The 56,577-nt window shown below is 66.0% G+C and carries 55 protein-coding genes (2 of these 55 only partly in view); 24 read left to right on the forward strand and 31 right to left on the reverse strand.

Annotation, left to right across the window (positions count from 1 at the left end; translation table 11 throughout):
- The 3 genes from U5771_RS19795 to U5771_RS19805 form a co-directional block, all read left to right on the forward strand.
- A protein-coding gene (locus U5771_RS19795; protein WP_322025549.1) for a hypothetical protein crosses the window boundary here: on the forward strand, positions 1-223 show its 3' portion. The gene continues 74 nt to the left of window position 1, outside the view; the window shows 223 of its 297 coding nt (coding positions 75-297); the start codon falls outside the window, past its left edge; it ends in the stop codon at positions 221-223.
- 160 nt (positions 224-383) lie between these two features.
- Entirely contained in the window at positions 384-668 is a 285-nt protein-coding gene (locus tag U5771_RS19800) for a helix-turn-helix transcriptional regulator (protein WP_322025550.1), read from the forward strand.
- Complete coding sequence (locus U5771_RS19805) at positions 658-1,962, forward strand: HipA domain-containing protein (protein ID WP_322025551.1); 1,305 nt, start codon at positions 658-660, stop codon at positions 1,960-1,962. Before U5771_RS19800 ends, U5771_RS19805 begins: the two co-directional genes overlap by 11 nt.
- Before the next feature lie 96 nt (positions 1,963-2,058).
- Here the strand turns inward: U5771_RS19805 and U5771_RS19810 are convergent, their stop codons facing one another.
- Complete coding sequence (locus tag U5771_RS19810; RefSeq protein WP_322025552.1) at positions 2,059-2,397, reverse strand: hypothetical protein; 339 nt, start codon at positions 2,395-2,397, stop codon at positions 2,059-2,061.
- 905 nt (positions 2,398-3,302) lie between these two features.
- Between U5771_RS19810 and U5771_RS19815 the strand changes: the two genes are divergently transcribed.
- Positions 3,303-5,225: an ATP-binding protein gene (locus tag U5771_RS19815; RefSeq protein WP_322025553.1), complete on the forward strand. Its 1,923-nt coding sequence runs from the start codon at positions 3,303-3,305 to the stop codon at positions 5,223-5,225.
- Positions 5,226-5,699: 474 nt separating this feature from the next.
- On the opposite strand, the gene U5771_RS19820 is transcribed toward U5771_RS19815, so the two are convergent.
- From U5771_RS19820 to U5771_RS19845, 5 genes are all read right to left on the reverse strand, one after another.
- On the reverse strand, positions 5,700-6,122 hold the full coding sequence (locus tag U5771_RS19820) for an ACT domain-containing protein (protein WP_322025554.1): 423 nt from the start codon (positions 6,120-6,122) through the stop codon (positions 5,700-5,702).
- A 96-nt stretch (positions 6,123-6,218) separates the two neighbouring features.
- A complete protein-coding gene (locus U5771_RS19825; RefSeq protein ID WP_322025555.1) occupies positions 6,219-6,698 on the reverse strand; it encodes a hypothetical protein in 480 nt (159 codons plus the stop codon).
- 183 nt (positions 6,699-6,881) lie between these two features.
- Complete coding sequence (locus U5771_RS19830; protein WP_322025556.1) at positions 6,882-7,103, reverse strand: hypothetical protein; 222 nt, start codon at positions 7,101-7,103, stop codon at positions 6,882-6,884.
- Positions 7,104-7,434: 331 nt separating this feature from the next.
- On the reverse strand, positions 7,435-7,632 hold the full coding sequence (locus tag U5771_RS19840; RefSeq protein WP_322025557.1) for a ribbon-helix-helix protein, CopG family: 198 nt from the start codon (positions 7,630-7,632) through the stop codon (positions 7,435-7,437).
- A gap of 169 nt (positions 7,633-7,801) precedes the next feature.
- The gene (locus U5771_RS19845) at positions 7,802-8,569 is read right to left on the reverse strand and encodes a YoaK family protein (protein WP_322025603.1); all 768 of its coding nucleotides are present in this window, start codon (positions 8,567-8,569) and stop codon (positions 7,802-7,804) included.
- 246 nt (positions 8,570-8,815) lie between these two features.
- Here U5771_RS19845 and hyfB point away from each other — a divergent pair, with 246 nt between their 5' ends.
- The 7 genes from hyfB to U5771_RS19880 all read left to right on the forward strand — a co-directional run bounded on the left by hyfB (position 8,816) and on the right by U5771_RS19880 (position 16,330).
- Complete coding sequence (gene hyfB / locus U5771_RS19850) at positions 8,816-10,822, forward strand: hydrogenase 4 subunit B (protein ID WP_322025558.1); 2,007 nt, start codon at positions 8,816-8,818, stop codon at positions 10,820-10,822.
- On the forward strand, positions 10,816-11,766 hold the full coding sequence (locus U5771_RS19855; protein ID WP_322025559.1) for a respiratory chain complex I subunit 1 family protein: 951 nt from the start codon (positions 10,816-10,818) through the stop codon (positions 11,764-11,766). Before hyfB ends, U5771_RS19855 begins: the two co-directional genes overlap by 7 nt.
- Positions 11,767-12,426, forward strand: coding sequence for a formate hydrogenlyase (locus U5771_RS19860; RefSeq protein ID WP_322025560.1), 660 nt, complete (start codon positions 11,767-11,769; stop codon positions 12,424-12,426).
- Positions 12,419-13,882, forward strand: a complete 1,464-nt coding sequence (locus tag U5771_RS19865) for a hydrogenase 4 subunit F (protein WP_322025561.1) — start codon at positions 12,419-12,421, stop codon at positions 13,880-13,882. The genes U5771_RS19860 and U5771_RS19865 overlap by 8 nt, the downstream gene beginning before the upstream one ends.
- 3 nt (positions 13,883-13,885) lie before the next feature.
- Positions 13,886-15,448, forward strand: coding sequence for an NADH-quinone oxidoreductase subunit C (locus U5771_RS19870; protein ID WP_322025562.1), 1,563 nt, complete (start codon positions 13,886-13,888; stop codon positions 15,446-15,448).
- Positions 15,448-15,963 carry a formate hydrogenlyase gene (locus U5771_RS19875; protein ID WP_322025563.1) on the forward strand — a complete coding sequence of 172 codons (516 nt, stop codon included), beginning with the start codon at positions 15,448-15,450 and terminating at the stop codon, positions 15,961-15,963. The genes U5771_RS19870 and U5771_RS19875 overlap by 1 nt, the downstream gene beginning before the upstream one ends.
- A 169-nt stretch (positions 15,964-16,132) precedes the next feature.
- Complete coding sequence (locus U5771_RS19880) at positions 16,133-16,330, forward strand: DUF2970 domain-containing protein (RefSeq protein WP_322025604.1); 198 nt, start codon at positions 16,133-16,135, stop codon at positions 16,328-16,330.
- A 206-nt stretch (positions 16,331-16,536) separates the two neighbouring features.
- Here the strand turns inward: U5771_RS19880 and U5771_RS19885 are convergent, their stop codons facing one another.
- A complete protein-coding gene (locus U5771_RS19885; protein ID WP_044843449.1) occupies positions 16,537-16,749 on the reverse strand; it encodes a DUF2909 domain-containing protein in 213 nt (70 codons plus the stop codon).
- A complete protein-coding gene (locus tag U5771_RS19890; RefSeq protein ID WP_322025564.1) occupies positions 16,746-17,096 on the reverse strand; it encodes a hypothetical protein in 351 nt (116 codons plus the stop codon). Before U5771_RS19890 ends, U5771_RS19885 begins: the two co-directional genes overlap by 4 nt.
- A gap of 389 nt (positions 17,097-17,485) precedes the next feature.
- On the opposite strand from U5771_RS19890, the gene U5771_RS19895 reads away from it, so the two are divergent.
- Entirely contained in the window at positions 17,486-17,671 is a 186-nt protein-coding gene (locus U5771_RS19895; RefSeq protein WP_059452402.1) for a ribbon-helix-helix protein, CopG family, read from the forward strand.
- 23 nt (positions 17,672-17,694) lie between these two features.
- Here U5771_RS19895 and U5771_RS19900 read toward each other — a convergent pair whose 3' ends face one another.
- Together U5771_RS19900 and U5771_RS19905 are read right to left on the reverse strand one after the other, a co-directional pair.
- Entirely contained in the window at positions 17,695-18,531 is an 837-nt protein-coding gene (locus U5771_RS19900) for a spermidine synthase (RefSeq protein ID WP_322025565.1), read from the reverse strand.
- A gap of 46 nt (positions 18,532-18,577) precedes the next feature.
- Complete coding sequence (locus tag U5771_RS19905) at positions 18,578-18,922, reverse strand: zinc ribbon domain-containing protein YjdM (RefSeq protein ID WP_044843445.1); 345 nt, start codon at positions 18,920-18,922, stop codon at positions 18,578-18,580.
- A 236-nt stretch (positions 18,923-19,158) separates the two neighbouring features.
- On the opposite strand from U5771_RS19905, the gene U5771_RS19910 reads away from it, so the two are divergent.
- The 3 genes from U5771_RS19910 to U5771_RS19920 all read left to right on the forward strand — a co-directional run bounded on the left by U5771_RS19910 (position 19,159) and on the right by U5771_RS19920 (position 20,602).
- A complete protein-coding gene (locus tag U5771_RS19910) occupies positions 19,159-19,551 on the forward strand; it encodes an HPr family phosphocarrier protein (RefSeq protein ID WP_322025566.1) in 393 nt (130 codons plus the stop codon).
- Positions 19,552-19,622: 71 nt separating this feature from the next.
- On the forward strand, positions 19,623-19,844 hold the full coding sequence (locus tag U5771_RS19915; protein ID WP_059536799.1) for a hypothetical protein: 222 nt from the start codon (positions 19,623-19,625) through the stop codon (positions 19,842-19,844).
- Positions 19,845-20,047: 203 nt separating this feature from the next.
- The gene (locus U5771_RS19920; protein WP_322025567.1) at positions 20,048-20,602 is read left to right on the forward strand and encodes a GNAT family N-acetyltransferase; all 555 of its coding nucleotides are present in this window, start codon (positions 20,048-20,050) and stop codon (positions 20,600-20,602) included.
- Positions 20,603-20,695: 93 nt separating this feature from the next.
- Here the strand turns inward: U5771_RS19920 and U5771_RS19925 are convergent, their stop codons facing one another.
- The 11 genes from U5771_RS19925 to U5771_RS19975 form a co-directional block, all read right to left on the reverse strand.
- Positions 20,696-21,181, reverse strand: a complete 486-nt coding sequence (locus U5771_RS19925; protein ID WP_322025568.1) for a DUF1641 domain-containing protein — start codon at positions 21,179-21,181, stop codon at positions 20,696-20,698.
- 494 nt (positions 21,182-21,675) lie between these two features.
- Positions 21,676-22,812 (reverse strand): porin, encoded by a 1,137-nt coding sequence (locus tag U5771_RS19930; RefSeq protein WP_322025569.1) that lies wholly within the window; start codon positions 22,810-22,812, stop codon positions 21,676-21,678.
- 287 nt (positions 22,813-23,099) lie between these two features.
- Complete coding sequence (locus U5771_RS19935; RefSeq protein WP_322025570.1) at positions 23,100-23,498, reverse strand: RidA family protein; 399 nt, start codon at positions 23,496-23,498, stop codon at positions 23,100-23,102.
- A 116-nt stretch (positions 23,499-23,614) separates the two neighbouring features.
- Positions 23,615-24,391, reverse strand: a complete 777-nt coding sequence (benD, locus tag U5771_RS19940; RefSeq protein ID WP_322025571.1) for a benzoate diol dehydrogenase BenD — start codon at positions 24,389-24,391, stop codon at positions 23,615-23,617.
- Positions 24,388-25,410, reverse strand: coding sequence for a benzoate 1,2-dioxygenase electron transfer component BenC (benC, locus tag U5771_RS19945; RefSeq protein WP_322025572.1), 1,023 nt, complete (start codon positions 25,408-25,410; stop codon positions 24,388-24,390). The genes benD and benC overlap by 4 nt, the downstream gene beginning before the upstream one ends.
- Before the next feature lie 39 nt (positions 25,411-25,449).
- Complete coding sequence (gene benB, locus U5771_RS19950) at positions 25,450-25,938, reverse strand: benzoate 1,2-dioxygenase small subunit (protein ID WP_124497708.1); 489 nt, start codon at positions 25,936-25,938, stop codon at positions 25,450-25,452.
- Positions 25,935-27,293, reverse strand: coding sequence for a Rieske 2Fe-2S domain-containing protein (locus U5771_RS19955; protein ID WP_322025573.1), 1,359 nt, complete (start codon positions 27,291-27,293; stop codon positions 25,935-25,937). The genes benB and U5771_RS19955 overlap by 4 nt, the downstream gene beginning before the upstream one ends.
- A gap of 116 nt (positions 27,294-27,409) precedes the next feature.
- Entirely contained in the window at positions 27,410-28,354 is a 945-nt protein-coding gene (gene catA / locus U5771_RS19960; RefSeq protein ID WP_322025574.1) for a catechol 1,2-dioxygenase, read from the reverse strand.
- 74 nt (positions 28,355-28,428) lie between these two features.
- The gene (catC, locus tag U5771_RS19965; protein WP_322025575.1) at positions 28,429-28,719 is read right to left on the reverse strand and encodes a muconolactone Delta-isomerase; all 291 of its coding nucleotides are present in this window, start codon (positions 28,717-28,719) and stop codon (positions 28,429-28,431) included.
- A 35-nt stretch (positions 28,720-28,754) separates the two neighbouring features.
- On the reverse strand, positions 28,755-29,891 hold the full coding sequence (locus U5771_RS19970) for a muconate/chloromuconate family cycloisomerase (RefSeq protein ID WP_322025576.1): 1,137 nt from the start codon (positions 29,889-29,891) through the stop codon (positions 28,755-28,757).
- Positions 29,892-30,900: 1,009 nt separating this feature from the next.
- Positions 30,901-31,806 (reverse strand): LysR family transcriptional regulator, encoded by a 906-nt coding sequence (locus U5771_RS19975; protein WP_322025577.1) that lies wholly within the window; start codon positions 31,804-31,806, stop codon positions 30,901-30,903.
- 277 nt (positions 31,807-32,083) lie between these two features.
- Between U5771_RS19975 and U5771_RS19980 the strand changes: the two genes are divergently transcribed.
- The 5 genes from U5771_RS19980 to U5771_RS20000 all read left to right on the forward strand — a co-directional run bounded on the left by U5771_RS19980 (position 32,084) and on the right by U5771_RS20000 (position 38,874).
- Positions 32,084-33,403 (forward strand): MFS transporter, encoded by a 1,320-nt coding sequence (locus U5771_RS19980; RefSeq protein ID WP_322025578.1) that lies wholly within the window; start codon positions 32,084-32,086, stop codon positions 33,401-33,403.
- Positions 33,404-33,503: 100 nt separating this feature from the next.
- Entirely contained in the window at positions 33,504-34,472 is a 969-nt protein-coding gene (locus U5771_RS19985; protein ID WP_322025579.1) for an agmatinase, read from the forward strand.
- A 461-nt stretch (positions 34,473-34,933) separates the two neighbouring features.
- The gene (locus tag U5771_RS19990) at positions 34,934-36,406 is read left to right on the forward strand and encodes a benzaldehyde dehydrogenase (protein ID WP_322025580.1); all 1,473 of its coding nucleotides are present in this window, start codon (positions 34,934-34,936) and stop codon (positions 36,404-36,406) included.
- 14 nt (positions 36,407-36,420) lie between these two features.
- Positions 36,421-37,548, forward strand: coding sequence for an NAD(P)-dependent alcohol dehydrogenase (locus U5771_RS19995; RefSeq protein ID WP_322025581.1), 1,128 nt, complete (start codon positions 36,421-36,423; stop codon positions 37,546-37,548).
- 156 nt (positions 37,549-37,704) lie between these two features.
- Positions 37,705-38,874 (forward strand): helix-turn-helix domain-containing protein, encoded by a 1,170-nt coding sequence (locus U5771_RS20000; RefSeq protein ID WP_322025582.1) that lies wholly within the window; start codon positions 37,705-37,707, stop codon positions 38,872-38,874.
- A 167-nt stretch (positions 38,875-39,041) separates the two neighbouring features.
- Here U5771_RS20000 and U5771_RS20005 read toward each other — a convergent pair whose 3' ends face one another.
- On the reverse strand, positions 39,042-40,226 hold the full coding sequence (locus U5771_RS20005) for a sugar transporter (protein ID WP_322025583.1): 1,185 nt from the start codon (positions 40,224-40,226) through the stop codon (positions 39,042-39,044).
- A 201-nt stretch (positions 40,227-40,427) separates the two neighbouring features.
- Here U5771_RS20005 and U5771_RS20010 point away from each other — a divergent pair, with 201 nt between their 5' ends.
- Complete coding sequence (locus U5771_RS20010; RefSeq protein ID WP_322025584.1) at positions 40,428-41,102, forward strand: HAD family hydrolase; 675 nt, start codon at positions 40,428-40,430, stop codon at positions 41,100-41,102.
- Between the two features lie 36 nt (positions 41,103-41,138).
- On the opposite strand, the gene U5771_RS20015 is transcribed toward U5771_RS20010, so the two are convergent.
- Genes U5771_RS20015 through U5771_RS20025 form a run of 3 tightly spaced genes read right to left on the reverse strand, consistent with a single transcriptional unit; the run spans position 41,139 to position 47,005 of the window.
- On the reverse strand, positions 41,139-42,587 hold the full coding sequence (locus U5771_RS20015; RefSeq protein WP_322025585.1) for an efflux transporter outer membrane subunit: 1,449 nt from the start codon (positions 42,585-42,587) through the stop codon (positions 41,139-41,141).
- Positions 42,584-45,739, reverse strand: coding sequence for an efflux RND transporter permease subunit (locus U5771_RS20020; RefSeq protein WP_322025586.1), 3,156 nt, complete (start codon positions 45,737-45,739; stop codon positions 42,584-42,586). Before U5771_RS20020 ends, U5771_RS20015 begins: the two co-directional genes overlap by 4 nt.
- A gap of 9 nt (positions 45,740-45,748) precedes the next feature.
- Positions 45,749-47,005, reverse strand: coding sequence for an efflux RND transporter periplasmic adaptor subunit (locus tag U5771_RS20025; protein ID WP_322025587.1), 1,257 nt, complete (start codon positions 47,003-47,005; stop codon positions 45,749-45,751).
- Positions 47,006-47,197: 192 nt separating this feature from the next.
- On the opposite strand from U5771_RS20025, the gene U5771_RS20030 reads away from it, so the two are divergent.
- Positions 47,198-47,917 carry a response regulator transcription factor gene (locus U5771_RS20030; protein WP_322025588.1) on the forward strand — a complete coding sequence of 240 codons (720 nt, stop codon included), beginning with the start codon at positions 47,198-47,200 and terminating at the stop codon, positions 47,915-47,917.
- Positions 47,917-49,215: an ATP-binding protein gene (locus tag U5771_RS20035; RefSeq protein ID WP_322025589.1), complete on the forward strand. Its 1,299-nt coding sequence runs from the start codon at positions 47,917-47,919 to the stop codon at positions 49,213-49,215. Before U5771_RS20030 ends, U5771_RS20035 begins: the two co-directional genes overlap by 1 nt.
- 144 nt (positions 49,216-49,359) lie before the next feature.
- Here U5771_RS20035 and U5771_RS20040 read toward each other — a convergent pair whose 3' ends face one another.
- The 5 genes from U5771_RS20040 to glnT all read right to left on the reverse strand — a co-directional run bounded on the left by U5771_RS20040 (position 49,360) and on the right by glnT (position 55,321).
- Positions 49,360-50,760, reverse strand: coding sequence for an ammonium transporter (locus U5771_RS20040; protein ID WP_415859418.1), 1,401 nt, complete (start codon positions 50,758-50,760; stop codon positions 49,360-49,362).
- Positions 50,761-50,947: 187 nt separating this feature from the next.
- A complete protein-coding gene (locus U5771_RS20045; RefSeq protein ID WP_322025590.1) occupies positions 50,948-52,309 on the reverse strand; it encodes an FMN-binding glutamate synthase family protein in 1,362 nt (453 codons plus the stop codon).
- 25 nt (positions 52,310-52,334) lie between these two features.
- Positions 52,335-53,024 (reverse strand): protein glxC, encoded by a 690-nt coding sequence (locus U5771_RS20050; protein WP_322025591.1) that lies wholly within the window; start codon positions 53,022-53,024, stop codon positions 52,335-52,337.
- On the reverse strand, positions 53,012-53,920 hold the full coding sequence (locus tag U5771_RS20055) for an amidophosphoribosyltransferase (protein WP_322025592.1): 909 nt from the start codon (positions 53,918-53,920) through the stop codon (positions 53,012-53,014). Before U5771_RS20055 ends, U5771_RS20050 begins: the two co-directional genes overlap by 13 nt.
- Before the next feature lie 12 nt (positions 53,921-53,932).
- On the reverse strand, positions 53,933-55,321 hold the full coding sequence (gene glnT / locus U5771_RS20060) for a type III glutamate--ammonia ligase (protein ID WP_322025593.1): 1,389 nt from the start codon (positions 55,319-55,321) through the stop codon (positions 53,933-53,935).
- Positions 55,322-55,570: 249 nt separating this feature from the next.
- Between glnT and U5771_RS20065 the strand changes: the two genes are divergently transcribed.
- A complete protein-coding gene (locus tag U5771_RS20065; RefSeq protein ID WP_322025606.1) occupies positions 55,571-56,173 on the forward strand; it encodes an XRE family transcriptional regulator in 603 nt (200 codons plus the stop codon).
- A gap of 212 nt (positions 56,174-56,385) precedes the next feature.
- Here the strand turns inward: U5771_RS20065 and hutG are convergent, their stop codons facing one another.
- Positions 56,386-56,577, reverse strand: the end of a protein-coding gene (gene hutG, locus U5771_RS20070) for an N-formylglutamate deformylase (RefSeq protein WP_322025594.1). The gene runs 618 nt beyond the window's last position; only the last 192 of its 810 coding nucleotides appear in the window; its start codon lies off the right edge, out of view; the stop codon is at positions 56,386-56,388.

A 56,577-nucleotide genomic window follows, 5' to 3' on the forward strand; every position in this document is an offset into this window, starting at 1 on the left:
ACGCCGTGCCGGCCGACGCGCGGCGCTGCGCCAGCTCGCCGGCGGCCGGGCCGCCGCGCTGCTGCCGGCCGGCGGCGATGACGTCGGCACGCTGACCGTGCCCGCCGCCGACGGATCTCCGCCCGCGCCGTGCCCCCTCGCCGGTGCGGCCGCTCGCACGCGCATGCGACCGGCGCGACACCGCGTCCCCTTCCTCCCCGTATCCGACCGGATACGAAAATAGCCTCCACCACGATTCCGCGACTCCCGGTTCCCGAGCGGGTACGAAACGACGCACCGCCTCCCTGGCGCGCCACTTCGTTCCTGACCGGATACGAAATAATGTCCGACCCGGCGAGTTGTGCAATACTGTTCCCGATCAGATACGAAGCACGGAGAACGTCATGTCGGAGTCCCAGTCCGTCGACACGATCGGCGCGCTCGCCCACTTCATCCGCGCGGCGCGGCTCCAGCAGGGGTTCACGCGCGACGAACTCGCGAATGCGACCGGGCTGTCGCCGAAATTCATCAGCCAGGTGGAAGCCGGCAAGCCGACCGCGCAAATCGGCAAGGTCATGCTGCTGCTCGGCGAACTGGGCGTGCGCCTGTACGCCGAGTCGTCGGTCGAGATTTCCGAAGCCACCGCGCTGAAAGCCGCGCAACGCCGCAGGAGCAGTCATGGCGGCTAGAACGCTGATCGCCTCCGCCAACGGCGTGCGCATGGGCACGCTGACCGACGACAAGGGCATCTGGTCGTTCGCGTACGACCCGCAATGGCTCGCGTCACCGAGCGCCTATCCGCTGTCGCCGGCGTTCGCGCTGCGCGCCGGCAACTTCACCGACACGTCGACCGATCGTCCGGTCCAGTGGTTCTTCGACAACCTGCTGCCCGAGGAAGGCATGCGCACGTCGCTCGCGCGCGAGGCGAAGGTCGATGCCGCCGACGCGTGGGGCCTGCTCGCGTACTTCGGGCGCGAATCGGCCGGCGCGCTGACGCTGCTGGCCGACGGCGAACAGGAAGCGCCCGGCAGCCTGCAGCCGCTGCCGCTCGACGAGCTCGAACGCCGGATCCAGGCGATGCCCGAGCGCGCGCTGACGGCCACCGCGCCCAAGCGCATGTCGGCAGCCGGCGCGCAGCAGAAACTGCTGCTGGTGCTGCGCGGCGACGCACCCGACTACGCGCTGTACGAACCGGTCGGCAGCGAGCCGTCGATGCACCTGCTCAAGCCGGACATGCGGGCGGCCGGCTACCCGCACTCGGCGATCAACGAATTCTTCTGCATGACGCTCGCGAGGAAGATGGGGCTCGACGTGCCCGACGTGCACTTCCTGCGCGCGCCTTCCGCGTGCTACGTGATCGACCGGTTCGACCGCGACGTCGCGTCGACGCCGGCCGGGCGCGTGCATACGATCGACGCGATGCAGCTGCTCAACTACGACCGCGGCTTCAAGTACCAGCGCGCGAATGCGCAGGCGCTCGCCCGCGCGATCGAGCGCACCAGCACGCGCGCGCTGGCGCGCCTGTCGGTGTTCCGCTGGACCGTGTTCAACGTGGTGGTCGGCAATGCCGACGCGCACCTGAAGAACCTGTCGTTCTTCGTCGACGCGCGCGGCTACCGGCTCGCGCCGTTCTACGACATCGTCAGCACGGTCGTGTATCACACGCCGACGCACCGGCCCGACCATCGCGGCGATCACTGGCCGCACTGCGAACTGACGATGCCGCTCGGCACCGCGACGCGGTTTGTCGATATCGACGTGGCTGCGCTGATCGCGTTCGGGCAGGCACTCGGGCTCAGGGACAAGGCGGCGGCCAGCGAGCTGCAGCGCTTTCTCGAACCGCTCGATCGCCACGTCGCGCAGACGCTCGATGAAGTGCGGGCGATCGCGCGCCCGGACGCCGGGGAGACGCGCCTGCTGAATTCGATCGCGGCAATGCCGATCGCGGAGATGGGGCGCGCGCTTCGGTCCACGCGCGATTGAGCGGGGATGGGCGGCGATGGGTGGGAGCCGCGCCCCCCACGCTCGCGCGCTGCGTGTCGACGCATGCGCAATGCCGATCAGCGCGGCGCCCACACGTCAGCGGCGCGCCGCGAATGCATCGACGCCCGTCAACGCGGCGGAGCGCGCCCATCGACGCTCGACCGCTTCAGGATCGATCGCGTGAGGCCGCGCGCCGGCCGCCTCGTCGCCACGCGTGACCACCGCGACATCGCCATCCTCCCAGTACACACCGCCGATATCGGCGAGACGGGGCGACGTCGCCGTCCATACCTGCGTTGCCGCCCCCTGCGCAGGTATCTTGAAGGTCGGATCGATGGGCGCGCAGTGCGCGTCCACCCACCCCTGCGCCATCATCTCGACGGTGGCGCGGATGCTCGGCGATGACGCGGATCGCGCGTTCGGCCAGGCGTTCAAGCGCATCGTGGGCGGCTCGCCGAGCGCCTGTCGCCATGAGATGGCGAACGAGTCGGGCGACGGCCGGCACGCCCCTGCTGCTGACAGGCCCGACCGAAGCCCGGCCCCGAGCATCGAGGAGGACGCGCGCAAGGTACGTCGCATTCCACGGTGCATCAGCGACGGTGATTTACCGATCACGCAATAATGTTGGATTTATTTCGTTTTAAATTTGTAATACCGTGCAGGGACTCATTCTTATACATGAGGAATCCCAAGGAATAAAAAATTTTCAAACTTGCTATTTCCGTTGTGCTCGCGAGCAGCAGCCCACCCTGCGACTGCCGCGAACGCTGCGTACAGCAAGCGGCCCGGTCGACGCCCGAATGTGAGGAGCCGCGATCGATCGGCGCGTAACAGAGCCGGGAAATCGTCGAACAAACGCTCGTCTTTGTGCACGAAACCTCGAGGCAGCCTGTCGTAACCGTCCTGGACCCGAAGCCTGCCGCACTCGTGGAGCAAGAACGATTCGTATTCTCCGAGACCGTCATCGGACGTCACGAACTCGTCGGCACATGGAATTTCAGGTGCGACAGGCCCCATTCCGTGCCCTTCAGCACGTGAATCCGGCCGGAGGGTGTAACGTGCTTGTCGCCGCCCCAATACCACCCGGGCCGTATATAGACGTTCGCCCGCACACCCGATTCAATAACAGACAAGGTTAATTTCACTGCCACGATCGACATTATGTGAACCTTTTGACTGAATCCCCCTGCATCACGATCTCCGCATCCTCACCTGGCACCGACACGAGAGACAAAATATGCATTATTACTATGCAGTCCATAGTGCATTCCATCCATTGATGCCTTGTTTTATATCTGACATTCTCGAATCGTGTCGGCGGCGCATGGGATGTAATTGAAATGAACGGATTTCGTCTTGAAAATGAAACAAACCCCGCATGCAATACAGTCGCCCCGGATCTTGCGGCGCCCAGCGGATCGAAAACGGGCGCCTCGGTTGTTTCGTCAGACAAAATTCGCTCCACCAGCCCGGACGGGCTCGGGATCATCAGCCTGATCGACGTTCTTCAGACGCCGGCGTGCTATTTCGACGGAAGCGGGGAAGTCGTCAGCATCAACGACGCGTGGCTCGATTACGTGGATCACCCTGCCGGAGCCCTGCATCGAGTCCAATGGGTCGAGTTGATCCATGCGGAGCACCGATACACTGCTCTGTCGACACTTCGCGCTGCCCACCCGGACTCGGACCATGCAGCGCTGGAGTGCCGACTGGTGGGTTCCCGCGGCATCGACCAATGGTTCATCGTCAATCTTCATCGTGTAGGCGCCGGGTGGCTGTGCACGTGTACGAACATCCATGACCTGAAGGTCAAGGAAGGCGAACTGAAGAATCGCGCATCGATACAATCAGACATGCTTAATGTCAGCATCGATTGCATCAAACTGATTTCGCCGGCAGGCAATCTGCTGCACATGAATCGCTCCGGATGCCTGGCATTAGGCGTCGACGAAGACTCCGGATTCGGCATGCCGTGGCTGCCGCTGTTGCCCGAAGACGTCTGGCACGAGGGAAATATCGCACTGGATTCCGCCAGGCGCGGCGTATTCGGCAGATTTGCCGGGCGAAGCGAGCTCCCGGGGCGCGACGTTCAATACTGGGACAATATGCTGACACCCATACTGGACGCCGACGGAAGGACCACCGCCATTCTATGTGTGTCGAGAGACGTCACGCGCGAGCGCCTCGCGCTCGATCTACTTCGGCGTAACGAGGAGCGGCTCGCTATCGCGACCCGTGTCGGCGGACTGGGGATCTGGGACTACGACATCGCGTCGGACACACTGCAATGCGACGAGAACTGGTATCGAATCATGGGCCGTGCGCCGGGCGAGACGATCACGTCGATCGACCAGTTTCGCCCCTTCATTCACCCGGACGACGTCGACAAGGTCATTCAAGTCACGCAGACCGCGAAAGCGTTCATTTCATCCGGCACGGACTATCGGTTCGAGTATCGCGTCGTTCGGCCCGATGGTGAAATCCGGTGGGTTCAGTCCACGGTCTATCCGCAGAATGAAAACGGCATTACCAAACGAACGATCGGGTTCGTGCTGGACGTGACCGAGACGCGCTTGGCGGAGCGACGCCGGGAGGCGTGGCTGCACTTCATTTCCCACGACATGCGCTCGCCTCAATCGTCGATTCTTGCGTTGATCGATCTTCATCGAGCCGCCGAACAACACACCGCCACACAGAACCTGCTCGATCGGATTGCCACGTATGCGCACCGCACGCTGGCATTGGCCGACGACTTCGTTCTGCTGGCGCGCGCCGAGGCGCCGACCTGGTCCCGGGTGGAAACGGATATCGGCAGTCTGGTGCTCGATGCAATAGACGAATTGTGGGCACTGGCTCAGGCACGAAGCATCCGGCTCGACGTGGACGTCGGGGACGATGTCTGCATCGCGCATGTGGAGCCCTTCCTGCTGGTACGCGCGGTCGTCAATCTCGTCAGCAATGCGATCAAGTTCAGTCCGAGTAACGCCACGGTAACCGTCCGTCTGTCCAGCGTTGAACAGGGATATGCCATTGCGGTTTCCGACCACGGCCCCGGCATTTCCGCCGAAGCTCAGCAACGTCTGTTCGAACCGTTTCAACGTTTTCAGGCCGGGCCTTCTCGTTGCCCGCCGGGCGCGGGCCTCGGGCTGGCTTTTGTGAAGACGATCGCCAAGCGATATGGCGGCAGCATCGAGTTGCACACGCGCCCGGGTAAAGGATGCACATTCATTTTGACGTTGCCGGGGACTTCGTCGCCGATGTAGCTCGAGCAATCGAGTGCGCGCAGCCCGCCACGCGTTCGCCTCCCCCTGATTCGAGCCGCGCGCCAGGCAAACCGCGTCCCGAAAAATCTCGATGGAACGACGGAATATCGACGAGACAAGATAAGTATTCTTATCACAATGTCACTATTTTTCTACAAAACTCAGCCCTGAGCGATTGCCGTCGAGCAATGCAATCCCTCCTGCCCTCCGCACCGTGCTTGCCGCACACGGCACGACGAATCTCAAAGGCATGCAAGGACACGGGAAGACGGCATACGAACGCCGCGAAACGCGCGAACGAAGCACCGCTCGGGCGCGCCATCCGCGCGTACGCCGCACTTCGCCGTCGAGATCCTGCGGCAGCCTCGGCAGGTTGAAGATCGCGCAGACCGCTTCGGCCGCCCGATGCAACGCACGCGAGATTCAACCGCGGCACGCGCGCCCGCTCATACGGTAGTCAACTGAAACGGCCATTCAGGCCCTTTGCAAAATGTCGGTCGCTTGCTCGGCGTCGGCCAGCGAATCGAGCGCGAGATAGGCAATGAACTGCGAGCCGAGCACGGCAGCGGATACGCCGCGGAGGTTAATCCCGCCGTCCGACAGTTTCCGGGTCAGCTCCGCGATGATCCCCATTTGGTCCAGTCCCATCACACGGATGGAGTGCAGGCTCGAGGTAGGATTGAATCCCACCTGGGTGGCGGCACGGATCTCTTGATCTCCCTGAAGCGGCGCGACAAATACGACCCCTTTGCCTGGGGCTTCCTGTGTGCGTCGGGCGACAACGAATTGCAAATCTGCGCCGGCATCCCGCAACGCGCTCAACACGCGTGCAAGACCGCCCGGCTTGTCCTCGATGGTGGCCGCCCAGACCTCAACGCGTTCGACGAGCAGTTCCATGTCCCCTCCGAAAAATCGGACCTCGATGAACAAAATCTATGTCGCGCATGACCGGCCAGCAAGTCCGCTTACGCGAGGGGTGGCATGCAGGCTCGCCTAGGCATCCGATGATTGAGTCGACGGGGGGCGCAAGCCGAGCATCACCGCCTGCCGACGCTGCCATTGAAGCAGTTCGTCGCGGAACTCATCGGATGATTGCTCGGACGTTACCCGTAACGCTCCGGATTGATAGGTTCTCGCAGCGCGCCAGAACGCTCGGAGATCCGGTACATCGTCGATGGCGGTAATGGGCAGTTGGTACGTTCGATGCAGATACGACAGGAAGGCGAGGCCATAGCCGCGGCGCCTCATCGGCGGGCGAATGTCCAGTCGATGGACGTAGACCCGATCGGTTCGAGGCGCGAGGCTGTATATCGCCGCGCCAACGGTACCGCCGGACGCATCCAGGAGCGCGACTTCCCAGCCCGAATGCAGGACACCGTCGATGCCCAGATCGATCGGCCTCGATTGAAAACGAATCACGGGAAGCCGGCGAAATGTGCGTCGCGCAAGAAGGGACCGCAGGTAGGAAAACACGTTCAGCCTTTTGTCGGGTCCGCGGCGGTGCGTTTCTTCATCTTCGCGAGCGACGGCAATCCGCGGCCGCGCACGTCCGCGTCGATGCGTCCCATTTCGAACGCAACCGCCCACGACATGAACGCACCGCCTGGATGTCTGGATCGACGCAACCGTGCGATTCTCGAGCGACGTCGACAAACACTATTTTCGATTCTTCAGGAAAATCTGTCCGGCTGCAGTAATCGAAACGCCTCCGCGACCGTTCGTCGGATAGCGCACGAATCCCGCGCCGACGAGCTCTCGGGCAACGGACCAGCCAAGCGCAGGCGTATCGCGACCGTAACGACTATCGGCAATGCGCTCCAGCGCCCAGATCGCGGATGCCGAGATAGTCGGAACGGTCGAAGTTTCGTTATCGCTCATGTCGTCTCCAGGAATTTGATCGTGATCAAGGGTGCGGTATGTCTCGGGTTCGAATGGCAAGACAGGCACTCAGGCGGGACTTCACGCGTGAACCGCCGCCGAGCCGACGACGACAGCAATTTCGTCGCTTTCGCCTGGAAAGGGCCGCTTCGTTTGCCATCGACGCGCGCTCCGTTCGAACGCGTGCGCTCGTGTGCGTTTGCCGGCGAACTCGAACTGTCGTCAACCGCTCGGCGCATGATGGCGGGGCAGCGCCTCGATCCGGAGCGGTTGGTCTGGCATGCGCAGGGGCATGCACACTGGGAAATCGACGTCTGGACGGCTTGCGAACTCAGCCCGCGCTTCGCTTCACCCGCTTGCCGAGCGCGCTTTTCGTCTTGTAGCTCACGCCGTGTTGTTCGAGATACTCGCGAATCAACTGCCGCACGACTTGCGACGGCGTCAGGTCCTGCTCCGCGCAGAGCATGTCGAACGCCTCTTTCTTGGCGGGATCGATCAGGATGGTCAAGCGTGCGGTTTTCGTTTCCATTGCAGGACGGAGTCGGCGAATATGTTAATTTGATTACAATGCATCGGCCCTTGCGTACAACCCCGAAAGGCATTCGGCACACGCGTGCCGATCAGGCTCGGCGACGGCACTTCAGGCAGGATCCGCCGCCGCCCCGGCGAAGTCGGGTTTCGCGTCACCTTATGCGGGCTCATGACCTGCGGTCAAGCCGATAGAGATAGTCGAGCAAGTCATCGACAACGGGCACGATCGCCAGCGTGACGAGCATCGCGGCAAGCGGCACGGTCGACACGTAGCCGACATGCTTGAAGCCGATTGCGCCAGCCAGCGCTCCGACGAAAAACGACGCCAGCATCGTTCCGTGAATCCTGAGCTTCTCGCGGTTGGCGATCACCGTATGCGCGTGCACGTCTGCATTCGAGCGATTCCAGTAAAACAGTTTGCCGAGTTCGATCCCGAGGTCCGTCACGATGCCCGTCATGTGCGTCGTGCGGATTTCCGCCCCCGACAGCTTTGTGATCATCGCGTTCTGCAGCCCCATGATGAAGCACAGCAGGATGACCGTGACCGGCATGAAGAACGCTTCCCACAGCGCGAGGTGGCTGCCGAGCAGCCCGAACAGGAGGAGCAGCGCGGCTTCGACCAGCAACGGCAGCACATACTGACTCTGCAGGCCGCGGCGGCGCCCCCAGTTGACGAGCACCGCCGAGCAGCCGGCGCCCACCAGAAACGACGCGAGCGAACCCACACCGGCCAGCACGAGCCGGATGTCGCCCAGCGCGGTCTGATCCGCGATCGCGGACACGATCCCGCTCATGTGCGACGTGTATTGCCTGACCGCGAGGAAACCGCCGGCATTGGTTGCGCCGGCGACAAAGGCAAGCGAAAACCCGAGCTGACGGTTCGCGGCCGCGCTGCGGTGCTTTCCCGTCAGGCTTCGGAAGTACTGCGCTGGCATAGGATCTTCCCTCATTCGCCCGGATCGGGAGACAACGACGCCCCGGGCAAAGCCCGGCGCGCCGCGACACACCGCCCCGGCCGCCCGTTCCGCACGGGGAACGATGAGATTTTGATGATAACCGCATTATCATACCTTGTTATCCGGATTGGTTTTTCGGTGTCATAATGCGGGCAGGAGCAGGTCGCGGGAAATACGGCCGTTCCAACCACCTCGTCCAACCCGAGCGTACTGGAGACATTCCGGATGGCACCCGTGCCGGTCGTCCATTTCGTCCTGCTGGCCGTGGCCGCGTGGCTCGCGGTCGGCACGCTGGGGTTCGGGGCGCTGCGTCGCACGCGGCTGGTGGCCCACGGCCTGTTTCCGCTCGGCGCGCTGGTCGGGCTGCTCGTCGGCGCCGCGGGCCTCGCCGGCATCTTTGCCGAACCGTCTGCCGCGGTGCTGCCGATCGGGCTTCCCGGCCTGCCCTTTCACCTGCGTCTCGACCGCTTGTCCGGCTATTTCCTGTTCGTGCTCGGCCTCGTCAGCACGGGGATCGGCGCCTTTTCAGCCGGCTACTTCCGCAAGGGCGAAGGATCCCCGCCCGGGCTGATCTGCTTCGAGTACCACGCCTGCGTCGCAAGCATTGCCCTGGTGTTGATCGCGGACGACGCATACGTGTTCATGGTCGCCTGGGAAACGCTGACGCTGTCCGCGACGTTTCTCGTCATGACCAACCACCGGATCGGCGAGATTCGCCGGGCGGGTTATCTGTATTTCCTGATCTCGCACGTCGGCGCGCTCGCGCTGCTGCTCTGCTTCGGCATCCTGCAGGCGCGCACCGGCGACTACACCTTCGCCAACCTGCGCGCGCAGTCGCTGGACACCCTCCCCGCGTCGTTCGCCTTCCTGTTCGCGCTCGTCGGGTTCGGCGCGAAGGCCGGCATCTTCCCGCTGCACGTGTGGCTGCCGGAGGCCCATCCCGCGGCGCCGTCGCCGGTCTCGGCGCTCCTCAGCGGATTCGTGCTGAAAGTCGGCCTGTACGGCCTGCTGCGCGTGCTGTTCGACCTGTTGCACGTACAGATCGCGTGGTGGGGCGTGCTGCTGATCATGACGGGTGTCGGCACCGCGCTGCTCGGCGTGGTGTTCAGCACCATCCAGGTCGACATGAAGCGCCTGCTCGCCTATTCGTCGATCGACAACGTCGGCCTGATGATCGTCGCGCTGGGTCTCGCGGTGCTGTTTCGCGCGTACGGGATGACGAGCCTGTCCGCGCTCGCGCTGACCGCGATGCTCTACCAGATCGTCGCGCATGCGGCATTCAAGAGCCTGCTGTTCCTGGGCACGGGCGCCGTGCTCCACGCCACCGGCGAGCGCAATCTCGGCAGGCTCGGCGGGCTGATTCGCTTCATGCCGTGGACCGCGTGGGCGGTGCTCGCGGGCGTCGCGGCCAGCGCGGGCCTGCCGCCGCTGAGCGGTTTCGTGGCCGAATGGCTGCTGCTGCAGGGCTTTCTGTTCGCGCCGCGGCTGCCGGATTCGGTGCTCGCCATGACGGTACCGATCGCCGCCGCGCTGATCGCCATGTCGGCCGCGCTGGCCGGTTACACGATGGTCAAGTTCTTCGGCATCGTGTTCCTCGGGCAACCGAGAGAAGCGAAGCTGAACCGCGCCCGCGACGCGAACACGTGGGAACGGCTCGCGTTCTGCTGGTTCGCGGCCGCCACCGTGCTGCTCGGGCTGATGCCCGCGCAGTTCGTCAAGCTGCTGGATCGCGTCACGCACACGCTGGTCGGCGCCGGCGTCGGCACGGACAATCATGGCTGGCTGCTGTTCGCGCCCGTGTCGGCCGCTCGCGCGAGCTACATGCCGGCGGCGTTCATGCTGTTCTTCATCGCATGCTGCGGGCTCGCGTGGGTGCTGGTGCGGCGTTTCTATCACGGCCGGCTGCGACGCGCGGCGCCATGGAGCTGCGGCTTCCCGTTCACGACCGCGCGAATGCAGGATACGGCGGAAGGATTCGGGCAGCCGATCCGCGAAATCTTCGCGCCGCTGCTGCACATCGAGCGGCAATTGCCGTCGCCGTTCGACGCACAGCCGGCCTACCGGGTGTCGGTGACCGATCGCACCTGGTCCGCACTCTACGCGCGCATCGCGGCACTGACGCAACGCACCGCCGACTGGGCGGGTCGCCTGCAGACGGGCAAGATCGCGGTTTACCTGACCTACAGTTTCGTCGTGCTGATCGTGCTTCTGATGTTGGTGAGACGATGGTAACCCTGTCCGGCGTCATCTCGCAGACCCTCGAAATCGTGATCGCGATCGCGGCCGCGCCATTGCTCACGGGCTGGGTCAACCAATGCCGCGCCTGGCTGCAGAACCGGCGTGCGCCGTCCATCTGGCAACCGTACCGGATGCTCCACAAGCTGTTCAACAAGGAATCGGTCATCGCGCACGGCACGAGCCCCGTGTTCCGCGGCGCGCCCTATGTCGTCTGGGCCGCCATGACGCTCGCGTGCGCGATCGTGCCGACGCTGTCGATCGAGCTGCCGCTGTCGCCCGCCGCCGACGCGATCGCGCTCGTCGGCCTGTTTGCGCTCGCGCGCGTCACGCTGTCGCTCGCGGCGATGGACGTCGGCACGGCGTTCGGCACGCTCGGCGCCCGCCGCGAAATGCTGATCGGCTTCCTCGCGGAGCCCGCACTGCTGATGGTGCTGCTGTCGGCCTCGCTGATCACGCAGTCGACGCTGCTGACGAGCATCGTCGCGACGCTCGGCCGCGGCGAGCTCACGATCTATCCGAGCCTGGCGTTCGCCGGCATCGCGTTCACGCTGGTCGCGCTGGCCGAAAATGCGCGGCTGCCCGTCGACAATCCGACCACTCACCTCGAGCTCACGATGATCCACGAGGCGCTGATCCTCGAATATTCGGGACGGCACCTCGCGTTGATGGAGTGGGCGGCAAGCCTCAAGCTGTTCGCGTATTCGTGCATCGGTCTCGCGTTGTTCGTACCCTGGGGTATCGCGAATGCGGGCGATCCGGTCGCGCTGCTGCTGGCGGTGCCGGTGCTCTTCGTCAAACTGACGGCCGGCGGTGTCGCGCTCGCCGTGGTCGAAACGGCCAACGCGAAGATGCGCATCTTCAGGGTGCCGGAATTCCTGGCGACGGCCTTCCTGCTGGCCGTGATCGGCATGCTCGTCCACCTGCTGCTGGGGGCATGAATGCACGGCTACGCGACACAGCTGATCAACTTCCTCGCGGCCGTGCTGCTGATGCTGTCGTTCGCGATGCTGAGCCAGCGCCGGATCCTGTCCCTGATCCATCTCTATACGCTGCAGGGCGTCGCGCTCGTGTCGGCGAACCTGATCCTCGGCTTCGTCACGGACGACGTGCACCTGTACGTGTCCGCCGGGCTGACGCTCGTGCTGAAGGTCAGCGTGATCCCGTGGTTCCTGTATCGGCTCGTACGCCGGCTCGACGTCAAGACCGACGTCGAGCCGCTCATCAATATTCCGACCACGCTGCTGATCGGCATCGTCCTCGTGATCGTTGCGTTCAATGTCGCCGCGCCGATCAGCCAGCTCGCGACCTCGGTCGCACGCGGCACGCTCGGCATCGCGCTCGCGTGCGTGCTGCTGTCGTTCATGGCGATGATCACGCGCGCCAAGGCCATTCCGCAGGTGATCGGCTTCCTGTCGATGGAAAACGGGTTGTTCTTCGCCGCGGCGGCCGCGACCAACGGCATGCCAATGATCGTCGAACTCGGCATCGGGCTCGACGTGCTGATCGGCATCCTGATTCTCGGCGTCTTCATGTTCCAGATTCGCGAGCAGTTCGACAGCCTGGACATCCATCACCTCGAGAAACTCAAAGATGAATGACGCCCACGTCGTGCTCGCCGTGCTCGGCCTGCCGCTCGCGGGAGCGGCGTGCCTTGCCTGCGTGCGGCCGAGCCGGGTCGCGCGCCACCTGAACGTCGGCTTCAGCTTCCTGACGTTCGCGGCAACCCTGGTGCTTGCCGCGCGCACCGTCGAGCACGGCCCGTCGTTCGCATTCGGACGCGCGTTTTTCGTCGATCCGCTCAATGTCTATCTCGTGGCGCTCACGGCATTCGTCGGCTGGACGACGTCGCTGTTTTCCCGGCCCTACATGCGGATCGAGGAAGCCCGCGGCCGGATGACGGCCGCGCGAATGCGGCTCTATCACAGCATGTACCAGCTCTTCATGTTCGCGATGCTGCTCGCGCTGCTGACCGACAACGTCGGCGTGCTGTGGGTTGCCATGGAAGCCGCCACGCTCGCCACCGTGTTGCTCGTCAGCGTCTACCGTACCGCCGCGAGCCTCGAAGCCGCATGGAAGTACTTCATCCTGTGCGGCGTCGGCATCGCCCAGGCGCTGTTCGGCACGATCCTGCTGTACCTCGCCGCGAGCCGGCAACTGACCGACGGCGACGCGTTGCTGTGGACGAGCCTGGCCGCCGTCCGCACCCAGCTCGACCCGACGATCGTGTCGATCGCCTTCGTGTTTCTGCTGGTCGGCTACGGGACCAAGGTCGGCCTCGTGCCAATGCATAGCTGGCTGCCGGACGCGCATGCCGAAGGTCCGACACCGATTTCGGCGGTGCTGTCCGGCCTGCTGCTGAACGTCGCGCTGTATGCGGTGCTGCGCTGCAAGGTGCTGGCCGACGGCGCGCTCGGCAATGGCCTGCCGGGGCGGTTGCTGGTCGGGTTCGGGCTCGTGTCGGTCCTGATCGCGTCGTTCTCGCTGTTCCGGCAGAAGGACGTGAAGCGCCTGTTCTCGTATTCGTCGATCGAGCACATGGGCTTGATGACGTTCGCGTTCGGGCTCGGCGGCCCGATCGCGACGTTCGCCGGGCTGCTGCACATGACGGTCCATTCGCTCGTCAAGTCGGCGATCTTCTTCGCGGTCGGCCATGCCGCGCAGAAGGCCGGCACGCAGGCGATCGACGGCATTCGCGGGCTGCTGCAGGTCAGCCCGGCGGTCGGCTGGGCAATGATGCTCGGCGCGCTTGCGATTCTCGGCCTGCCGCCGTTCGGCGTGTTCGCGAGCGAATTCCTGATCGTCACGACGGCCATGAACACGCTTCCGTGGACCGCGCCGTTGCTGCTGCTCGGGCTCGCCGTCGCGTTCGCGGCGATCTTCGCGCGCGTGCAGCGGATGGTGTTCGGCGAAACGACGACGGCGACGCCGCTCGAACACCGGCCGGCGCTGCTGCCGGTGTTCGTGCATCTGGGGCTCGGCCTGATGCTGGGTCTGTACGTGCCGCCTTATCTGGCGATGTGGTACCGCCAGGCGGCAACGATGCTGGCAGGATGAACGATGCGACTCGACTTGATTCAGGCGGACGGCTCGACTCGCCTCCGGCACGAGGCAGGCCAGGTTCCGGCTACCGTGATTGACGTCGACGAACCGCGGTGGCTCGACATCGCGCATGCCGCGCGGATGGATGGAAGCCGGCTCGTCGCGATGTGGGGCGGTGAAACGCCCGAGCGCGTATGTTCGGTCCACGCGGCGTACGAATGCGACGACGGCGTACTATGGGTCCGTCTCGCGACCGGGCAGGCACCGCGGGCCGACGGCGACTATCCCGATCTCGCGGGCGTGTTTCCCGCCGCCACGCGCATGCAGCGCGCGATTTTCGACCTGACCGGCCTGCGCGCGCGCGATGCGCGCGACACGCGAGCGTGGCTCAATCACGGCAACTGGCCCGGCGACTACTTTCCGCTGCAGAAGCAGGCCACCGGCATCGAGCGGTTCGAATCGAGCGAGGCGGATTATCCGTTCGTGCAGGTTGCCGGCGACGGCGTGCACGAAATCGCGGTCGGGCCGATCCACGCCGGCACCATCGAGCCGGGCCATTTCCGGTTCTCGGTCGTCGGCGAAAAGGTGCTGCGGCTCGAGGAACGACTCGGCTATGTGCACCGCGGCGTCGAACGGCTGTTCGAACGGACGGCCGCATCGAACGGTCATCGCGTTGCGGGCCGGATCGCCGGCGACTCAACCGTCGCGTTCTCGTGGGCCTATTGCATGGCGCTCGAGCAGGCATGCGGCACGGCCGTGCCCGCGCGTGCGCTGGTTCTGCGCGCACTCCTGCTCGAGCGCGAACGCATCGCCAATCACCTCGGCGACCTCGGCGCGCTCGGCAACGATGCCGGATTCGCGTTCGGTCTCGCGCAGTTCTCGCGGCTCAAGGAGAACTGGATACGGACCAACGACGGCGTCTTCGGGCATCGATACCTGATGGACCGGATCGTGCCGGGCGGGCTGGCCGTCGACATCGAGCCGGAGGACGCGGCCGTCCTCACCGGACAGTGCGAACGCATCGCACGCGACGTGCACGTGCTGCGGAAGATCTACGAGGACCAGTCCGGGCTGCAGGACCGGTTTCTCGGCACCGGCCGGTTGAACGCCGACGTCGTCGCGCATTTCGGCGTGCGCGGCCTGGCCGCCCGCGCCAGCGGCCAGACATTCGACGTGCGCGCGAACCTGCGGCCGGCCCCTTACCGCGACCTGGCCGTCCAGGCGGCAAGCGATGCGCGCGGCGATGTCGCCGCGCGGGTCGCCGTGCGGTTTGCCGAAATCGACGAGTCGCTGCGTCTGATCCGTGAACTGCTGGCGAATCTCCCGGCAGGGCCGATCGCCGCCGGCGTCACGCCCGCGGCGGCGCCATCGAGGGGAATCGGCTGGGTGGAAGGCTGGCGCGGCGACGTATTCGTCGCGCTCGAGACCGCATCGGGCGATGCCATCGCGCGCTGCCATTGCCACGATCCGTCCTGGCAGAACTGGCCGGCGCTCGAGCACGCGATCATCGGCAACATCGTTCCCGATTTCCCGCTGATCAATAAATCGTTCAACCTGAACTACGCGGGGCACGATCTCTGATGTGGCAACTCATCCGTCAATTCGCGCGCACCGAATTTCCAGACGAACCCGTGCCGGCCATCGAGCCCGCCTGGCGACATGAGGCGCAGCAGATTCGCCAGGACATTCTCGACCTCCTCGGCCGCGCATTGTGCATCCGGCAGATCGACGCGGGTTCGTGCAACGGTTGCGAACTGGAAATCCACGCGCTGAACAACCCGTACTACAACATCGAAGGGCTCGGGATCAAATTCGTCGCCAGCCCGCGCCATGCGGACCTGCTGCTCGTGACCGGCCCCGTCACGCTGAACATGAAGGCCGCCGTGCTTGCCGCGTACGACGCCACGCCGGCGCCGAAACTCGTCGTCGCGGCCGGCGAGTGCGCATGCACGGGCGGCATCTTCGCCGACAGCTATGCGGTGTGCGGCCCCGTTTCGTCGGTGTTGCCCGTCGATGTGACCATCCCCGGATGTCCGCCCCCTCCGATCGATTTGCTGCGCGGCATTTTGACCGCTTGCCGAGCACGCGGAGATTGAAGCGAATGCCCGTGGCAATCCGTCAGTCGGCGCTACCGTGTGGTTCGAACGGAAGTCGGCCCCCCGCGCAAGGCAACTGAACGATCCGCGTGCGAACGAATACGCGATGCTCGCGCGCTTCGCGCCGGGCGTTATCCCTGAATTTTTTATTGAGACGAAGGACAACGGTATGGCTGAAAAAGGTAAAGACCAGATGGTTCGCGCGTTCCGCGCGGTCTTCCTGGCGTTTCTCGGCATCAACAAACGAAAAAATCTCGAAGCGGATGCAACGCAACTCAACCCGTTCGCCGTGGTCATTGCCGCACTCGTTGCGCTTGGCGCATTCATTGCGGTGCTGCTATTGGTCGTTCATTGGGTCGTGGGTTGACGGTTCGCCGCCACGCATGCGCGATGTCGCAAGCACAATCGAACCGGCCACGTTGGGCACATGACCCGTCACGACGGCGTGAAAACCGGCATGCCCGGTGCGATCGGATCGCGCGGCTCGATCAGCCGGTTCTCGCGCGTCGCACTGCAATCCGGGTCAGCGCCGGCGGGCCGCGCCGATCGACGCTCGTGCGGGAATGCCGCGCATCACCGCCCGATCGGCAGCCCCGTCGGTTCGATCCACCCGAGCCGGTACGCGATCAGCAGCGACAGAAATAGCGTGATCGACAACCCGACGCGCGCCGCCAGCGACCACGCCATCCGCTTGCTCCCGCCGCGGTCGTGATTCATGAAATACAGCGCGAAAACCAGGCTTCCGATAATCATTACGAAAGCCGCCGAAACCAGCGCAATCTTCATTTCTGATGTTCCTCGAGGCCGGAATCGGCCTTCAGCAGTTCGGTCAGTCTTTGCCGCTCGGCAGCGACGTCGGCAACACCCGACGCCGGCCAGTCCAGCGCCACGCCGTTACCCAGCGAATCGCGCACGAGCGTCTGGTAATGCCGGTCGCTGATCCGCCCCTGCTCCATCGCTTCCGATATCTCATGTCGAAACGGTAGCGGAAAGCTCGCGTATCCGCGCGACAGCGCCGCATATTGCCGCGCGTCGATCTCTTTCGACGACGGCACGACGGCCCACACCACGACGGCCACGATGGCTGCGAAGGGGATCACCGTGTAGCGGAGGACGAACTTGATCGGGGTCATGAGGCGGATATCGAAGTGGCGGCGAAGTAGCAGCGAAGTAGCGGCGCACGCGGGCCGCGTGGCACCGGAAGCAGAGGCAACCGGTCGCGCGGCGCGAAGGCGCCACCCGGGCAAGCCGGGACCGGCAGTGCAGACCGACATTGTACTTAAAGCGACTATCAGAGCATGATAATCTCGTTATCACGTGTTGCGGATGATTCGAGCACGCGGCGCCTTGCGCGGGCGGCCCGCGCGGCGTAATGCTCGCGGCCCTGCCCGTGATGACGACCGGTTCGCGTGACGCGAACGCCGGTGTCGAGCCCGCCCGCACCGCATCGGCGCATCAGGACATGACACCGAAAGCGGATGCATTATAATTTGATTAACATATCCACCACCCCCGCCTCACGATGGAAACGAAAACCGCCCGCCTGACCGTCCTGATCGACCCGGCCAAGAAAGAAGCGTTCGAAATGCTCTGTGCGGAGCAGGATCTCACGCCGTCGCAAGTCGTGCGTCAACTGATCCGCGAATATCTCGACAAACACGGCGTCACGTACAAGACCAAGAGCGCGCTCGGCAAGCGGGTGAAGTAGGCGCGGTCGAACCCACGGCGCCGTCACGCGCAGATTTCCCATCGCGCATGTTCACGCGCGCGCCAGACGAGCCGCGCGGGATCGATGCACTCCCCTGCCTTCATGCGCCGGGCGGTGGACGACAGCTTGAGCTCGCCGGCCGAGCCGAACCCCAGCGCGCGCTCGAGCAGGATGCGCAGCGACGGCAGCGGGTTGCCGTTCTTCCACGCGAACGCGATGAAGTTGTTGTCGTCGCCGCACGGCACCAGCGCGTACGAATCGTCGAACACCGCGCGCAGTTGCTCGAGATGCCGCGGCAACGCCGGATCGTCGTCCATGAAGTTGATCGCGAGCACGCCCGTTTCGCTCAGCCGCGCACGGCACGCATCGAAAAAGGCGCTGCCCGTGCAGCGGCCCGGCATGCCGTCGGCAACGAACGCGTCGTGCAGGATCACGTCCGTCTGAACCTCCGGCCTTGCCACGTAGTCGGCGCCGTCCGCGCAGACCACCACGAAGCGCGCGTCGTCTTGCGGAATCCTGAACACGTCGCGCAGCGCGATCACGTCCGGGTTGATCTCGACCGCGTCGATCGCCGTGTCGGGCAGGTGCCGATAGCAGTATTTCGCGAGCGATCCGCCGCCGAGCCCGATCATGCAGATGCGCGCGGGCACCGGCTGCAGCAGCAGGAAGCCCATCATCACGCGCGTATAGCCGAGTTCGAGCCTGACCGGATCCTTCAGCGACATGAAGCTCTGCGTGCCGAAGTGGTCGAAGTGCAGCGACACCGCGTGTTTCGTCTCGAGCACGAACGGACGGCCGTCGTTCAACGGCATCGCCAGGAACCGCAGGAACGCGTCATAGGAAATTCGATCCTCGCTCATGCTCGGCAGGCCCGGTTGATCGGAGAGTCGTTCGTACCGCGTGCGGTCATACCTTCTTCAGATAGCAGGCCTTCAGCATGAAGCCGCCCATGTCGGTCTTGCAATCGACTTCGTGATCGCCGCCGACGAGACGGATGCTCTTGACCTTGGTGCCCATCTTCAGCGTGATCGACGAACCCTTCACGCGCAAGTCCTTGATCAGCACGACCGAATCGCCGTCCGACAGCACGTTGCCGTTCGCGTCCTTGACGACGTCGCCCGCCGGTTCGTCGCCCGCTTCGGCGCCGGCGCCGGCCGACCATTCATGGCCGCAGTCCGCGCACACGTACAGCGTGCCGTCCGGGTAGGTGTTTTCCATCGCGCATTGCGGGCAGGCGGGGGCGGCGTTCATTGCAGCTTCCATTCAGTGGGAGTTCGGGTCAATCGATCAAAAATGCCCGGCACGCAAGCGCGCGGCCCGGGCAGCGCGTGTCGCGCAGCCGTCGACAGACCGACGGGCCGGGCATCACGCACACAACATTATAATGCAATACACATAAACCGGCTGCCGTATTATAATCGTCCACTTTCGATCATTCGCCGGACTTGATGGCGGTTTCGCTGAGGATGTCGACATGTTCGAGATGAATGCTGCGCCGGCACCGGGCACGCAACGCCCGGCGCCCCGTCGGGACGCCGCGCCGCGCGCGATCCCGCCGTGCTGCCGGCCGGCCATTGCGCGCCGTTCCGGCGACTTTCCCCGAGGCTGATCCCATCGTGGCAACCGTCGTCTACGTTGAAATCGGCCCCGCGTGGAACCGCGGCCGCGCGATCGCGTCCCGCGATGCGATCGTCGTGGCGGCACACCGCTTCGAAAGCGACATCCTGCTGCTCGCCAACGGGCTCAGCGGCAGCGCGAAGGACGCCATGGCCATCGCGGCGCTGCAGATGCATGGCGGCACGTCCGCGCAGGTGCTCGCCACCGGCCCCGACGAGGAAGCCGCGCTCCATGCGCTGCTGCCCTTGCTGCAGGCGGGCTGACGCCGCGTCGCCCGCTCCCGCTCCCACGGCCTCGTGCCGTTCACCCTGAATCACCACTCTCCGAGGAAGCGATGAACGACAACGTCACGTCCAACACCCCCAACCTGTCGGCCTCCGCGATCTGGGCGCTCGAGCGCCTCGCCGATGTGCGCTACGGCCGCGATGCGCCGGCGCTTGGCTGGTCGGTCGAGCAGGAACTCGTCGGCGCGGGCTTCGTCAGCCATGCCGCGAACGGCCGTTCCGGAGCGTCGATCACCGCGCACGGGCGCAGCTTCCTGAAGAGCCGGAAGTAGGAACCGGCCGGCACGGGCGCGATGCCGTCACGCGGCTGCCCGCCCGCGCCGGCAGCGTCGGACGACGGCGAACGCCATCCGTGCGATGCCGCCGGATTCCCCGCCGCGGGCGGGGATTTCCGGCCGCACCGCGGTTTCCGCGGTATCGTACGGGGCCCAAGCGCGGCGCGCGGCGCCGCCTTCCTTTCCTCATGGAACGCCCGATGACATTCAGCGCCCTGCCGCCCGTCACGTCCCCGCCGGTTCTCGACACCCCCCGCCTGATCCTCGAAGGTCATCCGCTCGGCGACTTCGACGCGCTCGCCGCGATGTGGGCCGAGCCGGTCGTCGTCGCGCACATCTTCAACGGCGAGCCGTCGGCCACGCGCGACTCCTGGATGCGGCTGCTCGCGTATCGCGGGCTGTGGCCGCTGCTCGGCTACGGCTACTGGGCGATTCGCGAGAAGGCATCGGGCCGCTACGTCGGCGATCTCGGCTTCGCCGACTTCCACCGCGCGGTCGAGCCGTCGATTCGCGGCGTACCGGAAGCCGGCTGGGCGCTCGCCAGTTGGGCGCACGGCAAGGGCTATGCGACCGAGGCGCTGTCGCATGCGCTCGGCTGGCTCGATGCGCAGAACCGGTTCGAACGCAGCGTATGCCTGATCGCGCCGACCAACGCCGCGTCGATCCGCGTCGCGGAGAAGGCCGGGTATGCCGATCCGGTGCGGATCCGCTTCAACGATGCCGATTCGCTGCTGTTTTCGCGCGCGTGCCGGTAAGCGCGGCGGCGCCGTCGCTGCCGACGAAGGCACGCGCGGCGATCGCAAGCCATCGCAACCATCGTGTGCCGCGGGTCGGTGCGCCCGCCGCCGTCACGTATCCGCCGGCTTTTCGCTGACCGCGGAAGGCGCCGGGTTCCGCGGCTCGCGCGCAAGCCCTTGCGCGAACACCTTCAACCCTTCGAGCAACGGCGTCAGCGCATCCCACAGCGCTTCGTCGTGCAGCAGCCGGTACGCGCCGCGCACGCCGGGCGCGACGTGTTCGTGCTCGGCCGGCTGCCACGCGCCGATGTGATGCATCGCGTCGGCCGCCGCAAATACCGCCTTGCCGAACTGCTCGGGCGGAATGCGCGACAGCGCCGTCACGAGCGCGGCGAGATTCTGCATGCCGCACTGCATGCCGGGCTTGTCGAACGCGCCGACGAACACCTCGGCCATCTGCGCATTTGCGCTGACGACTTCGTTCGCGAAGCGCAGGAAGCCATGTCGGTGCAGGCTGCCGAGCAGGCTTTCGAGCGCGTGATGCGCATCGGGCTCTGCGGGCGGAGGCGTCGTGTCGGGAGAGGGACGATCGGTCATCAGCGGTCTCCGGTTGGGGCGTCGCGCGGCCACGCCGTCGACGTCGCACGGACGCCCGACCCGGTGACCCGGCGCGGTACGCGCACGTACGGCGACCGGCACGTCGCTCGTGCCGCCGCCGGACCGCTTTACTCTGCAACCGCGCGATCGAAATGACAAGCATCCGGGAAGTCCGCTGCCGGCGAACGTCCGTAACGGATGGCGCGAGCAGTCAACGGCCGACGTGCGCGTCGTCGATGGCGCACGCACCACGCGGCGAGGGATCCGGCCACCTCCTGCAAGCGGGTTCATGGTGCGGCGCCGGGCAACGCATGTCACCACGGCGCGTGCGGATCCGAGTGGGCGGCGACAATGCGGATGACCGTTAGTTGCATAACGCTATCGACATCCGGAAAGCGGAAAGCGGCGCCGATCTCCGGCCATGACTGCGCCATGTGCGCACACACGGCCCGCCGCAACGCGACCGACGGTGCCCCCGCCCCGCCATCGCCTGCTCAGAACATGTGGCGAATCCCCGCCATCACGCCGACCTGGTTCTGCCCCGGCGCGGGCGTCGTGCCGCCGCCGCCGGCGCTGACCGTGAATGCCGCGTGCGCACTGTTCGCGAGGTACGCACCCTGCAGGTACACGGCCGTCTGCTTTGACAGGAAGTAGGTGCCGCGCAGCGCGCCCAGCGTCGCGCGCGCATCCTGGCCGGACACGTTCACGTGATAGACGCCGCCATCGACGAGGAACGCCGGCGTCACGTAGTAGTTCGCGGTGAGGTAATAGATGTTCGAATGCAGGTTCGGGCCGCCCGAAGCACCCGTGTCGACCCAGCGGCCGATCCAGCCGCCGCCGACCTTCACGCCGAACGCGTTCACGTAGCCGTTGACCTGCGCGCGGTCGTCGCGGTCGCCGTTCGACGTGAGCGGCACCGCCTTCACGCCGTCGAAGAAGTTCGCGGCCGCGGTCGCGCCGCCGCCGCGCTGCTCCTCGTACGACGCGGCCATGCCGAACGCCGTCGAGTCGTACTTGAGCATCGCGGACCACAACCGGCACGTGGTCATGTCGCCCGGCGTCGGCCCCGCGCAGGTGCCTTGCCCCGGCGAGTTGCCGGTGCCGGCCGAATCGCGGCCGAACGAATACATCGCGCCGGCCGTCACGCCGCCGAACTTGCCGCGCCATGCGACGGCGTTGTCCGCGCGGCCGTTCGGAATGTACGCGTCGAGCGACGGCAGCCCGTAGATGTTCGGACCGAGCAGGTCCGAGTCGAGCACCGCGTAGTACGTCATCGTGTATTGGCGGCCGAACGACAGCGTGCCGTACGGGCTTTCGAGCCCCACCCAGCTTTGCCGGCCGAACAGGCGGCCGCCCTGCCCCATCGTGCCGTTGCCGACGTTGATGCCGCTTTCGAGCGCGAACACGGCCTTGTAGCCGCCGCCGAGATCCTCCGAGCCGCGCAGCCCCCAGCGCGACGGCAACTCGCCGGTGATCGACGGCATCCGCACGATGCCCTTGCCCTGGGCGTTCGCGTGCGACACGTATTCGACGCCCGTGTCCAGAACGCCGTACAACGTCACGCTGCCTTGTGCAAAACCGGTCGTCGCGAATCCGAGCAAAGCTCCGCCAACGAGATGCTGAAATCTCATGCTGTCTCCAAACCTGAATAGGAATGCTGCTTATTTGTACGTATGACTAATCGATCGACGTAAAGCGGATCGATTCATATCCCGGCGCTTCCGGATCGCGACGACGATCGCGAAGATCGGCCGTCGATCCGAAATGCGGGCGCGAAGCCAGAAAGACACGACTGGACGGGACGCCGCACATGCAGTGCGATGCGCGGCATGCCGGTAAATGAGGAATGTGACCGGGGGAAGTCTCCTTGTTGCATGGTTCCATTCTTCGAGCTGCAACGTGTATGAGTCGCCGCGCGTCAATCCGCCAACACGGCCACCGCCTTGATTTCGACGATATAGCCGGGCGAGCCGCCGAGCATGTGCGCGCCGACCGCGGTCCACGCGGGCCGCGGATGCGCATGGAAATAGCGGTCACGCACCTCCATGAACAGCGGCAGGTCGCGCATGTCGGTATGGAAGGTCGTCAGGTCGACCACGTCGTCGAGCGATGCGCCGGCCGCCTCCAGCACCAGCTTGAGGTTCTCGAACGCCTGCACGATCTGCGCTTCGCGGCTCTTCACCAGTTGCATTGCCGCATCCCGGCCGATCTGGCCTGACACGTAGACGGTATCGCCGACCTTGATCGCCGGCGCATAGCCGATTTTTTCGTACACGGCTTCCATTCCGGCCGGGATGATCGCTTCGCGCTTGGGCATGAGTGTCTCCGTGGCCGGCGTGTCGGCGCCGGCCGGTTGTTCGATGGTCGTGGCGCGCGCGCCTGGCGGCGACGCGCACCTGTCTGAAGCGGCACGCGGTTCGGCTCGCGCACCGCTCAACCCGTATCGCCGCCCGCCACCGGCAGTACCGTGCCGGTGATGTAGCTCGCCTCGTCGGACGCGAGGAACAGGATCGGCGCGATCTGTTCATCGAGGGTCCCGTAACGCTTGAAGAACGTCGAATCGGTCACCTGCCGCACCGCTTCGGCCATCCAGGCCTGCTCCTGCGCGTTGTCGCCGGCCGCATTGCGCGGCACGCGGCGCGGCGGCGCCGTGGTGCCGCCCGGCGCGGTCGCGACCACGCGGATGCCGTGTTCCGCGTACTCCATCGCGAGCGCCGCCGTCAGCGCATTGACGCCGCCCTTCGCGGCCGAGTACGGCACGCGGCGAATCCCGCGCGTCGCGTTCGACGACACGTTGACGATCGTGCCGCCGCCCCCGGCCAGCAGGTGCGGCAGCACCGCGTGGCAGCTGTAGAGCGTCGGCATCAGCGAGCGGCGGATTTCCGCGTCGATCTGCTCGGGCTCGAACTCGGCGAACGGCCGCATCCGGATCGCGCCGCCGACGCCGTTGATCAGCACGTCGATCCGGCCGAACGTCGCGACCGCGCACGCCATCGCCGCACGCGCGCCCTCGTAGGTCTCGAGATCGGCGACGAAGCCCGCCGTGTTGCCGCCGGGCGCTTCGGCGGCCACCTCGGCCACGAAATCCGCGCGATCGACGAACAGCACGCGGCCGCCCTCGGCCGCCGCGCGCAGCGCGACGCCGCGGCCGATGCCCTGCGCCGCGCCGGTGACGACCACGACCTTTCCGGAGAATCGTTGCATGGTCATGCCGCCTTTGCCGTCACGTTCGGGGTGAACTTCTCGTAGTGGAAGCTGTTGGGCTTCACACCTTGATCGTCGAAGTACTGGCGCACCGCGTCGACCATCGGCGGCGGCCCGCACAGGTAGACGTCCACGTCGCCGTCGTTCAGCGCATCGGCCGGAATGTGCTGCGTGACCCAGCCCTTGCGTTCGTGGCTCGACGCCGCATCGGCGACGACCGTCGCGAAGCTGAAGTTCGGCAGCTTCGCCGCATACGCTTCGATCGCGTCGACCAGCACCAGGTCGAGATCGCGCGTCACGCCGTAGATCAGGTGTACCTGCTGCTGCGATCCGCTGCGTGCGAGCACCTCGAGCATCGCCAGGAACGGCGCGAGGCCCGTGCCGCCCGCGAGGAACAGCAGCGGCCGCGCGACGTCGCGCAGGTAGAAGCTGCCGAGCGGCCCGTTCAGTTCGAGCGTGTCGCCGGGTTTGGCCGATTCGAGCCACGTGCTCATCACGCCGCCGGGAATCTTCTTGATCAGGAAGCCGACCTTCGTGTCGCCCGGCGCCGACGAGAACGAGTACGAGCGGTGCTGGCCGCTGCCCGGCACGCCGATGTTCACGTACTGGCCCGGCAGGAACACCGGTGCGGCCGCGTCGACGTCGAGCTCGAGCACGATCGCCGCGTCGTTGTGCTGCTCGACCCTGGTCACGGTCGCGGCAAACGCGCCGTGGCCGGTCTTGCACGCGACCGACGACGTCGGCACCGCGATCACGCAATCGCTTTGCGGCACCATCTGGCACGTCAGCACGAGGCCGCCGTCCTTCTCGTCCTCGGTGAGCGCGTCGTCGATGTAGTCGTCGCCGAGGTCGTAGCTGCCGCTTTCCGCGCGGCACTTGCAGGTGCCGCACACGCCGTCGGAGCAGTCCATCGGCAGGTTGATCTTCGCGCGGAACGCCGCATCGAGCACCTTCTCGCCGGCCTTGCAGTCGATGAAGCGGGTGACCCCGTCCTCGAAGTTCAGTGCAATCTTGTAGGTGGACATGACCTCGTCTCCCTGTGTTACTGGTCGAAACAATCGGCGTCAGACGTGGTACACGTCGAGCACCTGACGGATGTAGTCGTTCTTCAGCACGATCTTCTTGTTCGAGATCAGCAGCGCGTCGCCCGAGCGGCGCAGCGTGACGAACATCGTGCCGAAGAAGTGATCGGTCACGCGGTAGCGATGGTTCAGCGTGTGGAAGTTGTAGCGCACGTCCACCTCGCCGTCGCGCTCGGCCAGCACCTCGACGTTCGTCACGTTGTGGCTGGTGCGCGGCTCGGGTGTCGACGCGCCGCTGCGCTCGGTCTTGATCCGGAACACGCGATCCTCGAGGCCGCCGCGATCCGCGTAGTACATCAGCGAGATCTGGCTGTGCGGATCGTCGGTCGGCCGGTCGTCGTCGTCCCACGCGGGCATCCAGTACGTGACGTCTTCCGTGTAGCAGGTCAGCCACGCGTCCCACTCGCGATCGTCGAGCAGGCGCGCCTCGCGATACAGCGCCGCGCAGATGGTCCGGTAATCGATGTTCATGCTTCCACCTCCCCGCGTTCCTGCTTCAGTGCATCGCGCATCACGTGCACCCAGTGTTCGTGCTGACACACGAACAGCCCTTCGTCCTCGCTGCGCTCGCCCGACATGCGCGGGTTCAGCCCCATCCTCTTCGCGTTCTCGTCCGGCCCGTCGACCCACAGCGGCGCGCCGCGCGACAGGTCGTTCCACATCGCCGTGATGCCCGCGTAGCCTGCCTGGCATGCGCGGAACTCCTCGAGGTCGTCGGCCGTGCCCATTCCGGTCACGTTGAAGAAGTCCTCGTACTGGCGGATCCGCGTCGTGCGGTCGGCTTCGCTCTCGCCCTTCGGCGCGAAGCAGAAGATGCTGACTTCGGTCCGGTCGACCCCGAGCGGACGCACCACGCGGATCTGCGTGCTGAACTGGTCCATCAGGAACACGTTCGGGTACACGCACAGGTTGCGCGTCTGGTTCACGATGAAGTCGGCCTGCACATCGCCGACGCGCGCCTTGATCTCTTCACGGTGCTGATACACCGGCCGCACTTCCGGGTTCATCGTCTTGGTCCACAGCAGGATGTGGCCGTGGTCGAACCCGTACACGCCCGCAACCGACTTGCTCCAGCTGTTCGCGTCGACGGCCTTGGTGCCGTCTTCCTTGCGGCGGCCCATCGTCGCCGCGTAGTTCCAGTGCACGGTGCTCACGTGATAGCCGTCGCAGCCGTTCTCCATCTGCATCTTCCAGTTGCCTTCGTAGATGTAGGTGGAGTTGCCGCGCAGCACTTCGAGCCCGTCCGGCGCCTGGTCGACGATCTGATCGATGATCACGCGCGCCTCGCCGAGGTAGTCCTCGAGCGGCAGCACGTCGTCGCTGAGGCTGCCGAACAGGAAGCCGCGATAGTTCTGGAAGCGCGCGACCTTCTTCAGGTCGTGCGAGCCGTGCGTGTTGAACTGCACCGGATACTCGGTCGTCTTCTCGTCCTTCACCTTCAGCAGCTTGCCGGTGTTCGAGAAGGTCCAGCCGTGGAACGGACACGTGAAGCTGCCCTTGTTGCCGTGCTTGCGGCGGCACAGCATCGCGCCCTTGTGCGCGCACGCATTGATCACCGCGTGCAGCTCGCCGGTCTTGTCGCGCGTGATGACGATCGGCTGGCGGCCGATCCACGTCGTGTAGTAATCGTTGTTGTTCGGGATCTGGCTCTCGTGCGCGAGGTACACCCAGTTGCGCTCGAAGATGTGCTTCATCTCGAGCGCGTACAGCGCCTCGTTCGTGAAGATGTCGCGGCGGCAGCGGAAAACGCCGGCCTCCTTGTCGTCCTGCACGGCGGTGGCGAGCAGGTGGTCCAGTTCGGTGGTGGGGTCGATCGTGGCGGACATGTTGGTTCCTCCTGTGCGCGTGCCGGGTCCTGCAAGCACGCTCGCATCGGTGTCGATTGAATCTCGCGGGGACCCGGCCGGCGGCGGCGCCTGCGCGCCGCCGTGCCGTCGGGCGGTTATGCCGTGGCGGAAGCGCGCAGGCGTTCGACGATCTGGTTGTCCTTGCCCTCGACGCGCGGCGTCAGGACGAAGTTGAACTCGATGTCCTGGTATGCGTCGGCCTTCAGCCCGAGCGCGGCGCCGCCGGTCTTGCCGGTGACGGGCGGGATCAGCTCCTCGCGCGTCGCATACGCGAAGTCGTCCCAGATCAGCGGATCGCCGTCGATGTTGAACTGCGTCGTCAGCTTGCGGTGGCCGTCGCTGGTCACGAAGAAGTGCACGTGCGCCGGGCGGTGGCCGTGGCGGCCGAGGCGGTCGAGCAGCTGCTGCGTCGCGCCCTGCGGCGGGCAGCCGTAGCCGACCGGCATCAGCGTGCGGAATTCGTACTTGCCGTCCGCGCCCGTCTTTACCGCACCGCGCAGGTTGAAATCGCTCTGCACGCCGGTCGGGTCGAAGTGCGAATAGAAGCCGTGCGAGTTCGCGTGCCAGCACTCGACCAACGCGCCGGCCACCGGCTTGCCGTCCAGATCCTTGACGGTGCCGTGGATCACCAGCGGGCCCGCGCCTGCGTCCGCGTCGAGGTCGATCTTCGCGACGCCGTCGCGCACCGGCGCGCCGGCGACGTACAGCGGGCCTTCGATCGTGCGCGGCGTGCCGCCGTCGAGGCCGATCGCCTCGTCCTCGGCGTCCATCCGGATGTCGAGATACTTCTCGAGGCCGAGGCCGGCCGCGAGCAGCGCCGCTTCGCCGTCCTGGCCGAGCTTGTTCAGGTAGTTCACGCCGGCCCACACTTCGTCGGGCGTGATGTCGAGGTCGTCGATCGCCTTGAACAGGTCGCCGAGCAGCCGCAGCACGATCTGCTGCGTGCGCGCGTCGCCGCCGTTCGCGCCGTTCGCGCCCGCGTTCGACGCGGCCTTCAGCAGATCCTGCACTTCCTTGGTTTCGAAAACTTTGACGCTCATGATGGTGTCTCCACGTGTATTTGGGGAAAGGTGACCCGGGGTGCTCGCTGTCGCGGAAGAGGCGGCGCCGTGGCTCAAACGTCGCCGTCGCGTATCGACGACGGGTGGCGACACAACGGCGTCACCGAAATCTTCATGTACGGGAACAGCGGCAGGCCGGTCAGGATCTCGTGCAGCTCGGTGTTGCCCGACACGTCGAACACGCTGTAGTTTGCGTATTCGCCGGCGATGCGCCAGATGTGGCGCCACTTGCCGCTGCGCTGCAGGTCCTGCGAGTACGCCTTCTCGCGGGTCTTGATCTCGTCGGCCACCTCGGCCGGCATGTCGGCCGGGAGGTTGACGTCCATGCGTACGTGGAAAAGCATCGTGATGTCCTGGTACGTGAGCGGGTTAGCGCGGGTTAGCGGGCGACTTTCGTCAGCCCGTCGCGGGTGAAGCGCGCGACCTTCGCTTCGTCGAGTTCGATGCCGAGGCCCGGGCCGGTCGGCACGGTCAGCTCGAAATCGCTGTAGTCGAGCGGGGTCGTGAGGATTTCCTCGGTAATCAGTAGCGGTCCGAACAGTTCGGTGCCCCACTGCAGGTTCGCGAAGCTCGCGAACAGATGCGCGGACGCAACCGTGCTGAACGCGCCTTCGAGCATCGTGCCGCCGTACAGCTCGATGCCGGCCGCGTCCGCGATCGCCGCGACGCGTTGTGCCGCGAACAGGCCGCCGCTCTGCTCGATCTTGATCGCGAACACGTCCGCGCCGTGATGCTTCGCGATCTCGAACGCGCTGTCCGGGCCCTGCAGGATTTCGTCGGCCATCAGCGCGACCGGGAAGCGGCGCATCAGCCGCGCGAGCGCCGCGGCCGACGCGACCGGCTGCTCGACCAGTTCGCAGCCGGCATCGGCGAGCGCCGGAATCGCACGCGCGGCCTGCGTTTCGCTCCATGCCATGTTCACGTCGACGCGCACCGATGCGCGATCGCCCACTGCCCGCTTGATCTCGGCCACGTGCCGGATGTCCGCGTCGAGCGCCTTCGCGCCGATCTTCAGCTTGAACACGTTGTGGCAGCGCAGGTCGAGCATCCGTTCGGCCTCGGCGATATCGGTCGCCGTGTTGCCCGATGCGAGCGTCCACGCGACCGGCAGGCGATCGCGCCGGCGGCCGCCGAGCAGCTCGCTGACCGGCACGCCGAGGCGCTTGCCGTGCGCGTCGAGCAGCGCGGTTTCGAGCGCGCTCTTCGCGAAGTGATTGACCTTCGCGAGCTTGCCGAGGAACGCCATCAGCGCCTGGATGCGCGTCGCGTCCCGGCCGATGATCGCCGGTGCGAGATACGCGTCGATCGCGAGCTTCATCGCTTCCGGGCTTTCCGGGCCGTAGGCCATCCCGGCGATCGTCGTGCCTTCGCCGAGACCCGTCACGCCGTCGCTGCAGGTCACCTTCACCAGCATCAGCGTCTGGCCGTGCATCGTGGCGACCGACAGCTTGTGCGGACGGATCGTCGGCAGGTCGACGAGGCGGGTTTCAATGCGTTCGATGGTGACTGAGGACATGGGGCACGCTGCGTGTGGGGAGTTCATGGAACGGATTTATACGCGGCGGGGAAATGGGGCGTCCAATACTTTTGGGCGCGATTTTTGATACCTGGGAGGTATTGAAATTCGGCTTCAGGCGCCGAATATTGCGGTGCACCATACCTTTTTTGGCTAGATATACCGGCCAGGAGGCTTGCTGGAGCGGGCGCGGGCGTCGTCCGGGTATCGCTTGGGTGGCGGTGGGATACGACTGCTTGCGGGCGCGGTGAATCCGGCTGAAACCGGCGGCCTGCCGAGAGGTGATTAGGGTTTTCCTGATGGGAACGCAACGAGTTGGCCGTCCTGCTTTCGGCTTCGGCGTCGGTTTCCGCGAACGACCGGAAGGCGGTCGGTATACGGATAGCGACGCTCGCCGCCGATGCTCCTCGTCCGTCAGGAGCTGACAGCACACGCCGTAGCTGCTGCAGGACGCGCGATGCCACGGCAATCAGGTCTTGCGTTGCCGGTGGACGTCAGCGTCAGCACGAAGGGTTCCGCGAATCGGTAGCCCGGCTTGCTCGAGAAGTTTCGAAAGGAAGCGCTCGGCACCCACCCGTTCGCTGTTTACGGCGTGTGGCAAGGGTGCGACACCTGATCGTAAGCAAGCTCGTCGACCGGACCAAGCGACTCGGGGCACTGCCGACCACTGAGCGCGAGTTCTGCTGATCGAGCGCCTCTTCACCTGCAAAAGTCGATCGACGAAGGTGCCGCAGGTCAATTCCGAGCTTCGTTATCCTCAGCAAACGTTCCGTTCTTGTAGTGATATGTGCGTGTCAGGGGTTCTGGTTTGGTGTAATTCAACCGGTGAATTTGGAAACCATCTCCGCCATCGACCCACCTGATCGCAACATAGGGCGATTTGTTTCCGGAGTCGGTGAACAAGTCGATATTTTTGAGGCAGGTCTGCACCAAAGTCGAGAAGACCGGTTCCGCACGGCGACCATCCAGGCGCAGCACATGCCAGCCAGTGTTGCTTGCCCAAGCCTGCTCAGGATACCTTCGGATGCAGCGCCCTGAGCAACTCGATAAACCGCGCTCCGCTTGGCGGTAAAGGGCGCGTGCGATCTGTCACGGCACAGAAGGTTACCGTGTACTGCGGGGAGCCAGGAATAATCTCCAACTTGGCCCGCGCTGCAAGTTGATCGACATAGTGGCGCGGGAGAATGCCGCTAAACCGTCCCGAGCACACGAACAGTGCGACCGAGTCAAGACCCACTGCATCCGGCCCTCGCTCGAACCCAAGTTCGCCAAGCGCGTGCTGCACGAACGGCTGTCCAATGCGGTTGACCAAGGGTGGGCGGACCCGGCCGGCAGCAGAGGCATCGAGTGTGTATATGCAGTGCGTCTCCTGGAAGAGCTCGACGTATTGCAGCGACGCGGCGCGCACGTGAACCCCCTGGATGGCCACGTGAATTCGTCTTTCAAGCAGGGCTTTCGTTAGCTCATTGATCGTCAGCGTGTGAGCTTCGAGACGAACACCGGGAGCCACCTCGTTGAGCTGCCGCAGCGCATCAGGAACGCGGCAAGCCGGATTGCTGAATGCATGGTCGGTAATACCGACGGCCAAGTCTCCGCTGACGAGACCTCGCAACGCATCAACTTGCGGCTTGATGCGATCCAGTGCATCGAGCGCTTCGGCGGTGAGCCCCAGCACCGCCCGCCCGGCTTCCGTAAGTTCGAAGCCCTGAGGGCCCCGTGTGCACAATGGCGTACCCAGCTTTGACTCCACCTCCTTGATACGCCGGCTGATCGTCGCGCGACTCATTCCCAGCCGGCTCTCCGCAGCGCCGAACCCTCTGGCCTCTGCTGCAACCCGGAAGATGCGGAGGCCTCTCAGGTCGCGCTCGATGAGTCCGTCCGGCAGACGGTCCTTGGTGTCGGTTTTTGCAATCATGGGTGCAAGTTTTGGCAGTTTTCACCTCGACAGATCGCTATCAGAATAGGGCCTCGCTCGCAGGTTTGGCAACGCACCCTCGATGAACGACCTCGAAAAGACGGTCACGTGTGGCGCGCAATTCTATCTACCCGCTGCCGAACGCGAGCGCTGGCGTGTGTGATCACGGGCCCCGAGCCTTCGGGTTAATTCGGACCATCTTGATGACTGGATCCCGACTCCGCCTGCCAGGAACCGAAACCACAAAGGAGAGGGCTGGAAAGCCCGAGGAGATGCAATGGAAGCAGCACAGTCGACAGCGATTGCCGCCCCGAAGGCGACACGCTACAGATGGTTCATGGTCGGCCTCGCATTTATTGCGATCGTGACGAACTACATGGACCGGGCAAATCTGTCCGTGGCCCTACCCTACATGAACGCGGACCTTCATTTGTCCGCCGCGGAGTCCGGGTTCATCCTCGGTGCGTTCTTCTGGACGTATGCCGCGTTCCAGATCCCGGCCGGTGCGCTGGTCGATCGCCTCGGCGCGCGGGTTGTATTTGCGGGAGCGGTAATCTGGTGGTCGGCGTTTACGATCGCGACCGCCTTCGTCCGTTCGGGTGCCGGGCTACTCGGTCTCCGTCTGATGCTGGGTGCGGGAGAAGCCGGCGCGTTCCCCGCGGCCACCAAGTTCGTCGAGCGCTGGTTCCCGCCGACCGAACGCGGGCTGGCAACCGGCATCTACGATAGTGGCGCCCGTGGGGGCACGCTCATCGCGATTCCTTTGTGCACTGCGATCATTGCCGGCTTCGGATGGAAGGCGTCGTTCATTGCCACCGGTCTGATCGGATTCGTCTGGGCGGCAGTATGGTTGCTCACCGCGACGGAGTTTCCGTCTCAGAGTCGGTTCGTCAACAAGGCCGAAGTCGAACATATCAGCCACGGAAAGCCCGACGAGAAAATTTCGTCGGTACGTATCAAGTGGCGATCGCTGCTGAAGTCGAAGACGATCTGGGCAATGTCACTCGGATTCGCCTGCCAGAGCTACGTGATCTACTTCTTCATTACCTGGTATCCGACTTACCTCGTCAAGGAGCGTGGCTTCTCGCTTCTCCAGCTTGGCTTCTTCGGCATCCTGCCGGGTCTTCTGGGGCTGGTCGGCTCATGGGTGGGCGGTTGGGCATCCGACAAGATCGCAGAGACCCGGTATGGCCTCGGTTTCGGGCGCAAGGTGTGCATCGTGGTAGGTATGGCGTTGAGCGCAACGATTGGACTTGCAGGCATTGTTCCGCAGGCGTGGTTTGCCCTCGGACTCCTGTCGATCGCCTTCTTTGGCGTCTCCGCCGCAACATCCGCCATTCTTGCCTTGCCGGCCGATGTCTCTCCACGAGGATCGCGCTCGATCGTGGGGACGATCGCGGGGTTTCAGAACTGCATCGCGAACTTCGCGGGGCTTGCCAGCCCGGTTGTGATCGGGTTCCTCAAAGACAGAACGGGCTCCTTCACCCCGGGTCTGGTGTCCGCCTCCATCGTTGCCCTTGTCGGCTGCCTCATTTACAGCTTCGCGCTGGGCCCGATCCGGTCAGATCTCTTCGAACACGTCATCGAAGATCGGTAAGCGTTCGATCTTCACGAATTTTCCCCGAATCCTTGCCCGCTCTGCCGTGACGCGTCTTCTGCGTCGCGCGGAAACCTGCACTCGAAAAATGGAGCAAACCATGAGCTTTCCGTTGACTGTTCCGCCTTCCACGAAGCATCAGAGCTTTCTGTGGTCGCCGGTCTGTACCGATCTCGACCAACTGGACGCGCATGTCGCCATTCTCGGCATCCCGTGCGGCCAGGCTTATGTCGCTGAACACATCAGCAACGATCAGAGCAAAGCGCCAGATGCCATTCGTGCCATGAGCGACCGCATCTGCCGCGCGCTCCACCACTATGACTTCGACGTCGGCGGCCCCATCTATGACAACCGGGCGCTGAAGGTGGTGGACTGCGGCAATGTCCCCGCTGACCCACGCGACCTCAGCACGCATGGTCCCCGTTCGGAAGAGGCGGTCCGGAAAATCCTGAAGGCCGGCGCCATGCCGATCATCCTGGGCGGTGACCACGCGATCCCCATCCCCGTATTGCGCGCCTACGACGATCAGGGTCCCATCACCCTTGTCCATATCGACGCTCACCTCGACTGGCGAGAAGAAATCAATGGCGTTCGTGAAGGCCTGTCGAGCACCATTCGCCGTGCGTCCGAGATGGAGCACATCGACGAAATTTTTCAGATTGGATTGCGCGCACAGGGCAGCGGCCGTCAAGCCGATTACGATGCGGCAGTAGCCTACGGCTCGCATCTGATCCCGGCGTATGAGGTTCATGAGAGGGGAATGCAGTCAGTACTCGACCGCATTGCGGACGGCGGTCGTTACTATCTGACCATCGACGCAGATGGCCTCGACCCGTCAATTGCGCCTGGCGTTGCGGGGCCGGCATTGGGAGGCATTACCTATGTGCAAATGCGCCAACTGATTCACGGCCTTGTGAAGAAAGGACGAGTCGTGGGTATGGACATCGTCGAGATAACGCCATCGATCGACGTGAACAACATTACATCGATCACCGCGGGACGCCTGATCGTCAACATGATCGGGGCGGCCGTGCGCGCCGACTATTTCGACGCTCCGCACATCGGTTGAACCTCATTCGACGTAGCACGAATCCCGATCTTGCAGCACGCCATGGCGGCAGAGCAAAGCGACAGACGTCTCGGCATGGATGCATTGACGGTAGAGCCTCGAGAGCGGGCGCTGCCGTCGCGGGATTCGAATCACGGCAACAGGTCGATGACTGCCGATCCGGAAATGTGCGAGCGTAGGTCTTGGCGTAGGTTTGCACGCTCAGCGCTGTCAGATGAGGCGCAGGACCTGCTCCACCAGCAATACCCGCAGCATCATCAGACGACGTGCAGCAACAATCCGCACAACGCCTGTTCAGTTTCCGCACACCTGAACGCAGCCCCCCACCACCCGGCGCGGCCGCGCCGGGTGGGAAGAAACCCGGATAGCCCCGCTTCTCCACACCCGCCTACCCTCGCGCGCATGCCGGTCGGGCGGCGCAACGCCCGATCCGGTCGATCCTAATTTCATCAGGAGCGTACATGGATAGCAGCAGCAACACGGCACTGTTCGACGCCGACGTCTGGCGCGGCAAGACCTTCAACGGACGCTGGCACGCGAGCCCTCATGCGGCCGACGTGATCGAGCCGGCGACCGGCAACACGCTCGGCCGCATCGGCCTCGCCGACGCCGCAGCCATCGCCGACGCGTCGGCCGCCGCGCATCGCGCGCAGCCGGCGTGGTTCGCCCTGCCGTACGACGAACGCGCGGCAGTCCTGCGCCGCGCGGCAACCGTCGCCGAAACGCACTTCGACGCGATCGTCGACTGGCTCGTGCGCGAAAGCGGCTCGACGCGCGCGAAGGCGTCGTTCGAAACGTCGGTCACGATCAAGGCGCTGCACGAGGCGGCCGGGCTGCCGTCGCGCGCGGCCGGCGAAGTGCTGCCGTCGGCGGCCGGCCGGCTGTCGCTCGCGCGCCGCCGCCCGCGCGGCGTGGTCGGCGTGATCTCGCCGTTCAACTTCCCGCTGTACCTCGCGATGCGCGCGGTCGCACCGGCACTCGCGCTCGGCAACGCGGTCGTGCTGAAACCCGATCCGCGCACGGCCGTGTGCGGCGGCGTCGCGCTCGCCCGCGTGTTCGAACTCGCCGGCCTGCCGGAAGGCGTGCTGCACGTGCTGCCCGGCGACGGCGCGGCCGGTGCGGCGCTGGTCGCCGATCCGCATGTCGCGATGATCCAGTTCACCGGCTCCACCGCGGCCGGGCGCAAGGTCGGCGAAGCGGCCGGCCGCTACCTGAAGAAGGTGTCGCTCGAACTCGGCGGCAAGAACTCGCTGATGGTGCTCGACGACGCCGATCTCGACCGCGCCGTCGCCAACACAGCATGGGGCGCGTATCTGCATCAAGGCCAGATCTGCATGGCGACCGGCCGCGTGCTCGTGCAGCGCGCGATTCACGACCGCTTCGTCGCGAAGCTCGTCGAGAAGGCCCAAAGCCTGCGGGTGGGCGACCCGGCGACCGCGGACGTCGGTCTCGGCCCGCTGATCAATGCCGCGCAGCGCGACCATGCGGCGAGCGTGATCGACGCGGCCCGCCGTGCGGGCGCACGTGTAGAGACGGGCGGCGGCCATCGCGACCTGTTCTTCGAGCCGACCGTGCTGAGCGGCGTCGCGCCGGGCAATCCGGCATTCGACGAGGAAATTTTCGGGCCGGTGGCGATCGTCGTGCCGTTCGATACCGACGAAGAGGCGATCGCGCTCGCGAACCGGACCGAATACGGGCTGTCGATGGCGATCCTGTCCGCCGACGTCGGCCGCGCACTGAGGATCGGCGAACGCTTGAACACCGGGCTGCTGCACATCAACGACCAGACGGTCAACGACGAGGTGATCAACCCGTTCGGCGGCGTCGGCGCTTCGGGCAACGGCTCGAGCATCGGCGGCAGCGCGAACTGGGAAGAATTCACGCAGTGGCAATGGCTGACGATCAAGGGCGAAGCACCGCTGTACCCGCTTTGACAAGGAGACCGACCATGTACACCGAAAACGATACGCGTGCCGTCACCGCGGCCGTCGCACGCGCCGCCGGCGCGCCCTTCTCGATCGAATCCGCCCGGATCCGCGCGCCGCGCGGCGACGAGGTGCTGGTGCGCGTCGTCGCGACGGGCCTCTGCCACACCGACCTGATCGTGCGCGACCAGTACTACCCGGTGCCGCTGCCGGCCGTGCTCGGTCATGAAGGCGCCGGCGTGGTCGAGGCGGTCGGCCCGAACGTGAAGACGCTCGCCGCGGGCGATCACGTCGTGCTGACCTACGGCGCCTGCGGCCACTGCGCGTCGTGCGTCGGCGGTCACGGCGCGTATTGCCGGCAGTTCTTCGGGCTCAATTTCGGCGGCGCCGACGCCGACGGCCACACCGCGATCCGCGACGCAGCCGGGCAACCGCTGCACGATCATTTCTTCGCGCAGTCGTCGTTCGCGAGCTACGCGCTCGCCCGCGAGAACAACGCGATCAAGGTGTCGACGGACGCGCCGCTCGAACTGCTCGGGCCGCTCGGCTGCGGGATCCAGACCGGCGCGGGCGCGGTGATCCATTCGCTCGCGGTACGCACGGGCAGCAGCTTCGCGAGCTTCGGCGCCGGCGCGGTCGGCATGAGCGCCGTGATGGCCGCGCGCGTCGCGGGCGCCACCACCATCATCGCCGTCGACATCGTGCCGTCGCGGCTCGCGCTGGCGCTCGAGCTCGGCGCGACGCACGCGATCAACAGCAAGGAAGTCGACGTCGTCGACGCGATCCGCGAGATCACCGGCGGCGGCGTCGACTACGCGCTCGAATCGACCGGACTGCCGACCGTGCTGTCGCAAGGGATCGACGCGCTCGGCTCGCGCGGCACGATGGGCGTGGTCGGCGCGCCGAAGCTCGGCACCAAGGCGGCATTCGACGTGAACAGCCTGCTGCTCGGCGGCCACACGATCCGCGGCATCGTCGAAGGCGACAGCGTGCCGCAGACCTTCATTCCGCAACTCGTGCAGCTGTATCTGCAAGGGCGGTTTCCGTTCGACCGGCTGGTGAAGTTCTATCCGCTCGAGCAGATCAACCAGGCGGCGGAAGACAGCAGCAACGGCATCACGCTCAAGCCGATCCTGCGTTTGCCGCATTGAGCGCGGGGGCGCCGCCGGCCGCCGCCCCTCGGCGGCACGCGGCGGCGCGCCGTTCGGGAAAATACCGCGCTGCGGGCACCGGGCTATATTACGCATTCGCGCGACACGCCGGGCCGCTACGCCCGGCCCCGGACATTCGACCCCAAGGAACGCAGCGTGAAGACGACTCCCGAATCCCTTGCACGGCCGGTCGACCTCGACCGGCTCCGCGCCCGCTTCGCGGCGGGCGAGCCGCTGCCGGACACGGCGTTGCCGCCCAGCGTCGCGCGCTCGTGGCTGCGTTCGCGCGACGCCGGGCTCCGGCCGTGGCAAACCGCCCGCTACGAAATGCAGCGCGAGCTCGACGAATCGCGCGCGGACCGGCGGCTGTTGCGCTGCGTCGCGCAGGAAATCGAGCAGCTCTGGGCCGCGTTCGGCGGCAGCGAGTGGACGATCTTCTGCGTCAATCCGCGCGGCACGATCGTCCATGCGCGGCGCAGTCCGCAGTGCGACGACGCGCTGCTGACGCCGATCGTCGCCGGCCGCCGGATCGTCGAACCGAACATCGGCACGACCGCGCCGAGCTGCGTGATTCACGACGGCGCCGAGGCGGTCGTCGCGGGCGCGCAGCACTATCTCGACGAACTGTCGCGGGTGTTCTGTCTCGCGGTGCCGCTGGTCGGCTTCGACGGCGAAGTGATCGGCGCGCTCGACATCACCGGCATCGGGCGGCGCAATGTCGTGCAGTTGCGCGAGCAGTTCCGGCATGCGGCGCTCTCCGCCGAGCAGCGGCTCTATGCGCTGCTGCGCGACTGCCATCTGCTGCAGGTGCAACACGATTCGCGCTGGCTCGGCACGCCGCTCGCCGGTGTCGTCGCGCTCGACGAAGCCGGCCGCGTGCGCGCGGTGAGCCGGCTCGCGCGGCAGATGCTCGACCTCGCGCCCGAAGGGCCGGTCGCGCCGGTCGATCTCCGGCACCTGTTTCCCGGTGCGACGCCCGTGCAGCAGCGCCGCTTGCTGACGCCGGCGCGCACGCCGCAGCGGATCGCGCGGGACGATGGTAGCCACGTATGGGTGCGCACCGTGCGTGCGCCGCTCGATCGGGCGACGATCGCGCGTCAGGCCGATGTGCTCGAGGAAGCCGCCGACGTCTGCGGAACGGCGCCGGCCGCCAGCCCGCAGGCGAGCCTGCACGAACAGTCGCTCGACGTGATCCGTCGGGCGCTCGACGAGCACGACGGCAATGTGTCGGCGGCCGCGCGGCAACTCGGCATTTCACGCACGACGCTTTATGCGAAGCTCAGGCAGCTCGATGCGGCGGGGCTCAGGACTGACGGGCCGCATTGACGCGACGCACCGCGCGTGCGGTGTGCGGTGTGCGGTGTGCGGTGTGCGGTGTGCGGTGTGCGGCTTGCGGCTTGCGGCTTGCGGCTTGCGGCTTGCGGCTTGCGGCTTGCGGCGATCAGTGTGACGCGATGGCGGCATGATCGTCGGCCCGGCCGGTCCACTGGCGGCTACGCCACCGCCCGCCGCGCATGCAGCCGCAACGCGGCCCACGCGATTCCGGCCGAGAAGATCCCGACCACCCCGCCGAACGTGCCGATCCACGGCAGCCCGAAATCCCCGGCGATATGGTTGCCGAGCAGCGCGCCGGCCCCGATCCCGACGTTGTACAGCCCGGAAAAGATCGACACCGCGAGATCGGTCGCCTCGGGCGCGAGCTTCAGCACCCACGCCTGCATCGCGAGACCGAAGCAGACGATCGCGCCGCCCCACACCAGCGTGTGCACCGACAGCGTGACGATGTTCAGCGCGCTCGGGAACAGGATCAGCAGGCACGCCGACAGCGCGATGATCGACGCGAGCAGGAAATCGGCGGGCCGTTCCGGAAAGACGCGATTGAAGCAGAGCGCGGCCGGCATCCCGGCGACGCCGAACAGGATCAGCACGTAGGTGATCCGGCTGCTGCTCGCGTGGTTGACGCTCTGCACGAACGGCTCGATGTACGTGTACGACGTGAAGTGCGCGGAGACCACCAGCACGGTGATCGCATACAGCGCCACGAGCGCCGGCTTCCTGAGAAACGTGCCGATGCTGGACAGCGAGCCGGCGCCCTGGCTCGCGAGCGTCGGCAGTGTCGCGCGCAGCAACAGCAGCGCGACGGCCGCCGCACCGCCGATCACGAGGAACGTCACGCGCCAGCCGAGCGCCTCGCCGATCACGCGCCCGAGCGGAATGCCGGCGACCATCGCGATCGCCGTGCCCATCGCGAGCAGGCTCAGCGCGCGGCTTTTCCGGTCGCTCGGCGCGAGCCGCACGGCCAGCGGGACGGAAATCGACCAGAACACCGCGTGCGCGCACGCGATGCCGAGCCGGCCGATCATCAGCACCGTGAAATTCCACGCGACGCCGGTCACGACATGGCTGCCGATGAACACCAGCAGCGCGCAGCTCAGCAGCTTGCGGCGCTCGACGTGGCGCGTGACGAACGTCAGCGGCAGCGACACGACGGCGACGGCCCACGCGTAGATCGTCAGCATCAGGCCGACGGCGGTCGGCTGCATCTGCAGGCTGTCGCCGATCGCGCTCAGCAGCGCGACGGGCACGAACTCGGTGGTATTGAAGATGAAGGCAGTGAGTGCCAGGGCCAGAACGCCCCACCACGACTGTTCGGAACTGACGGCGTCCGGGGTTGCCATACGGGAATTCGACGAAGGTTGGGGGCGCGGGCGGCGCGGGCAGTCGGCCCGGCGCATCGGCGCGATTGTACCAGCGGCACATGACATGCCGCGGCGGGCCGCACCGCCGGGACATGGCGATGACACGGCCGTGCGCCGATAATGCGTCGAAGGACATTTCGCGGACGATATGCCCGAACATCATCGGGCCAGGAGATTCACATGCGCATTGAAACGTCATTTCTGTTCGATCTCGACGGCACGCTCGTCGACAGCGTCTATCAGCACGTGCTCGCGTGGAAGGAAGCGCTCGATGCCGAAGGCATCGAGCTGTCGGTGTGGCGCATCCACCGCAAGATCGGGATGAGCGGCGGCCTGTTCCTGAACCAGCTGCTGCGCGAGACGGCCGGCGACCTCGACGCCGAGCGCGTCGAACGGCTCGCGCGGCTGCATGCGGCCGCATACCAGCGGCTGCGCGCGCAGGTCCGGCCGCTGCCGGGCGCGCGCGAGCTGCTGGCCGCGTTGTCGAACGCGGGCATCCGCTGGGCGATCGCGACCAGCGGCCGGATGGAAACGGCGGCCATCAACCTCGAAGCGCTCGGCGTCGATCCGGCCAAGAACGTGGTCGTCACGCGCGACCAGGTGAAGTATGCGAAGCCGGACCCCGACCTGTTCCTGACGGCCGCCGCGAAGCTGAACGTGCCGATCGAGCATACGGTCGTGGTCGGCGACAGCATCTGGGACATGCTCGCCGCGAGCCGCTGCCGCGCGCTGGGCGTCGGCCTGCTGTCGGGCGGCTACGGCAGCGACGAGCTGGAACGTGCGGGCGCACTGCGCGTGTATGACGATCCGGCGGATCTGCTGTGGCACCTCGACGAGATTGCCGCGCGGCCGTAGGCGGTTCGCGCCGTCCGAGCCGGTCGATCGCCGCGGTCAGGACGCGCCGGCCGCGGCGGCGGTGCTCGTCGCCGACCACCCTCCGCCGAGCACCTTGTACAGCGTCACCCGATTCGACAAGCTCGCGAGCTGATCGGTGACGAGTTGCTGCTGCGCCGTATACAGCGTTCGCTGCGCGGTCAGCAGCGTGAGGAAGCTGTCCGTGCCGGTCCGGTAGCGCGCCTGCGCGAGATCGTAGTAATCGCGGGCCGATCGCACGTACTCGCGATCCGCGTCGACTTGCGCGACATACGTGTCGCGTCCGGCCAGTGCATTGGCAACCTCCTTGAACGCCGTCTGGATCGCCTTTTCGTAATCGGCCACGTCGATGTCCTTGTCGATCTTCGCGACGTCGAGCGAGGCCTTGTTGCTGCCGTAGTCGAAGATCGGCATCGTGATCGTCGGCGCGAACGTCCACGCACCGGTGCCGGCCTTGAACAGTTGCGACAGGCCGCTGCTGGCCGTGCCGGCCGTCGCGGTCAGTTCGATCTTCGGAAAGAACGCGGCGCGCGCGGCGCCGATGTTCGCGTTCGCCGCCTTCAGCGTGTGTTCGGCCGCGACGATGTCGGGCCGGCGCGCCAGCAGGTCCGACGGGACGCCGGCGCCGATGTCGGCGAGCATCGCAGCGTCGTCGAGCAGCGTCGGGCCAGCGTCGAGATCGTCCGGCAACGCGCAGCCGATCTCCGCCGTCAGGTTGTTGCGGTCCTGCGCGACCGCCCGCGTATAGGACGCGACACTCGCCTTTGCGGTCGCGAGCGACGTCTGCGCCTCGCGCACGTCCTGCAACGATGCGCTGCCGATCCTCAGCATCGCGACCGTCAGATCGTAGGTGCGCTGGTCGGCGGCCGCGGTGTCCGTGGCGATCTTCAGCATCGCCTCGTCGGCGCGCAACTGCAGATAGTCGGTCGCGACCGTCGCGACGAGGGCGAGCTGCGTGCTGACGCGCGACGCGTCGGTCGACAGATAGTTCTCGAGCGCCTGACGCTTCAGGCTGCGCAGGCGGCCGAAGAAGTCGATCTCCCACGACGTCGTGCCGACCGACACGCTGGCCGAGCGCGTGACCGCGCCGTCGCTGCGCGCGTTCGACAGCGATCCGCCGGCGTCGATCGACGGCGCGAGCGCCGCGCGCGTAATGCGGTACTTTGCTTCATACTCGGCCACCTGCAGCGCCGCGACGCGCAGGTCGCGGTTATTGTCGAGCGCGAGCGCAATCAGCTTCCGCAGAGGCGGGTCGCGGTAGAAATCGCGCCAGCCGACCTCGGCTGCCGGCGGCGTCGCGGTCCCGGTCGCGGCGGACGCCGCCGCCGGCGCGGCCGTCCCGGTTCCGTATGCCGCGCCGGTCGGCCACGCGCCGGCCGTCGGCGTGGCCGGGCGTTGATAGACGGGGTCGAGCGAACACGCGCCAAGCGCCGCGACGCAGACCAGCGCCAGGAGTTTCAGTTTCATGCTTGTTCCTCTGCATGCCGTGCTTCGTCGCGGCCGTGCTCGTTGAACAGCCTGCGCACGACGACGAAGAACACCGGCACGAAAAATATCGCGAGCACCGTCGCGGCGATCATCCCGCCCGCCACCCCCGTCCCGATCGCGTGCCGCGCCGCCGAGCCGGCGCCGGTGCTGATCACGAGCGGCAGCACGCCGAACACGAACGCGAGCGACGTCATCAGGATCGGCCGCAATCGCTGATGGGCGGCTTCGAGCGTCGCTTCGATCAGTCCTTTCCCCTGCGCCTGCAGGTCCTTCGCGAATTCCACGATCAGGATCGCGTTCTTCGTCGACAGGCCGATCGTCGTCAGCAGGCCGACCTTGAAGTACACGTCGTTCGACAGGCCGCGCAGATGCGCGGCGAGCAGCGCGCCCAGCACCCCGATCGGCACGACCAGGATCACGGCCAACGGCACCGACCAGCTTTCGTACAGGCCGGCGAGGCACAGGAACACGACGATCAGCGAGATCGCGTAGAGATAGGTCGACTGCGAACCGGCGAGCACTTCCTGATACGACTGGCCGGTCCACTCGATGCCGAAGCCGGACGGCAGCTGCTTCGCGATCGTTTCGACCGCCGTCATCGCCTGGCCGGTGCTGACGCCGGGCGGCGTCTGCGCGCTCATCTGCATCGCGAGCGTGCGGTTGTAGCGCTCGATCTGCGGCGGGCCGAAGGTCCAGCGCGTGGTCGAGAATGCGGAGAACGGCACCATCACGCCGTCATAGGTCGTCGTTGTCGAGGTCGACGACGAATCGGCGCGGACATACCACTGCCCGACATCGGTCGGCATCATCCGGAACGGCGCATCGGCCTGAACGTACACCTTCTGGATCCGTCCGGTATCGATGTAGTTGTTCACGTACGACGAGCCGAACGCGGTCGACAGCGTCGAATTGATATCGGCAATCGACAGTCCGAGCGCGCTGGCCTTCTCGCGATCGATGTCGACGTAAAGCTGCGGCGAGTCCTCCAGGCCGGACGGACGCGTCATCGCGAGCGACGCATCCTGCGCGGCCAGCGCGACGAACCGGTTGCGCGCGGCCAGCAGCTTGTCGTGCCCTTGCCCCGATCGGTCCTCGATCTCGAAGTCGAGACCGCTTTGCGTGCCGAGCCCCTGGATCGCCGGCTGGTTCATCACGAAGACCTGCGCATCGCGCCGAGCCGCGAACGCGGCATTCGCGCGGCTGATCACCGCTTGCGCGCTGTCGCTCGATCCGCGCTGGCCCCAGTCCTTCAACTGGACGAACGCGAACGCGTTGTTCTGCCCTTGCCCGTTGAAACTGAAACCGTTGACGGCCATCACGTGCGCGACGGCCGACTGCTTCAGGAAATACTGTTCGACCGCCTCGACGGTTTTCAGCGTGCTCGACGCGGGCGTGCCGACCGGCGCCGACACGGACACCATGATCGAGCCCTGATCCTCTTCCGGCAGGTACGACGACGGCAGCGTCATGAACAGCAGGCCGACGACGCCCGCCATCAGCGCGTACGCGATCATCCAGCGCACGGGCTTCGCGACGACCCGCGCGAGCGACGCGCTGTATCCGGCGTTGCCCTTGTCGAACAGCCGGTTGAATGCGCCGATGAATCCCCGACGTTCGTGATGCGGGATGGAAGAAGGCGTCAGCAGCGTGGCGCAGAGCGCCGGGGTCAGCGTCAACGCGAGCAGCACCGACAACACCATCGCGGACACGATCGTCACCGAGAACTGCCGGTAGATCGCGCCCGTCGAACCCGAGAAGAACGCCATCGGGATGAATACGGCGGTCAGCACCGTCGTCACGCCGACGAGCGCGCCGGTGATCTGCCCCATCGCCTTTCGCGTTGCTTCCTTCGGCCCGAGCCCTTCGTCGGCCATGATCCGCTCGACGTTCTCGACGACGACGATCGCATCGTCGACCAGCAGTCCGATCGCGAGCACCATCGCGAACATCGACAGCACGTTGATCGAGAAGCCGATCGCCGACATCACGCCGAGCGTCCCCAACAGCGCGACCGGCACGACGATCGTCGGAATCAGCGTCGCGCGCAGGTTCTGCAGGAACAGGTACATCACGAGGAACACCAGGATCACGGCCTCGATCAGCGTCTTCACCACTTCCTCGATCGAGATCTTCACGAACGGCGTCGAATCGTACGGATAACTGATCGCGATGTCCTTCGGCAGCTGCGGCTGCAGCTCGGCGAGCTTCGCACGCACCTTGCTCGCCGTCGACATCGCGTTCGCGCCGGTCGACAGCTTGATCGCGAGCGCGGCGGCCGGCTTGCCGTCGAGCCGCGACGACGTGTCGTACGAATCGCCGCCGATCTCGACGCGCGCGACATCCTTCAGCCGCACCGTCGAGCCGTCGGTGTTCACGCGCAGCAGGATGTCGCCGAACTGTGCCGGCGTCGTCAGCAGGCTCGACGACGCGATGGTCGCGTTGAGCGCCTGCGTGTCCGTCGCGGGCGCGCCGCCCAGCTCGCCGACCGACAGTTGCACGTTCTGGTTCGTGATGGCCGTCGTCACGTCGGACGCGGTCAGCCCGACGCTTTTCAGCCGCACCGGGTTCAGCCAGATGCGCATCGCGTGCTGGGCGCCGAACAACGTGACGTCGCCGACGCCGCTCAGCTGGGTCAGCTGATCCTGGATCTGCGTCGTGATCACGTTGCCGAGATCGATCGAGCTCAGCGAGCCGCCCGGCGACGACAGCGCGACGATCATCAGGAAGTTGCTGGACGCCTTCGCCACCTGGACGCCCTGTTCCTGCACCGTCTGCGGCAGCGATGCAGAGGCTTGCGTCACCTTGTTCTGCACCTGCACCTGTGCGATGTCGGCGTCGGTGCCGGGCGCGAACGTCAGCGTGATCGACGCCTGCCCGGCGTTGCTGCTGGTCGACGACATGTACAGCAGGTTGTCGATGCCGGACAGCTTCTGCTCGATCACCTGCGTGACGGTCTTCGCCACCGTGTCGGCCGATGCGCCGGGATAGGTCGCGGTCACCATCACCGAAGGCGGCGCGATCGTCGGATACTGTTCGACCGGCAGCCTCGTGGTCGCCGCGCCGCCGATCAGCATGATCACGATCGCGATGACCCATGCGAGGACCGGGCGCTGAATGAAAAAGCCTGCCATGCGCCCTCCTTACGGCTTCGCCGACGACGTCGCGACAGCGGCCGACGCGCCACTGGCCGTGCTTCCAGCCACGCTACCAGCCGCGCTACCGGCCACCCCCGCCGCCGCGCCCGACGCATCGGACATCACGTGAACGGCCGCGCCGGCCTGCACCTTCTGCAAGCCGTCGACGATCACGCGATCCCCGGCCTTCAGGCCGCTCGACACGAGCCACTGGTTTCCATAAGCGTCATCCGCACGCACCGCGACCTGCTTCGCGTGGCCGGTCGCATCGACGACCCACACGCTCGCGCTGCCGTCCGCCGCGCGCGTGACCGCGAGCTGCGGCACCAGCAGCGCATTCGCGTCGACGCCCGCGTCGAGTGCCGCGCGCACGTACATCCCCGGCAACAGCTCGCCGTCGGGGTTCGGGAACACGATCCGCAGCGTGACGGAGCCGGTCGTCTGATCGACGGTGATGCCGGAGAACTGCAGCACGCCATCGTGCGGATACGACGTGCCGTCTTCCATCGTGAGCCGGACGACGGCACCGTCGCCGGCGCGCTGCAGCCGGCCCGATGCGTAGGCCTTGCGCAGCCGCAGCCATTCGGCGCTCGAACGCGTCACGTCGAGATACATCCGGTCGTACGCATGTATGGTCGCGAGCGCGGTGGTCTGGTCGGCCGTCACCAGCGCGCCCTCGGTCACCGACGACGCGCCGATGCGTCCGGAAATCGGCGCCGTGATCCGCGTGTAGCCCAGATTGACGCGGGCCGACTCGAGCGACGCGCGATCGGCCAGCACGTCGGCCTCGTCCTCGCGCACGGCCGCGATCGCGTCGTCGTTGTCCTGCGCGCTGACCGCGCTGATCTTCACGAGCGCCGCGTAGCGCGCCGCCTTGGTCTTCGCGGACGCGAGCGTCGCCTCGGCCTTCGCGAGCGTGCCGCGCGCCTGATCGTAGGCCGCCTGGTAGGTCGCCGGATCGATCTGGTACAGCACCTGGCCGGCCTTCACGTCAGCCCCTTCGGTAAACAGCCGCTTGCGGACGATCCCGCCGATCTGCGGTCGCACGTCCGACACCATCAGCGCCGACAAACGCCCCGACAGCACCGTCTGCTCGGCGATCCGCTGCGGCGCGACGGTCTGGACGCCGACTTCGACGGCCGCCGCCGCGCCACCCGGGCCGGCCGCCCCACCGCGATCGCCGCAGCCCGCGATTCCGAACGCCGCGAACAGCGCCAGCACGACCGGCCAGCGCCTCCGGCAATACTCCCATTGCTTGTTCATGTGTACGACCATTACCCTTCTTCGAAGTCGTGCACGATACGGCAAACATCACCTAAGTTGTTGATTGTTATGCGCATTCACATATTGTGTCGGGATTGACACAGACCAGACGCGCGCGTCGGAGTACATTTGTCGGCGCATCCATCGCGGCCGCGCGCCGCACATCACACGCTCGCAACAACGGTGAACGCATTGACCGCCACTCCCATCCTGATCGTCGAGGACGACGCCGACATCAGCGTCTCGCTGGCCGCCTTTCTCTCCGGCAAGGGTTACGTCACGCACGTCGCGGACAGCGTCGAAGCCGCCGACGCGCTGCTCGCGACGGTCGACGTCGACCTGGTCCTGCTCGACGTCATGCTGCCGGGCAAGGACGGGCTCGACCTGTGCCGTCGGCTGCATGCGAAGGGCGGGCCGCGCATCATCATGCTGACGGCACTCGACGACCCGACGGACAAGGTCGTCGGCCTCGAACTGGGCGCCGACGATTACGTGCCGAAGCCGTTCGATCCGCGCGAGCTGCTCGCCCGCATCCGTGCCGTGCTGCGTCGCCCGGGCGCCGCGGACGATGCCGAACGCAAGCCGGGCGCCGAGCTGGTGCTGCAGTTCTCGGGCTGCACGTTCTATCCGTACCGGCGTTTCGTGCGCTCGGCGGCAGGCCTGCGCGTGCCGCTCACCGGCGCGGAAACCGACCTGCTGCTGGTGCTCTGCCAGCATGTCCGCAAGGTGCTGTCCCGCGAGGAACTCATCAACCTCACGCGTGGCCGGAACTTCCCGATCTCCGAGCGCTCGATCGACCTGCTCGTGAGCCGGCTGCGCCGCAAGCTCGCCGGCGACGATCCGCTCGACGAGACGATCCGTACCGTCCGCGCCGACGGCTACGCGTTCCAGCCCGACGTCACGTTCGCCTGATGCGTCACGTCCTGTCGACCACGCTCGGCCAGATCCTGGTCATCCTCACGTGCGCGTCGATCGCCACCGCGCTACTGTTCATCGTGCTGCTGTCGTATCACGCGCCGCCCCCGCCGCCGTGGCCGTGGCAGAGCGCATACCGCATCGCCGGTGCCGTCGGCACGCTGCAGGCCATGCCGGACGATGCGCGCGGCGCCGTCGTCGCGACCTGGCACCAGCCCAACCTGAACTACCGGCTCGCGCAAGCGCCCTCGCGGTGCACGACGGTGACGGCGGACACGCGCGATCTGGAGGCCGTGCTGAAATCCGAACTGCCGGCGAGCGGCGCGCTGACCGTGCGCGCATGCCCGCGCGGCAACCCTGACGAATCGATCCGCGTACGCGTGCCGATCGGCCGCGACACGCTCGAGGTGCTCACGCATCGCATCACGCGCGATCCGCCGCGTTACACGTTTCCGTTCTACGGCGCGCTGATCTTCATGTGCGTGGGCATCGCGGCGATGTCGGCCTGGGCCATTGCCCGCGTGATCCGGCCGTTGCGGCGGCTGTCGGAGCAGGCCGATGCGTTCGGCCAGGCGATGGCGGTCGCGCCGATCGAGGAAGAAGGCCCGCTCGAGATTCGCCGCGCAGCGCATGCGTTCAACCTGATGCAGGAACGCATCGCGCATTCGATCCGCAACCGCACGCGGATGCTGGCCGCGATCAGCCACGACCTGCGCACGCCGCTCACACGGATGCGCCTGCAGCTCGAAATGGAACAGACGGACGCCGTGCGCGACAAGCTGATTCGCAATCTCGACCTGATGCAGTCGATGGTCACGTCGGCGCTGGCGTTTCTCAGCAGCGGCACGGCACACGAAGAGAAGGAATGGCTGGACCTCGGCGCGCTCATCGCGACGCTGTGCGACGAATACGAGGAAGCCGGCGCGGCGGTCCGCTACGACGGCCCCGACAAGATCCGCATGTTCTGCTGGCCCGATGCGATGCAGCGGGTGCTGACGAATCTCGTCGAAAACGCGACCCACTTCGGCAGCAGCGTGCTGATCGTCGCGTCGGTCGACGACCGGCACGTGCGCATCGACGTCGCCGACGACGGACCGGGCATCCCCGACGATCGCCTGCAGGACGTGATCGAGCCGTTCGTCCGGCTCGATCCGGCGCGCGGCGATCGTCCGGGCAGCGTCGGGCTCGGGCTGTCGATCGTGCGCGAGATCGTGCAGGCGCACGGCGGGACGTTCGTGCTGCGGAACCGGGAGCCGACGGGGCTGGTCGCGCGGATCGTGCTGCCGCTGTCGTGATGTGCGCGGGCGCCGGTCCGTCCGCCTGTCGCGCATCGACCGCCGGCCGCCGACTGCAGCCGCTCGCGCTCGCACGGCGGGCATAGCGTTGATCCGGTCGCCCCGGCGACCGCTCCCGGAACGCCGCTTCCGGCGCGGCAACGCTCACGAATGGTATGCCGATTCCCCGTGCGACCGGATGTCGAGCCCTTCGCGTTCGCTTTCCCCATCGACGCGCAAACCGATCGTCACGTCGACCAGCTTGAACGCGACGATCGACACGACCGTCGACCACACGAGCGACGTCCCCACGCCCCAGCACTGCGCGATCAGCTGATCGCCGATGTGGTAGTCGGCGACCCTGTTCGCCACGTAGTCGTAGATCCCGGTGCCGCCCAGCGACGGCGACGCGAACACCCCGGTGAGCAGCGCCCCCGCGATGCCGCCGATGCAGTGCACGCCGAACACGTCGAGCGAATCGTCGACGCCGAGGATACGCTTGAGCCCGTTGACGCCCCAATAGCAGACGACGCCCGCGATCAGCCCCATCGCGATCGCGCCCATCGGCCCGACGAATCCGCATGCCGGGGTGATCACGACCAGCCCCGCGATCGCGCCGGACACCGCGCCGAGCATGGACGGCTTCTTCTTCAACGACCATTCGACGCAGGTCCACGACACCGTCGCCGCGCAGGTGGCCAGCAGCGTCGTGACGAACGCGAGCGTGGCCGCGCCGCTTGCCTCGAGCGCGGAACCGACATTGAATCCGAACCAGCCGACCCACAGCAGCGACCCGCCGATCATCGTCATCGTGAGGTTGTGCGGCGCCATCGTCTCGCGGCCGAAGCCCGACCGCTTGCCGATCATGATCGCGCCGACCAGCGCCGCGATGCCCGCATTGATATGCACCACGGTGCCGCCGGCGAAATCGATCGCGCCCTTCTGGAACAGGAAGCCGGCCGTCGCGTTGGCCTTGTCGGCCGCCGCGGCGCTCGTGTAAGCGTCGGGACCCGCCCAGTACCAGACCATGTGCGCAATCGGCAGGTACGAAAAGGTAAACCACAGCACCATGAACGCCAGCACCGCGGAGAATTTCGCGCGTTCGGCGATGCCGCCCACGATCAGCGCGGGCGTGATCGCGGCGAACGTCAGCTGGAACGACACGTAGATGAACTCCGGAATGACGACGCCCTTGCTGAACGTCGCGGCGGTCGAATCCGGCGTGATGCCGGCCAGGAACGCCTTCGAGAGCCCGCCGAAGAACGCGTTGCCCTCGGTGAACGCGATGCTGTAGCCGTAGACCGCCCACAGAACGCCGAGCAGGCAGAACACCACGAGTGTCTGCATCAGGATCGACAGCATGTTCTTGGCGCGCACCATGCCGCCGTAGAACAGGCCCAGCCCGGGTGCCGCCATCATCACGACCAGCAGCGTCGCGACGATCATCCACGCGGTGTCGCCCTTGTTCGGCACCGGCACCGCGGCCGCCACCTTGTCGTCCGCGAATGCGGGCAGCGCCAGCATCGCGAGCCAGGCCCACAGAATCCAGCCAATCGTCTTTTTCATGTCGTTTCCTCGAACCCAGGCATGCACCGCCCCGCGATGCACGCGCGAACCGTTGACGAACCCGCACTATCGGGAATGAACACGACACGACGCGGCTTCACCGCGTGCGTCGCATGGACCGAACCGGTCGATGACGGAACGCCGCATGCCGACGCGGCGCCCCGTCATGCGCACGGTCACGCCGGGATCACTCGCGCCCGCCCGGAATCCACGACGTGCCGGCAAGCGGCACCCGCGCCATGCCGGCCGCCTCGACCGTCAGCGCGACGAGATCCTCGCGCTCGAGGTGGTGCACGTTCTGCTTGCCGCATGCGCGTGCAATGGTCGTCAGCTCCATGTTCAGCGTCTTCAGGTAGTTCCGCACACGACGCGCGCCCTCTTCCGGCTCGAGACGCTTTTCGAGGACTGCGTCCTGCGTCGTCACGCCGACCGGACACTTGCCGGTATGGCAGTGGTGACAGAAGCCCGGCGACGTATGGAGCGCCGCGTAATCGGCCACGGCCGAATGCAGCATGCCGTCCTGGAAGTAGGACTCGCTGTTGCAGCCGAGCGCCATCAGGACCCCCTGGCCGATTGCGACGGCATCGGCGCCCAGCGCGAGCGCCTTCGCGACGTCCGCACCGGTGCGGATGCCGCCCGACACGATAAGCTGAACCTGCCCCTTCATGTTCAGATCCTCGAGCGCATCGACGGCCTGGCGAACCGCCGCCAGCGTTGGGATGCCGACGTTCTCGATAAAGCAGGTCTGGGTTGCCGCCGTGCCGCCCTGCATCCCGTCGACCACGACGACATCCGCGCCCGCATGGACCGCGAGCTTCACGTCATTGAACGTTCGCGTTGCCCCGACCTTCACGTAGACCGGCTTTTCCCAGTCCGTGATCTCGCGCAGTTCCTGGATCTTGATCGCGAGATCGTCCGGGCCGGTCCAGTCCGGATGGCGGCTCGCCGAGCGCTGGTCGACGCCCGCCGGCAGCGTGCGCATCGACGCCACGCGCGGATTGACCTTCTGGCCGAGCAGCATGCCGCCGCCGCCCGGCTTCGCACCTTGCCCGATCACGACCTCAATCGCATCGGCGCGGCGCACGTCGTCCGGATTGAACCCATAGCGCGACGGCAAACACTGGTAGACGAGCGTCTTCGACGAACGGCGTTCTTCCTGCGTCATCCCGCCGTCACCGGTCGTCGTCGACGTGCCGGCCGCCGTGGCCGCACGACCGAGCGCTTCCTTGACGTTCGCCGACAGCGCGCCGAAGCTCATCCCGGCTATGGTGATCGGGATGTCGAGCACGACGGGCTTCTTCGCGAAGCGCGTGCCGAGCACGGTCTGCGTCGTGCACTTCTCGCGATAGCCTTCAAGCGGGTAACGCGAAAGAGACGCGCCAAGAAACAGCAGATCGTCAAAGTGCGGTACATGGCGCTTTGCACCAAGGCCGCGAATCTCGTACAACCCGCGTTGGGCGGCCGTGTGGATGTAATCGATCGTCTTGCGGTCGTAGCCGTACGACTCTTCCTGCTGCAAGCGGGCGAAATGAATGGGTTTGACTTCCATGGCGTTGCCTCGATGGAGCGTGGATTCAATATTCCTGGTTCGCGTCGGCGTTCCAGTGGTAGAGCGTGCGGGCCGAAGCGATGCGCCTGAACGCGTGCGGATCGTGGTCGAGCCCGGCCGCATCGAGCAGCGCCGCGACGGCACTGAAGTCAGCGTCGGCCATCGGCTCGAACTGCGCGTCTGCGCCGAGCGACTTCACGTCACCCTTCACGTAGAGTACCGCTTCGTAGAGCGAATCACCGAGTGCGTCGCCCGCGTCGCCGCAGATCACCATCCGGCCCGCCTGGGCCATGAATGCGGAGAAGCTGCCGACCGACCCGCCGACGACGATGTCGCCGCCCTTCAGGGATATCCCGCAACGCAACCCGGCATCGCCGTCGATCACGAGCAGGCCGCCGTGCGCGGACGCACCCGCGCCGTTCGACGCGAAGCCCTTCACGTGCACCTTGCCGCTCATCATGTTTTCCGCGACGCCGGTCCCGGCGCTGCCCTCGATGACGATCGTCGCGCGCTGGTTCATGCCGCCGGCGTAATAGCCGGCGTGGCCGTCGATCGTCACGGTCACGTCGGCATCGACGCCGACCGCGAGGTTGTGCGCGCCGTTCGGCGAGGCCACCACGATCGCCTGCCCGTCGAGCGCGTCCGCGCTGCCGTGCAGGTACTGGTTGACGTCCCTGACGGTTGCGTGCTCAAGGTCGAATGTCATGCGTTCCATACGTACATCTCCTCGGGTGCGGGTTCGAATACCTTGGCGTTCCTGATGTCCGGCAGGTGCGCGAGCGAGCGGAATTCCGACGCGATCGCGACGTAGTCGTCGTTCTCGGCGACGACGGCCGGCTTGCACGCGAACGGGTCGCGAATCAGCGCCAGCTCGGTCGGCGTCCCCATCAGGAACGTGTAGAAGCCGTCGAGCTCCTCGAAGCCCTTCTGCAGTGCCACGGGCAGCGTGTCGCCCTCGCGCAGCCGCCATTCGAGGAAGCGGCATGCCGCCTCGGTGTCGTTGTCGGTATCGAAGTGAATGCCCTTCGGCTCGAGCTTGCGGCGCACGCCGTACGGGTTCGACAGCGAGCCGTTGTGGACCAGGCAGAAATCCTCGCCGGCCGTAAACGGATGCGCGCGATCGGGCGTCACCGCGGACTCGGTCGCCATCCGCGTATGGCCGACCAGGTGAGAGCCCTTGAGGCCGCCGAACGCGTAACGCGCGGCGATCTCCGCGGGCAGGCCGATGTCCTTGTACAGGTCGATCGAGCGCCCCGCCGACAGCAGATAGACACGCGGGCAATGCTCGTTCAGCCAGTGCCTGACCGTGTCGGCCTGCGCGTGGACCGTCAGCACCGCGTGGTTGCCCTTCGCGTCGACGCGCGCCGCGGCGTCGACGGACGCCTTCAGGCGGTCGAGCAGCACATCCCATGGAAAATGCTCGCCTTCATCCGTGAAGCCCGAGTACAGGCTCAGCTTGCGCTGGTTCGGCTCGACCGCGTCGCCGAACACCGCGAGCCCCGCCGAATCCGGGCCGCGTTCGGTCATGCCGATCAGCATCGGCACCATCAGCTCGCCGAGCCGCTCGCGCAACGCCGGCGTCTTGACCAGCAATCCTACGATTCCACACATGTTGCTTGCTCCTCAGAAAAATTCGACGTACTGCTTGATTTCCCAGTCGGATACGTGGCGCATGTATTCCAGCCACTCCATCCGCTTGAGCTTGAGAAATTCATTGACCACCGGCCCGAGCGCATCGCAGATCGTTCGATCGGCTTCGAGCGCGTCGAGCGCTTCGCCGAGGTTCTGCGGCAGCACGCCGATGCCGTGTTCGCGGAGTTTCTGCGCGGGCCACTCGTACAGGTTTTCGTTCGCGGGCGCGCCCGGCGACAGGTCGCGGTCGATGCCGTCGAGCCCGGCGGCAATCACGGCGGCCGTCGCGAGATACGGGTTGCATGCACCGTCCGGCAGACGCAGCTCGATCCGGCCGCCCGGCATCCGCACCATCGTCGAGCGATTGTTGTCGCCGTAGCTGATGTAGGCCGGCGCCCAGGTCGCGCCCGTCAGCGAGCGCCCGACGACGAGGCGCTTGTACGAGTTCACCGTCGGGTTGCAGAGCGCGGTCAGTGCGGGCGCGTGTGCGAGCAGGCCCGCCGTGAACCGGTAGCCGAGCGTCGACAGGCCCATGCCGAGCGCATCGCCGTCGTCGGCGAACAGGTTGCGCTTGCCGTCGCCGATCGACATGTGCATGTGCATGCCGTTGCCCGGGCGGTTCGCGAACGGCTTCGGCATGAACGAACAGATCATCCCGAGCTCGTTCGCGATTTCCGACGCGGCCATCTTGAAGAACACGTAGTGATCGCACGACGTCAGGCAATCGGTATACGTGTAGTTGATCTCGAACTGCCCGTTCGCATCCTCGTGGTCGATCTGGTAGACGTCGATGCCGACCGCGCGCAGCGATTCGGTGAGCTTTTCCAGGAACACGCGCGTGCGGGACAGCCCCTTGTAGTCGTAGCAGGGCTTCGCCAGCGTATCGCTCGGATCGCAAGGCTCGAGCGTGCCCGACGCGGAGCGCTTCAGCAGCGAAAATTCGGGCTCGAGGCCGGTAAAAAGCGTCCATCCGCGCTCGGTCAGGCGGGCAACCTGCTTCTTCAGCGTCACGCGCGAATCGAACGCCCACGGCGCGCCGTCCACGTGACCGTCGCAGGCAATGCGTGCCAGCCCGGACTGCCAGGGCACCGGCGTCAGCGTCGCGAGATCGCCGACCGCCATGTAATCCGGCCCGTTCGGCTCGATGCCGACGCCCGAGATTGCAAAGCCCGCAAAGCCCGCGCCCGCGGTCAGTACGCTGTTCAGATGCGCGACCGGCACCGACTTCGCCTTGGCTACGCCATGAATGTCGACAAATTGCGCGAGCACATACTTCACGCCGTGTTGCGCAAGGTATGTCTGCGCTTCGTCCACCGAGTCGAAGCGGGGTACGCTGCCGAGCGTGTTGACCGGCAACTGGCTCGTATCGTTCAGGTTCATCGTCTCTCCTTGCAACTGCTTCGTTCACTGGTTTGCGGAATCCGCCCGACTGGCGAGCGGGTCAACTGCGCGACATGGGCAAGCACCGCGTCCGATACGCTGCAACCACGCCTTCTGCCTGAGAAGGAATTTACTGTTGCGAAATAATAATTCCCTACATGAAACTTTTGGCGCGCACACCGGCGTTGCCGACCGTGCCGGCGCGCACGCCGCAATCTGCTACCCTTGCCCCTTTTGCCGAGGTCGATGATGCATACCGCTGACGACAGCAAGACACCGCTCGAACGCTATCTCGGGTCGACCATCCGCGAGCTTCGCCAGCATCATGGCCTGACCATCGCCCAGGTCGCCGAACAGGCCGGTATCAGCCGCGGCATGCTGTCGAAGATCGAAAACGCACAGACCTCGACCGGTCTCGACGTCCTCAACCGCATTGCCCAGGCGCTCGGCGTCTCCATGGCCGTGCTGTTCCGCAACTTCGACGTACCTCAGGGCGGTGCCCAGCTCGTGAAGAAAGGCGCCGGCATGGAAGTCGTCCGTAAAGGCACGAAAAGCGGCCACACTTACCATCTGCTCGCCTACGACCAGGGTCCACGCAAAACCTTCGAGCCGTTCCTGATCACGATGGAAGACCAGGCGGAACGCTTTCCCGTATTCGAGCATCCCGGCACCGAGTTCATCCACATGCTCAAGGGCGTGATCGAATACCGGCACGGTCAGCAGACCTACATCCTGCATCCGGGCGACACCCTGACGTTCCGCGCCGACGTACCGCACGGCCCGGAACGCCTGATCAAGACCCCGATCCAGTTCCTGTCGATCTTCGTCTACGGACAACCTGCCGACGAATAAGCATCCCGTCACGAGAGATAACGCAAGCCGCGTGCCAGGTTTATCTACAGGAATCAAAGATTCCCATTAATAAACATCCCGGGCGATATCGAGCCCGTGCGTCATTCAGTGCGAGCTGGGTCAATGCGTGCTATGGGTGCGGCTCCACGCCACTTTCGGTGCAGCGTCGCACCGATACGGGAACCGCGGTTACGAAGATGTATCAGCGATCCTTATGCTGCGACCGGCGGCAGGGCCGCCAGCGCATCCAGCGCCGCGCAGAGCATCCGGCGCACCGTCGGCTGCACGCGCGCCGCGCGTTCGGTGTCGTAGGCGAACGGGAAAGCTTCGTCCATGTAGGTCGACTGGCACATCTCCAGCTGGATCGCGTGCACGCCGTGCGACGGCCGGCCGGACGAGCGGGT

Origin of the sequence: Burkholderia sp. BCC1977 (assembly GCF_905339595.1) — a bacterium.
In the GTDB taxonomy this organism is placed as follows: domain Bacteria; phylum Pseudomonadota; class Gammaproteobacteria; order Burkholderiales; family Burkholderiaceae; genus Burkholderia.

Excerpts from the sequence above, each read along its gene's own strand:
- U5771_RS19800 (WP_322025550.1), top strand. The coding sequence starts at position 384 with ATGTCGGAGTCCCAGTCCGTCGACACGATCGGCGCGCTCGCCCACTTC.
- U5771_RS19805 (WP_322025551.1), top strand. The coding sequence starts at position 658 with ATGGCGGCTAGAACGCTGATCGCCTCCGCCAACGGCGTGCGCATGGGC.
- U5771_RS19815 (WP_322025553.1), top strand. The coding sequence starts at position 3,303 with ATGAACGGATTTCGTCTTGAAAATGAAACAAACCCCGCATGCAATACA.
- U5771_RS19820 (WP_322025554.1), bottom strand. The coding sequence starts at position 6,122 with ATGGAACTGCTCGTCGAACGCGTTGAGGTCTGGGCGGCCACCATCGAG.
- U5771_RS19830 (WP_322025556.1), bottom strand. The coding sequence starts at position 7,103 with ATGAGCGATAACGAAACTTCGACCGTTCCGACTATCTCGGCATCCGCG.
- U5771_RS19840 (WP_322025557.1), bottom strand. The coding sequence starts at position 7,632 with ATGGAAACGAAAACCGCACGCTTGACCATCCTGATCGATCCCGCCAAG.
- U5771_RS19845 (WP_322025603.1), bottom strand. The coding sequence starts at position 8,569 with ATGCCAGCGCAGTACTTCCGAAGCCTGACGGGAAAGCACCGCAGCGCG.
- hyfB (WP_322025558.1), top strand. The coding sequence starts at position 8,816 with ATGGCACCCGTGCCGGTCGTCCATTTCGTCCTGCTGGCCGTGGCCGCG.
- U5771_RS19855 (WP_322025559.1), top strand. The coding sequence starts at position 10,816 with ATGGTAACCCTGTCCGGCGTCATCTCGCAGACCCTCGAAATCGTGATC.
- U5771_RS19860 (WP_322025560.1), top strand. The coding sequence starts at position 11,767 with ATGCACGGCTACGCGACACAGCTGATCAACTTCCTCGCGGCCGTGCTG.
- U5771_RS19865 (WP_322025561.1), top strand. The coding sequence starts at position 12,419 with ATGAATGACGCCCACGTCGTGCTCGCCGTGCTCGGCCTGCCGCTCGCG.
- U5771_RS19870 (WP_322025562.1), top strand. The coding sequence starts at position 13,886 with ATGCGACTCGACTTGATTCAGGCGGACGGCTCGACTCGCCTCCGGCAC.
- U5771_RS19875 (WP_322025563.1), top strand. The coding sequence starts at position 15,448 with ATGTGGCAACTCATCCGTCAATTCGCGCGCACCGAATTTCCAGACGAA.
- U5771_RS19880 (WP_322025604.1), top strand. The coding sequence starts at position 16,133 with ATGGCTGAAAAAGGTAAAGACCAGATGGTTCGCGCGTTCCGCGCGGTC.
- U5771_RS19885 (WP_044843449.1), bottom strand. The coding sequence starts at position 16,749 with ATGAAGATTGCGCTGGTTTCGGCGGCTTTCGTAATGATTATCGGAAGC.
- U5771_RS19890 (WP_322025564.1), bottom strand. The coding sequence starts at position 17,096 with ATGACCCCGATCAAGTTCGTCCTCCGCTACACGGTGATCCCCTTCGCA.
- U5771_RS19895 (WP_059452402.1), top strand. The coding sequence starts at position 17,486 with ATGGAAACGAAAACCGCCCGCCTGACCGTCCTGATCGACCCGGCCAAG.
- U5771_RS19900 (WP_322025565.1), bottom strand. The coding sequence starts at position 18,531 with ATGAGCGAGGATCGAATTTCCTATGACGCGTTCCTGCGGTTCCTGGCG.
- U5771_RS19905 (WP_044843445.1), bottom strand. The coding sequence starts at position 18,922 with ATGAACGCCGCCCCCGCCTGCCCGCAATGCGCGATGGAAAACACCTAC.
- U5771_RS19910 (WP_322025566.1), top strand. The coding sequence starts at position 19,159 with ATGCTGCGCCGGCACCGGGCACGCAACGCCCGGCGCCCCGTCGGGACG.
- U5771_RS19915 (WP_059536799.1), top strand. The coding sequence starts at position 19,623 with ATGAACGACAACGTCACGTCCAACACCCCCAACCTGTCGGCCTCCGCG.
- U5771_RS19920 (WP_322025567.1), top strand. The coding sequence starts at position 20,048 with ATGACATTCAGCGCCCTGCCGCCCGTCACGTCCCCGCCGGTTCTCGAC.
- U5771_RS19925 (WP_322025568.1), bottom strand. The coding sequence starts at position 21,181 with ATGACCGATCGTCCCTCTCCCGACACGACGCCTCCGCCCGCAGAGCCC.
- U5771_RS19930 (WP_322025569.1), bottom strand. The coding sequence starts at position 22,812 with ATGAGATTTCAGCATCTCGTTGGCGGAGCTTTGCTCGGATTCGCGACG.
- U5771_RS19935 (WP_322025570.1), bottom strand. The coding sequence starts at position 23,498 with ATGCCCAAGCGCGAAGCGATCATCCCGGCCGGAATGGAAGCCGTGTAC.
- benD (WP_322025571.1), bottom strand. The coding sequence starts at position 24,391 with ATGACCATGCAACGATTCTCCGGAAAGGTCGTGGTCGTCACCGGCGCG.
- benC (WP_322025572.1), bottom strand. The coding sequence starts at position 25,410 with ATGTCCACCTACAAGATTGCACTGAACTTCGAGGACGGGGTCACCCGC.
- benB (WP_124497708.1), bottom strand. The coding sequence starts at position 25,938 with ATGAACATCGATTACCGGACCATCTGCGCGGCGCTGTATCGCGAGGCG.
- U5771_RS19955 (WP_322025573.1), bottom strand. The coding sequence starts at position 27,293 with ATGTCCGCCACGATCGACCCCACCACCGAACTGGACCACCTGCTCGCC.
- catA (WP_322025574.1), bottom strand. The coding sequence starts at position 28,354 with ATGAGCGTCAAAGTTTTCGAAACCAAGGAAGTGCAGGATCTGCTGAAG.
- catC (WP_322025575.1), bottom strand. The coding sequence starts at position 28,719 with ATGCTTTTCCACGTACGCATGGACGTCAACCTCCCGGCCGACATGCCG.
- U5771_RS19970 (WP_322025576.1), bottom strand. The coding sequence starts at position 29,891 with ATGTCCTCAGTCACCATCGAACGCATTGAAACCCGCCTCGTCGACCTG.
- U5771_RS19975 (WP_322025577.1), bottom strand. The coding sequence starts at position 31,806 with ATGATTGCAAAAACCGACACCAAGGACCGTCTGCCGGACGGACTCATC.
- U5771_RS19980 (WP_322025578.1), top strand. The coding sequence starts at position 32,084 with ATGGAAGCAGCACAGTCGACAGCGATTGCCGCCCCGAAGGCGACACGC.
- U5771_RS19985 (WP_322025579.1), top strand. The coding sequence starts at position 33,504 with ATGAGCTTTCCGTTGACTGTTCCGCCTTCCACGAAGCATCAGAGCTTT.
- U5771_RS19990 (WP_322025580.1), top strand. The coding sequence starts at position 34,934 with ATGGATAGCAGCAGCAACACGGCACTGTTCGACGCCGACGTCTGGCGC.
- U5771_RS19995 (WP_322025581.1), top strand. The coding sequence starts at position 36,421 with ATGTACACCGAAAACGATACGCGTGCCGTCACCGCGGCCGTCGCACGC.
- U5771_RS20005 (WP_322025583.1), bottom strand. The coding sequence starts at position 40,226 with ATGGCAACCCCGGACGCCGTCAGTTCCGAACAGTCGTGGTGGGGCGTT.
- U5771_RS20010 (WP_322025584.1), top strand. The coding sequence starts at position 40,428 with ATGCGCATTGAAACGTCATTTCTGTTCGATCTCGACGGCACGCTCGTC.
- U5771_RS20015 (WP_322025585.1), bottom strand. The coding sequence starts at position 42,587 with ATGAAACTGAAACTCCTGGCGCTGGTCTGCGTCGCGGCGCTTGGCGCG.
- U5771_RS20020 (WP_322025586.1), bottom strand. The coding sequence starts at position 45,739 with ATGGCAGGCTTTTTCATTCAGCGCCCGGTCCTCGCATGGGTCATCGCG.
- U5771_RS20025 (WP_322025587.1), bottom strand. The coding sequence starts at position 47,005 with ATGAACAAGCAATGGGAGTATTGCCGGAGGCGCTGGCCGGTCGTGCTG.
- U5771_RS20035 (WP_322025589.1), top strand. The coding sequence starts at position 47,917 with ATGCGTCACGTCCTGTCGACCACGCTCGGCCAGATCCTGGTCATCCTC.
- U5771_RS20040 (WP_415859418.1), bottom strand. The coding sequence starts at position 50,760 with ATGAAAAAGACGATTGGCTGGATTCTGTGGGCCTGGCTCGCGATGCTG.
- U5771_RS20045 (WP_322025590.1), bottom strand. The coding sequence starts at position 52,309 with ATGGAAGTCAAACCCATTCATTTCGCCCGCTTGCAGCAGGAAGAGTCG.
- U5771_RS20050 (WP_322025591.1), bottom strand. The coding sequence starts at position 53,024 with ATGGAACGCATGACATTCGACCTTGAGCACGCAACCGTCAGGGACGTC.
- U5771_RS20055 (WP_322025592.1), bottom strand. The coding sequence starts at position 53,920 with ATGTGTGGAATCGTAGGATTGCTGGTCAAGACGCCGGCGTTGCGCGAG.
- glnT (WP_322025593.1), bottom strand. The coding sequence starts at position 55,321 with ATGAACCTGAACGATACGAGCCAGTTGCCGGTCAACACGCTCGGCAGC.
- U5771_RS20065 (WP_322025606.1), top strand. The coding sequence starts at position 55,571 with ATGCATACCGCTGACGACAGCAAGACACCGCTCGAACGCTATCTCGGG.